The sequence below is a fragment of the Bacteroides sp. AM16-13 genome (assembly GCF_003602705.1).
Taxonomy (GTDB): domain Bacteria; phylum Bacteroidota; class Bacteroidia; order Bacteroidales; family Bacteroidaceae; genus Bacteroides; species Bacteroides xylanisolvens.
Genome location: NZ_QTLK01000022.1, coordinates 1,609 through 59,279 on the forward strand (window position 1 = coordinate 1,609; position 57,671 = coordinate 59,279).

The window sequence follows — 57,671 nt, forward strand, 5'->3', positions numbered from 1 at the left end:
AAGAAAAGAACAAGAGGAATCATTCACCAGGCAGGGAGATGTGTAAATTAAACTATGTATGCTTTATTCTCATTCAATCTCATCGGTCGGGGAACGGCCAGCGCCAAGGAGCAGGACTACCCGTCCCAACGGACGTAAAATTGCAACATTTTAAACCTATCTACAAATTTTATCGCCAGTTGTCGTGCACTAGCTCCCCAGTTAGCCAGTATGACATGGTCCATTTCTTACATATATTGCGATAAGCGAGGTAAAACAGTTTTTTAAGGGCGGTGTTGTTAGGGAACACGCCCTTGTTTTTTTGTCACTTTCCGTATCTGATGATGACAGTCCTCAACTGTATTTATGGTATAAATCATACGATGCATATCCGATGTGAACTGAAAGTATTCAGTAAGTTTTCCCTACGTTCATAATCCTCACATATGACATTCAGTTCTTTCAAAAGCAGAGAAATATTATTCATATTTTCTTTACCTCAAAAATTCATTTTTCGATTAAGACTACAAATAAGTTTTTCACAGTAAAATCAAACGAGAAACACTCCAGCAAAAGATCCTAAAAACAGACTTATCTCTATTATTATTGATATCCCATTTCTTGAATATTTATATTCAAATATCGGCCCAATTTGAGCCGATATTCTTAATTTAAAGGTATACGCAATATCCAACAACCTATCATTCCCAAGATAACTTTAATTGGAATTATATTCTAACCACTTCTTTATAGTTTTTTTGGTTGTTTGTTGTAATCCTTCAAGTTGGTGTGGATCATCGTTCGCATATCGTATTATCAGATTAGGATTATCTTGTAGATCTTCATACAATCTTATTGCAAAGAAATTATCCTCTTCTGTTACCATCTTCTCAATCAATAATGGAATGATTTCTTTTCCCATAGCCTTTAAATCGGCATATTGAGGTAAATTTCTTGTAGTAGCAGTGTTATTACTAAGCGAGTAATGCCATGCTTCCTTCCATTCATCAAACAGAGATTCAAACCTTGAACTATCTCTACATGTTTTTACTTTTCTAGCAATCATCATCAACTCATCCGGTGAGAAGATTATATTTTCGTGAATATCCTCACTTATTTCTTTCATTGCATTAGCATCTATTTCACTTAGACTACGGGTAGGAGAAACTGCCCCATAGGTTTCCACAGGAACTCCATACATTCCATTAGAAAACACACTTACAAGGTGCCACAATAGCCACATACGCCCCATCTTAGAATAAGGTGCCTCGCAATGGGGACTACCTCCAAGAGATGCATGCAGAGGGGTATTTCCCCAACCCCAAACTACAGGATAGTATCTTGATATTGAGGTTGCCCCTTTCATGTAATCATAAGCGGCATGATACACGGAACTCGCATTTTCATATCCATATCTTACTTGATCCCAAGTACTAAACTCTATCCACTTATTATTAAACCCCAACGAATAGGCAAAACAATTATATCCAGATGACGGATAATTCATAACAACTGTATTGGAATATTCAACTAAAGGAAACGATTTCCTTAAAGCATTCCTTTCAGCAGAAAAGAGAGGTCGTGGGAAAGAGTTCCTGATCAATTCGCGCTGTTCATCTGTTAATTGAGAATCCCAATTATCAGGAAGAATATACCCTCCCCCTGGTAGATTTGATCGTGTCTTAGCCATCGGTCCAATAATGCTATAAATATAATCCATAATTTCAAGGCTATCAAGCAAATTAACAGTTTGTATAGCCACTTCATTAGCCGGCTTTACAGATTCCTCAACGGTACTTACAATATCTTCGCTACTACAAGCAAAAATACACAACAGAGCGAATACTACAGTTAATTGCTTCATATCACAAGTATTTAAGGTGAATATTATACGAATGTATATATTTTTTTCGAGCATTCCTAACACTTTTCTGTTTTTTTACTCAATAATATTCCATTCTTTTGTTATTAAATGATATAGATGCTAGTGACTTTAAAAACCTTTTGAATATTTTAAAATAGCAGCAGCCAGAGGAGATGCAATCGCATGGTTAAATCTTGGAAATATGTATATGACTGGACAGGAGCATCCTTAAAATAGATGACTTCACCTTATCATTTTCAATAATAAGGTGAAATCAGCATACGATTCAGACTGAAATTATTCAGGTAAAATCTGTTCGATCTCTTTCAACTCATCTGCCGTGAATTCCAAATGATCCAGTGCTTTCAAATTGTCGGCCAACTGGTTGACAGAGCTTGCGCCCACAATCACCGAAGTCATCCGTTCGTCTTTCAATACCCATGCCAGTGCCATTTCAGCAAGTGTTTGTCCACGTCGGAGGGCTATTTCATTCAACTGGCGGGCGGCTTCTACCTTTTCAGGCGTCACTTGCGAAAGCTGGAGAAAACCCGAAGAACGTGCGGCACGAGAACCTTCCGGAATACCATTCAAGTATTTATCTGTCAACAGTCCTTGCGCCAAAGGAGAAAAGGCGATGAAACCGGAACCATATTCTGCTGCCAGCGGAAGTGTTTCCGCCTCCACCTCACGGTCGAACATACTATACCGATACTGGCTGATGAGACAGGGAACACCGGCTTTTGCCATCATTTCGTAGGCCATACGTGCTTGTTCGGGAGGATATTTGGAGATTCCGATATACAGCGCTTTCCCTTGTTTCACAATGTCAATCAATGTCTGAATGGTTTCTTCGACCGGAGTAACTCCATCATAACGATGGCTATAAAAGATATCAAAATACTCCAATCCTGTCCGGCGGAGACTTTGGTCAATGCTCGCCATCAGATTTTTACGGGAGCTATTTCCGCCATAAGGGCCAGCCCACATTTCATGACCGGCTTTGGAAGAGATGATCATTTCATCCCGATAACCCTGGAAGTTCTCTCGCAAGATTCGTCCGAAATTGGTTTCAGCACTTCCGGGAGGAGGGCCGTAATTGTTCGCCAGGTCGAAATGAGTAACACCATGATCGAATGCATACTTAATCATGTCGGTTGCCACATCGAAATTGTCCACACTACCGAAGTTGTGCCACAACCCCAAAGAGATTAAAGGTAACTGCAAGCCGCTCTTGCCACAATATTTATAGGGCATCCGTTCGTAGCGTCCGGCTGCCGGCTGATAACTGAAAGAGTTTTCCATAAAACAGAATGTTTATATTTTCCTTTCACAAAGAAAGGAAAATATATTTTAATAATACTTTTGAACCAGCCTAAATTTTACGGCAGCATTATTTAAATAAAATTTCCATAACAACCCTGACAGTCTCTTTACTTGAGACAATTAAACAAAAATATAAAACCGTTCTACCCCTTACAAAAAACAATAGCCGGTAGTCCACGTTACCTAAAAAAATAGAAAAATATGATAACTATCAAGGTTAAATTCAGAGAATCAACAATTAAGAAAAAGAAAGGAACCATCTATTATCTGTTGACAAGGAATAAAGAATACAGAGAGATAACAACTCCGTATAAGATTCATTCACACGAGTGGAATGACAAGCGTTCGCTAATTGCGATATCAAATGCCGAATACCAGCGCAGATATGAACTGCAGCTCATTGAAAACTCCATCATCCGGGATATTCGACACCTTCAGCACATTCTGACAAGTGAAAACAACATTGATACCATCATCAAACTTTTCAAAAAAATTCAAGGTGAAAGCTTATTATCCGTATTCAGCAAGAGTGTCACAAATGATTTGTATATCAAGAACCAACCCCGAACCGCAAAATCATATATAGCTTCGGTAAAAAGTTTCCTCCGGTTCAGAAACGGAGTTGACATTTCTTTCGAAGAACTGACTCCTAAACTTATTTCAGACTACGAAAGATATCTGAAAGAGCAGCAGATATGTAATAATACTATTTCATTCTATATGCGAAACCTAAGAGCCATTTATAATAGAGCTGTCGAAGAAAGCTATACAGAACAAAAGCATCCGTTTAAAAAAGTATTCGTAGGCAATGATAAAACCATCAAACGGGCAATAGACGAAGATGTCATATCAAGATTTAAAACATTGGATTTATCGTCAAAACCACGATTGGCTTTTTCACGCGATATGTTTATGTTCAGCTTTTATGCACGAGGGATGGCTTTTATTGATCTGGCGTACCTAACCAAAGAGAATATTCAAGGAGAATATATTATTTACCGACGCCATAAGACCGGACAAGAACTTAGCATAAAACTAGAAATATGCTTAAAAACTATTATTGATAGATACTCTCATTACAGTAACGGAACTTTCTTATTTCCTGTTTTATCAGAAAGTACACAGAATTATGATAGTGCCTTGAGACTTCATAATATTCATTTAAAGAAAATCTCCGGCTTCATGGGACTTCCCAAACCTTTGACTTCATACGTGGCGCGCCATAGTTGGGCTACACTAGCCAAGAAAAAAGGTATATCTACACAAATCATCAGTGAAAGTATGGGACATAATAGCGAAAAGACAACCCGAATATATCTCTCATCTCTTGACAGGTCCGTGATTGATGATGCTAATGCCAAACTGATTTCCGGTATATAAGAATATATGCAGGACTGCAAGATGGAATTAAAGTCTATGCATAATCAATTGATTTACAAATTATTGTTCACTGCAATTCTTTCTCTTCAAAAGAGACGGAATAAAATATTTATTTGCAAAATAAACAATTTAAATCTTTACTCGCAAGTATTTCTCAAACAATATTTAAGCTATATTCAAAATAATCAGATCACTATGAATTCAAGCTACCGCAAATATATTTACCCATATTTCACAAATAAAAGGAACTTTCCGTCAGCCAAGCGCACAACTACACATCTAATTATAAGACGATTACGCACATAATACAAGTTTTATTCCGTCTCTTTTGAAGAGAAAGAATATCCAGATATTACATTTTTTTCAATTAGCGAAACAAACAGGCAAATAGTACAAGTTTAAAAAACACATACAAAAATAATCAACAAGTAAATATAATGAAAATAAGAAGTATTTTCACCCTCCTCATCCTAACCCTCCTCGTTTCATACTCGAGAGCGCAGGATATAGCCATAAAAACAAATTTACTTTACGGAGGTTATACCTATACCCCGAATCTTAGTCTTGAAATAGGTTTGGGTAAAAGAAGCACACTCGATTTAGGCGGTGGCTATAATCCCTGGAATCTTGACGGAACGGCTGAAAACAACAAAAAACTAGTCCACTGGCTAGGCGAAATAGAATATCGTTACTGGCTATGCCAACGCTTCTCCGGACACTTTCTCGGAGTGCACGTTCTCGGTAGCCAATATAATATTGCGCAACAGGATTTGCCACTCATATTCGGTAAAGGTTCTAAAGAATACCGCTTCGAAGGCTATGGCTACGGAGGGGGAATTTCATACGGCTACAACTTCTTTCTAGGCATACGATGGAGTATTGAAGCCAATCTAGGAATCGGATATGCACGCTTGCACTATGACAAGTACAAATGCCAAAAGTGCGGCGAAAAAATCGGAACAGAAAGCAGAAATTATTTCGGTCCTACGAAAGCGGGAATATCACTGATATATTACCTTAAATAGACAAACAAACATGAAAAGACAATATATGCTATTCGTCATCGTGTTGTTGTTCTGCACGAACACATCAGCACAGCAAAAAGAGTATTCCGGGAAAATACACGTCACGGCGCTGTCCCTGCAACAGGAAGGGGATTCAGTGTACGTGAAACTCTCTTTCGACATTTCCGGGGTAAACGTAGATTCACGTCGTTCGATCAGCCTGATTCCCACTCTGGTAGCGGCAGGCGACAGACTGGACCTGCCCGAAGTAGTCGTCAAAGGACGTGAAAACTATAACGTGTACCGACGGGAAACCGCCTTGATGAGTAACCGGGAAAAAACGGCGTATGCCGCAGAAGCTCCGTATGCAGTCGTCCCCGGATTCAAATCGGGGAACGCAAAAACAATTGCATACAGCGTAGCCGTGAAATACAATCCGTGGATAGCGGACGCAAAGCTGGATATGTATGAAGACCTTTGCGGCTGCGGCAATCCTGCGCGGAGGATAGGCATCACCATGCTTGCCAACCGTATAACGCTAGAGAAAATAATAGAGCCGTACGAAATAACTCCCAGCATGGCATACGTGCAACCTGTCGTCGAACCGGTAAAAAGACGCGAAATCATCAGCGAGGCTTTTCTGGATTTCGTTGTAAACAAGACCGACATCCGCCCCGATTACATGAATAATCCGCAGGAACTGAAGAAAGTCACCGACCTCGTTGCCGGGATAAAAGACGACCCGGACGTCACAGTCCGCGCGATCAACGTAATCGGCTACGCTTCACCGGAAGGCTTGCTGTCCAACAATCAACGGTTGTCCGAAGGCCGGGCCAAAGCACTGACCGATTATTTGGCTTCACAATTCGATTATCCGCGGAGTTTATACCAAGTCGCTTTCGCGGGTGAGAACTGGGACGGACTCAAAGAATGTGTAGAGGCGTCCCAAATGCCGTATCGTAAAGAAGTTTTGGAGTTCATCGAGTCTTTCCCGGCCGAATGTGACTACGCTGCCCAAGTGAGGCGAAAAAAAACATTGATGAACCTGAAAGGCGGCGAGCCATACAGATACATCATCCGGGAGTTCTGCCCCTTACTTCGCAAAGCGATTTGTAAGATTGACTTTGACGTCAGAAATTTCAGCATCGAACAGGCTAAAGAGGTATTCAAAAGCCGTCCGCAAAACCTTAGCTTGAATGAGATGTTCCTTGTTGCCAACACCTACGAAAAGGGATCACAAGAATTTATCGACCTGTTCGAAACTGCCGTAAAACTATATCCCGACGACGTGACCGCCAATCTGAATGCAGCAGCAGCCGCGTTGTCACGCAAAGATACGGTCTACGCCAAGCGATATTTGAGCAAAATAGAAAAATCACTCGATATCCCCGAATACCACAACACAATGGGAGTACTGGAAATGCTTTGCGGCAACTATGACAAAGCAGCATCACACCTGAACAAAGCAACGGAAGCCGGACTGCCGGAAGCCAAACAAAATCTGGCAGAAATGACAAAGAAACAGGAGAATACCATTCTTATCAGGCAACAACAGTCAAAGAAAAAACAGCAGAGATAAACAACAAAGATTAATAACAGAGATAAATAACTGATTTATAAACACTTTTAAAAAACAGGAAAGCATAACAAAAAACAACCTCCTACAGGTAAGCATTCACCTATAGTTTGTTTAGGGACCAAACTATCAAACGGGCAAAACAAAAGCTAAAGCAAAAGCTGACGCAATTATTAAACATTTTATTTATAAAAACAATGAAGAAAATTATTTTCATGGCTTTATTCGCCGCCACTCTCTCCGCTTGCTCCAATGAGAACAACGAGGTGACCCAAGAAACAACGAACCTGAAATCACTCGATTTTTCTTTTGATGTCGCTACTCCTAAAACGAGAATGAGCGATGACGAAGTGACCACAGCAATAACAGCGGTCAGAAGCAATATTCAAAACATTACCATCGAGTATTTCAACGCATCCGATGCTTCGCTTGGCACGTATGACTTTACACCCGAGCAGGTAGCTACGGCAAAAGGTGACGACCAGACTGCCGCTGCTGCAGGCCGCAAACCCGTTAATATTAGCAACATTCCCAGCGCTACGACTAAAGTGAACGTTTATATGAACGTTGATAAGAGCGCTGCCGACATCAATGACTTGCAGATAGGATACACGAAGATGGAATATCGTGGTACACCTGAAGATATCACATTGAAAACACCAGGAGGGGAAAGAACAGACGGCAGCACGAACGACCTTTACAGTGTCGAAGTTTCCGTGGCGCCTGTATTGTCACGTTTCGAGTTTCACGGCAAGGCATCAGACATTAAGGTGAATAGTTCAACAAGCGGTACACTACCAACCGGAGTTACAAACGGAACAAAAGACCAGGCTAAAGCCCATGTAAGCGATGCCACAATTGCAGCGGCAGAGAAAGCCGCTCAAGAAGCGTGGAGAAAAGCAAATCCGGGAGTTGCGGATCCTTCGCCATGGAGCTTCACATACACCGTCACGTATGAATACGATGCTGCATACACGATTACAGATATTGACGGATATTATATGAATAATATTCCTCTCACCAAAGGTGGAAATCTGGTCATAAATGCCAACAACGGTACAGGTGACTGGAACGATGCTGCTAAGGATAAATATAAAATAGATGGTGATATGGAAAAAATGTTCGATACCACTGTAGAAGCAGACAAAGTTATCGCATACAATTTATTCCCTCAAACAGCAACAAACGGCACAGGCGCCAGCACTACCGATGTAAAAACAAGTATGCCGCACTTCGTCCTGAAACTTGCCACTAGCGGTACAGCCTCCACCCGATGGCTGACAATCCGTGCATTGAAAGCTGCGGATGCATTGGTTACCTCTTTCGACGCCGGCAAAGTATATGTACTGAATGCCGCCGATATTAATATCAATCAATATTCCGCCAAGCTGAAAGTTACCGCTAACGATACAGCTGGTCCTGAAATACCGGAACCCATAGACCCGACAGACCCGAATCCGGAACCGGTAGGCAAAGACCTCGACGTTCTTGTCAAGATCACCGAGTGGACCATTGTCAACGTGAAACCCGAGTGGTAATTACGACCATTACCGGACGTTAAACGACGCATAAAAAAGGGGGGACGTGGCTGATTACCACTTCCCTTCACGAAGCCGTCTCCCTTCCCCCGGAAAGAATGACGGCAACGGGTGATAACCGCACCCTGTAACGGTTAGTATGAGATTCATTTTTTGATGCAGAATTATGAGAAAAGTCTTTTTCGTAGGGTTGATTGCCATGCTGACAGGTTGTAGCCAGGAGAGCCGCGTTGCTTCACCGGAAGCCTCCGGCATCGAGCTACAAATTAATTTATCGTTAGGCAGCGTCTCCACCAGAGCCGTAGACGACCCCATCACCGGCAACGACGGCAAAGAATATGTATTGCCTTTCACAGAGGTAAAAACGCTGAAAGTCGATTTATACCAATCTCTTGAAGCCGCTCCTATATTCACCTATACAGCCACCGATGCAGAGATTGCAGGCATCAGGAATACCGCCATCGGAGAATTGGCAAGACTCTCCATACCCAAGATTCCGGTAACAACCCAATACGTGAAAGTGACGATAAACCGGTTTAAAGAGGAGAATCCGCTTATCAACCAGTTACAGGTGAGCAGTCAGGACGACCCGCCCGCCCCTACCATGAACCGGACAGAGATTCCTTACGAAGGAGTTACCAAAGAAATTATCGTCATCCCCGAGGAATCGGATCCTTTCTCCGTCAAGGTGAAAGCCATCGTGGAAGTGGCTCCCGTATTGAGCCGGTTTGAAATCATACCGGGCGAAATCGTGGTCACCAACCCTGCAACCACAGGCGCTTCATTCGACTGGACGGACGGAACCGCAGGCAGAGACAAAATCAAGAACTTCACCGAAGCCGATATCACCGTAGCCGAAGCAGGCGCGCGGGAGAATTTCAGGAAGAAATACGGAACGAACGCTACCGCTGCCGCTATCTATTCCTATCGTGTCCGGCTCATCCGGTCGCCCTTCCCCGACGGCTTCGATATCAACAGCACGCCAACCGGATTCTATTTTTATATGAATTATTTCAAGCCGAGCCTCAACGCCGCCACTATCATAAAGAATACAAACGATGGTATCTCCGACTGGAACATGACCACAGGTTTAGCTGAATACAAGAAAGGAGGACAGCAGTCCAATATGTATGACGCAAGAACATCAGAGACTACAAAGGTGAACGCTTTTCATCTTTTTCCCCAATCGGTGGCGGCAGACGCTACTTTGCAACAAATCAAAGACGGAATGCCTCATCTGATTATGGGCTTTAGTACCGATAAGATAAAACGCTGGCTGACGGTCAGGGCATTCAGCGACAAAAGTAATAATGAAATTATCAACGCATTTAAGCCGGGGTATTGCTATTCCCTCGATCTTGATGATGTCGTTATCACCCCATGGTCATTGGGTTTGGACGTTCGCATTACCGATGGCGATAAAGTGACGGAGTCAGATCCCATCATCAAAGATTTCGATCAGACGTCTCACGTGCCCGAACCTGAAGGCGCAGATCTAGCACTCGGGCTTCGTGTCTCCAAGTGGAGAGACAAAGACTTGGAAGTAGAACTTTAACCGGAGAAAATAAAAGAAAGAATGAATAAAACATATTTCATAGGAATACTCCTGATTACTGCATCTCTTTTCGCAGGATGCACCAAAGAGAACACGGAAGATTGCTTTTCGGGACTCAGACTCGATTTCTACTTCACCCATCATACCGGCAACGGCAATCTCTTCGGCGAAAAGGTGCGGCGGATTCACGTGTACCTGTTTGACACGGAGGGCATACTTCAACTCCACGCGACAGACAACGGAGACAAACTGGAATATAGTTACCTGCAAAACGGACAGATACAGACGGTGTCAAAACCGAACCCGTGGGGAAAGCTCTCTGACGAGTATGTGATGAATCTGGATAAAGTGCCGCCGGGAAAATACAGAATTATATCATGGGCGGATAACGGGCAGAAAGACAACACTACTTATTTTCATGGAGAAATGAAAAATCCGGCAAGCCATAATTTAAGGAAAGACGTCACGCTGGGAGCGACAATGGCGGACGACCTCTATATGTTCTTAAAATGCCGGACGGCATCCGGACTGCCCGAAGAACTTGTTCCGGAAGCAGAGGAGATAAACGACCTGTGGTATGGCGCGGCAGGCTCCCGCCATCCCCAAAGCGATATGTATACCTATGAAACCGTGGAAGTTAAAAACAGCGTGGTCACCGCACGCCGCATCGAACTGATCCGCAACACCAACCTACTGAAAGTCACTTTAAGCGGACTGGAACATCTCACGCCGGAAGTCCGGGACACGCACGCCGCGAACCGGGATACGGACTTCAAACTGTGGGCGGTTGCTACCGACGAGAGGTATAAGTCCGACAACACATTTGACGGGTACACCCGCTCCGTCCGCTACTCTCCATTCAAGACATTGATGGACGCGAACACGCTCTCTGCCGACATCAAGGTATTGCGGCTGACAATGGACCGCCCGGTGCTTTTATATATCGAGACACCCGGCGGACGCAGGATTCCGGAACAGCCGATTGACATCGTCAGTATGCTGTTCAAGGCACGCAACCCCGACACGGGAGCGTATATCTACCAATCGCAGAGCGATTTCGACCGGATATACGAACATCCGGTCGAAGTACGCATCGGTCCCAACCTGGACATCAGAATCTTTATCGGAGAATGGGAAATTGTGAACGTGAAACCTGCTGAATAGGATATGAAAATGAGAATAAGATATAGAATACTGGCATTGGCCGCGGCCGCGCTCCTGTCGGGCTGCGCCAAAGAATCCGCTGTGATGAACCTGCCTGAAGCAGAGAAAGTGACCGTACAGATAAAAACCAAAGCCCTTACCGGCAGCGTGGTGGAGGGAGTGACCATAGAGAAAGTGCGTTTCATGCTCTTTCAGAATGAGACATTACTAAATAATTATACCACTTCCAACGGGACGCTGAACGTTGACGACAGCGGGTTGTTCAATCTTGCTGTCAGCCCGGGAGTATATTCTTTCGCCGCCATCATCAACGAGACGCCCGAACTGACGGAGAAACTGAATGCCGTGACGAAGCGTACGGATATCGACGGCATCGAGTTCGACTGGCAAAGCAGCGCGCTGACCTCCGGCAATATGCCGTTGGCCAATCTGGGAGAGATAAAGATTCAACCGGGAACGACGTCCGGACAAGGAATGGCGCAACTGCGCCCCGTATACAATTCGGAAGGCGGCAGATACAAAGGTGATTTCACGACAGCATCCACAACCGCAAGCATCGATATGCCCCGCGTGATGTCGCAAGTATCCGTGTTTTTGCGACAGGACGATGCGGTGACGGAAGAAATAAAAATCAGCAACGTGCAGGTTAGCAATATACCGCGTTACAGTTATCTGATAGACCAACAGGATACCGACAATACCAATCTGAATCTTTTCAACGGTCCCGAATTTACAATTTCCGCATCCGGGGGAGGCAAAGAGTACAACGGCAAACAGTACCACCCCTTTCCTACCGCCATTATTGCGGAAAAATCGTTCTATAAGGATGGAGCAGACGACGAGACAAAAGCCGCCGACCCAGATTATGCCGCTTATATATTTATCAACGCAACCTACGGGGGCATACCCACTACGTACAAGATACTGCTTCGTGAAGGAGATGCTAATTTCAGGCTCCTTCGTAATACCAATTACAATGTGTATGCTACAATTAAGCAAATAGGCAGCAAAGGCATCTATGTGGTGATTGAACCTGTCAAACTGTACAATATCGCGGTTAATTGGGCTCCGGTAGAAGGACTGGTCATCGTGAGTGACCGGGAGGCGGACTTCAACAAGAATGTCAATGTGTGGAGTGACTACACGGCTTATTCCGGCATACTTAAAGTATATAAAGGCGACGCCTACCACGATGCCCTGTTCAAATACGGCAGCCTGATAGCTACCGGTAATGATGCTACGGCTACTACAGAGCAGGAGTTCACTGCCCCGACGGCTGTTGAAACGACCAACGATGTAATTTGGTATCCCGGAAATTTCAATGTGACGGGTATCGGTAGCTGGAATGATGTCCCTTATATCACGGATGCGAGCAATATCCCGTCAGGGAATACGCTCGAACTGGTAGCACAGGGTAAGGGAGATCCCTGTCGTCTGGCAGCATTATCCCCTCATCAGATAGGTGTGGAAGGGAAGGTAGACAACCAACAGTGGCACATGGCCAATTCTACCGAATATGCCATATTGATGAAGGCAGCCAACGGGGCAGAAAGTAAAAATGATAATGGATACCGTTCTTTTCATGAACTGCTGATACCCAACGTCAAGTACCGCAATGAAAGCGGAGTGCTGGTTTCCTCCCATAATTACAGGGGAAACTATTGGAGCACGGAAAGCAACAAGGCATTCTCCTTCGACAGCCGGAATCCGACAGCAGCAGCACTCGACGCAGCCGCTCCCGGACAAGGATATACCGTTCGTTGCGTAAGAAACAGCATTCCTGAAGCTCGTATAACAATCAATCCTCCTACTTCCGTAGACTATAAGGGGGCAGCCGTCAACGGACTTCCTTTCTATATAGACAGCAACGTGCCATACTGGAAAATGGAACTTATCAAGAGCGGAGACCACGTAGGAACCTCCATCGATTTCGATGACTTCTCATTCAAGCCTTTAGCCATAGGAGTGACGCACGAAATCGAAGGTTCTTATACCCAGACTCCCAAAGCGTACATTGCGCGCAGAGAATCAAGAAACGAAGACCGTACTTTTGGAGTAAAATTCACTTCCATGCACTTCACTGGTGAAGAGAATACTTATTATTTCACTATAAAACAGAATGGATATAGCATCAGCGGAAAACTAAGTATCAATAATCTGGAAGATAATAATAGAATTAAAAAAGAGGGAGGCAAGTATACCATACATATTAAACTCACTCCTGATGACGTACCTATGCCTGTAGGGGCTGAACTTAAAGTTCGATATACCTATCTTGGTGCTTCCCGTGGTGAAGAAAGCACAATCGCCACCACTATAAATGACAACCAACGTGAATATGACGTGGAACTGAACATCCTCCCTAATAATACGCCGGATGTTATCGGACTGGTATTTCATGTATACATGAACGAAAAAGGCAGTTTGGGATATCGCGAGATAACATCAGATTCTTATTACCAAAATAATTAGTGACAATGAAAAACAGAATAACAAACATAATCATAGTAATGGCAATAATGGCTCTGACCTCATGTGTCAGAGAAGAACTTTTGTCATCCTCCCGCAATGGAGAAGAAGGCGAAAGCGTAAAAGTAGAACTTAGCTTTAAGATACCTCCGGCTTCGAGTCCGCAGGAACTACAATCGAGAAGTATGTCCACTGATAATGCTTTCTCTGTAGAATTCTTCAAAGAGGCGTCTCTGACAAAAACGCGGTCGGGTGAGGTGGCAGAGCTATATAATCTGTGGTTATTTCAGTTTCATAGTGACGGCTCCATACATGGTTCGCCCCAGCAAGTATCCGACCAGGTGACGATGGTAAACGAAATGGCTCTATTAAACGTCACGCTACGTGTAGGTACTGACCAGACACTCTACATTGTAGCACTTGGCAAAAAAGTAACCGTAGCGAGCAATCTGATGGAAGTACGGACTATCAAGGAACTTGAAAACCTGCAACTGGACTATGTCGACAACAGAAACGGACTCTATTATTCGCGGATAACCAATGAGAGCGAAATCCCATACGCCGGAGCCGCGAAAGGTATCAGCGTAAATAAAACAGGAAATAGCGACAACGGTGAGATTGTTTACGGCACACCTGATGGTTTCTCCGGTGGCATAGAAGTCAAACGTCTGGTATCACGCATCACACTGAAGCACAAATTCGATGTCACGGAAAACACGCTTGAAGGCATGAGACTGCTCAAAGTACCAACCAAACTGTGTATCAATCCCGCATCAGCAGATAAAGACGTAATAGACAATATCCCGATGGCAGACCTGGAAAGCGACAATGCTTTCGGGGATGCGGACAAGGACACGGATGGTTTCTTCACATCGCAATGGTATGTTGCGCAAAATAAACAAGGAACCATATCAGATATAGTATCAGAAAGAGACAGATATCGGAAAGTGACTGACGGATCGGGAAAAGCACCCGAAGCCGGCACAAATATCGAAGCGTGGTCATATTCTAAAAGTGACCGAAAGCTCTATACAGTTCACCAGATATACGTTGGAAATAACAACACAAACAATTTCGATGTGGAAATAAACAGCTACTATGATCTTCGAACAATCATCAATTCTGTAGATCTTAATGACGGACGTATCCGCTCCTACACAGCCGTCCAGAAAGTTTATCTTTCATCCTCTTCCTATCCCACAAGCAGCGGAAGCGGAACTGGAACAATAACCGGAAAAACCAATGTATATTTTGACGCTCACTACGGATGGCGGCCTGTTATCATCTATGCACAAGGGCGTAAGGTGACTGTCGGCATTTATAAGGATGCACAATGTACGCAATTAGCCAACATGAACTCTGCAACAGAAAACTGGCTTCAACTGTCAGCATACCCCAATTATACGGAGGTGGTACGTAATGGTGGCGCAAATGTGCTCACAAACCAGATAGAAACTAATATTTTCGTACCGACACGGTTCAAACTATACCTATATGCAGACGAGTATATCACTGACGAGAATGGAGTGATTACAGACCCCGAATTCGATAGAAACAAGGTTTATAATGCTGCTACAAACTACCTGCCGACCAATTTCGTATCTGAACGAACTCTCTATGTAAAAGTAACGACCGAAGATATTACCGCTGAAGGAACCTCCCAAAAACGAGAAGGGAAGTATACCATTAAGCAAAAACAAGGACATTATGTCGGTCTATTTGGCGGTGAAATAGAGAATGGACAATACACAGAGGGACTCATCATTGATGCATTTAATGAGAATAATTTCCAAATTGACGATGAAATAGCAACAGCATTCTACATGTACTCCGGATATTATAATGTCATGACCAATTATGTATGGAAGGAAGGAGAAGATCCCGAGACAAACTACCGCAGTTTTATGAACGGCAAGCAAGCAACATTCAATTTAGCAACAAACCCTAAGAACTATGTTGTTAATAATGGGCAAGAAAGCATCATTCCACCTATGCGGAAAATCAATGGTAATATAGATTTATATCAATATAATTACTATAATAGTTTCCAGGCAAGATTCTGTCATGATTTAAACAGAGATAAAAACGGAAACGGTGTGATAGATTATCTACCGGATGATCCTGAAAAGAATGAATTTGAATGGTATTTGCCATCCACATATCAGGCATTCGGGATACTGACCTCCGCAGGAACTATTATTTATGATGCCCCGAACGCATTAGCATTGGAACGTAATGCAACCCTAGCTACCGGTTGGATGATGGAGGGGGGAGGCTGGTATTCCAGCAACACAGGTAAAAACAGTTGGAAATGGGTTCGTTGTGTCAGAGACATACCTGTTCCTCCAGAAAGAAAAACAGGAACCAAAGTAACCACATATATAGACAATGGAGACACCTATGCCCTGATAGATTTATCAACTCTGCCTTACGGAATCACAGATAGAACCACTGCAGAAGGGAAAACCGAGCTATATGAGGAACTGGACCTATACAGTTATTCTACAAAAGGTACGGAATATGACCCGGAGAACCCTCAAAAAGATGCTTCCCAACCATTAGGTAAAAAAGTTTTCCGCGGAAGAAAAAATTATCCGCCGAGTAAGACTACTACTACCGTCACACTCCAAACTTTAGTGTCCTCTTTTTCTTCACCAAGATTTATCGTATCACCTACAGACGTATATAATGATGGCGACACGAAAAGTAACTCTGCAAGCAGTATACTTCAAGACACTGAAGGTACTCCACAATCCAATAGTATCACAATGACTTGGGCTGAAGCGAACGGAAGACTCAATACTGCCAATAGTCAAGGCTGGAATATCCCATCAAAAGCAATGAATACCGGATGTTATGCCTATAAAGGTAAGAGCGGGAAAGACGAGCCCGGAAGTTGGCGCGTGCCAAATAGTCGAGAATTATCCATGATTTTAGTATTCGCTCACGAATTAGAACGGTTTTCTTCAGAAACAGGTTTTCAGAAGTTATACGAGGCAAAAGCGGCGAATTATCTCAGTAATGGATATTGGAGTTCCACAGAACAAAGTTCTACTTTATACTCTCTAGACAAAGCCACGAGTGGTCTTATTGATGTAAATTATGGTCTTACTATATACGAAGGTGCTAATAAAACCTCTACAGATAAAAATCGGCTACGTTGCATCAAAGACATTCCGTTGAATTAGCAACAGCAAAGCCAATCGATATTTTATAATTTCTCTAATAAGTCTACCTTTGCCATACAACAGTGCAGGGGTAGATTTATTAGAGAAACTTATTGGAAACTTCATTTCCGCATTTTAACCAACAATTTGTTCCTCACCGAGAAACTGTAGTTTCCTCGGTGTGGAAACACTTGTTTCTCGGTGAGAAACGGATTCTTGGTTTTAAACCAATGTACAAAAGTAAATTCAACTAATTAGAATTGGAAATATATGAACGGCTGAATCTCCGAACTCTTCATCTGAATAACCAGATAAATCAAAGCTACCATCAAAACAGCTTTTCCTACGAAAGGCAAACGGATCACTCCTCGACAAACTGCATTTTCCCAACTATCGGGAGCAAAATGAAGCAGGAAGCCAAGCAACATCAACGCAAACACTTTCCAATATCCTTCTAGTAATTGCGGGAACAGTTGCGGACGGAAAGTGGTGAATATCTGTCCCAGCATATCCATTGAATTCTGGAAATCGGCATTGCGGAAGAATATCCAGCAGAAGCAGACAAAATGGAAAGTGATAATTACTCCAAACACACGGCGCCAACCGTGACTCTCCTCTCCTTTCTTACGTCCGGTGATTGTCATCCACATTTTATGCAATGCTAAAGCAACACCGTGGAAGGTTCCCCACAGTACGAAATTCCAAGATGCACCATGCCACAGACCGCCCAAGAACATGGTAATTATCAAGTTGAGATATTGCCGGAATTTACCTTTTCGGTTTCCTCCCAGAGAAATGTATAAATAATCTTTTAGCCAACTGGATAAAGAGATGTGCCAACGACGCCAAAATTCCGTAATAGAGGCAGACTTATAAGGTGAATTAAAGTTGAGATTGAAATGGAAACCTAATAATAAGGCGATACCGATAGCCATGTCGCTATATCCGGAAAAGTCACAATAAATTTGCAAAGCATAACCATAGACTCCCATCAGATTCTCAACACCGGAATAGAGAGTAGGATTGTCAAAAATACGTTCCACAAAGTTGATACTGATATAATCGGATATGATGGCTTTTTTGAAAAGACCGGAAACGATCAGAAAAATTCCGCGTCCGAACATTTCCTGCGAGACGAATAGGGGTTTCCGGATTTGCGGGATAAAGTCACGGGCACGCACGATAGGTCCTGCCACCAATTGGGGGAAGAAAGATACGTAGAAGGCATAGTCCAAAAGATTGGTCAATGGCTTTATTTCCTTTCGGTAAACGTCGATGGTGTAGCTCAATGACTGGAAAGTGAAAAAGGAGATGCCGACCGGCAGGAATATATCAAGAGCGGTAAATTCTCCTCCCATCAATGACGCAATCACTCCACCCAGAAAATTGGTATATTTGAAATAAGCAAGAAGTCCTAAATTAACTCCCAAACTCAAAGCGACCAATCCTTTACGTTTCCAATAACCCTCTGCACGATCCATAAGTTGCGCAAGGAAGAAGTCGGCAACGGTGACTATGGCAAGCAGGAAAAAATAGGTGCCGCTACTCTTATAGTAAAAATAATAGGAGAAGAGAGTAACAAACATGATACGGGCGGTGTATTTGCGTTGTAACAACACATACACCACCATGAAAGCAGCGAACAACCAAAGGAAGATACCGCTGCTGAATATCATTGGCGCTTGCGGATCGTAGGTAAGTACCTCTTTCAGTCTACTGAAATCTATATCAATGGGAAACATAGTCATTATATGCTTTGATAAGTGCTTGGTATAATAAATTTCCTTGCAGGATGTATCCTTCGGGTAAATAATGTACATGATCGGGGCGCATCAGTTTTGCGTCTGTCCAGTTCGTGCAGGCACGGCGCTTCCCTCCGACTACATCGTACATATCCCACACGAGCAGACGATGGTCTTTTGCATAACGACGAATGGTTTCCGCTGCTGTCGCTGTACGTGGATTGATGGCATACGTGCGTCTACGCCTTCGCTGCCGGAAACTTTCATAAGAACCGGGAGGGGTAGTCAGAAGAATGGGTACGTTAGGAAGACTGTCGCGCAACAGTTTCACCAGTTCATCCATCTGATTGTAGTGCACATTTATATTATAACGCCGGTTATGGCTTTCATTGGTTCCGAAAGAGAGAATCAACAATTCGGGCTTCAGGGCGGCGATTTCGGCAATACGATCCGGATGGGTAAAGGTAAGGCAAGTAGCTCCGTTGACGCCTCTATCTATATAAGAAACAGCACCGAAAGTTTCTGTCAAACGGGTACCGGTGGTTTGAGGGTAGATATGCCCACGTACATGGCTGTCGCCAATATGAACGATACGGACTGTATCTTCGGAGAGTCCGGCACGCACCTGACGGAGATGCTCAAAGACGGGAGCCAGCAGAGCAATACTGTCAATAATCTCATTCCGACCGGTTTCGCGGAAAGCTGAAGGGAAGGATATCTGTACAGTGATCGTATCATTCGCCCAGTTCATTTCCCGTAAGGGCTTTATAAGTTTTGCGACCTTTCCCGGCGGAGGACATACAGGTATACGATCTTGTGCGATTGCTTCCGCAAGGAAACAAGGAACACTCAACATACCGGCGAGAATAAGAATAAAGACAGACGACAGATTATTCTTGCTCATAAGCACGCCTCCTGTCGTATTGTTCCTTACCATAAATCATCGTTTCATAAAGTAGTCCCGCCAAATGCTTGCCGCCACGGAAGTTTATATGTGTATAATCGTAGTTTGCCATAGAAGGTTTGGCATGCACCAGTTTTGCCATGCTGCCTTCTCCACCCATGGCTTCAAACATATTCCAAAAGGCGATGCCGCTTTCGGCGGCAATGTTCTGCTGATAACGAATCAGATTCTTCACACCGGGCATGGTACGAAGTTCACCGTTCTCGTTTTTAGAATCACGGTCGCCGACGCTCAACAACAGGATTCCTGCTTGTGGGAAACATTCTTTCAAATGCTCGATAGCTGTGAGCAGTCCTTTTTGATAGTTATCATAATTACGTCCCCGTTCGGTAGCTACATTCAAACCATATTCGAGGATAATAAGGTCGTAAGGACGTTGACGGTTAAACTGTTTCAACATTTGTGGAGGAATGCCCCGCAAAGAAAGACCGGAACTGCCACGCAACGAGAAGTTGTCGAGAATGATTCCTTTCTTTCCATCCATTGCCAAACCATAGAACAATGTAGAGTCTGCACGGTCTACTGTCCAACGGATAGAGCCGATGCGTCCGTCCACCTGGATTTGCTGCAATCCGTCGGAAGGGCCTAATGAATAATTCTTGTTTTCTCCTTTGTTCACACGGACAGAAAGGAGGACGGAGTCTCTGCTATGGAAGAAGATGGAGGCACGCTGGCAAGTATCGAGCAGGGAGGCATATTTATTTTGCCCGCGCAGTTCTACATAAGCTCCGTTGCGGGGAACGAAATAATGACCGGATATGCCTTGTTTCTTCTTATCGAAATAGACACTGTCTGTTACCGCATGACTGGACCATCCGCCAAACGTATGTCGCACCGTAGGACGGTAACCGCTTGTCATGGAAGTGATGGTAACAAAACCTACACCACAACCGCCGAATTGTTTCTGAAGCATTTCGCGTAAGTCAGCGGTAAAGATATCCGCTTCGATAAAGGAATCTCCGAATACGGCAATACGTACCTGTTTGTCATCGGAGTCATCGGAAGAGACACGGTCGAGTGCTTTATAAAAAGGAGTCATCCCCCGGAGAGTGGAATCACTGTAATCTTCAATGCAAGTCATACCTGTACGACAGGTATCTACAAAGGCAGGTTTTACAACAGGAGGCAAAGGGATGCTGTCCGAATCAGCTGCGGCAGTCTCTGATTCCGGATAACGAAGGTCGCTCAAAAGGTCTACACGCCTCATCGTGTGCCCGTCAATAGTCAGCGCCGGAAGCCAATGAAGCCCGAGTAAGACTGCAAACACAATCAGTACGAACCACAACGAATATTTCAAATAATTCTTTATTATCTCCATAATGTTCCTAAAATCCAAAACGACCGCAAAGATAGACAAAAGCCACAAAAAGAAAGGAGAATCTACATTATTTATTAGATTCTCCTTTCCTTTTTATCTATCTGCCGGACTACATTTAAATGGTCCGTTCAATGTTCCACACAAATGCGCGCAAGCCTAATTGCTCCGTCTGTAAGTCCATCTTATGCAAGGTGTCGAGCAACGGATCGACTTTGCTATCGTCTACTACTGTCAGGATAGCCGAGCACATACTTGGCCAGGCATGGCTTCCGAAATGCGGATCGCCTGTTTTCGAACCACGTCCCTGTACTTTCTCAAGGTATGTAAAGCCACGACAACCCAAACGGTCGAGTAATGCCATGATTCGTTCGTAATAAGCCTGATCGAATGTTATCAATACTGATTTCATATTTCTTTTCTGTTATTTCTTAATAATGTTGTCTTTATTCGCCTGGAAGTAAACATCCAATTCACGTTGACGACGGAGTTTACGACGACGGTTCTTGATACCTGTTCCTGCAAATACGCAATACAAAGTAGGGATCAAAATCAATGTCAAAATTGTAGAGATCGTCAAACCACCGATTACGGCAATCGCCATCGGGCTCCACATTTCAGAACCTTGACCGCCACCGATAGCCATTGGAATCATACCAAGAACGGTAGTGGCAGTGGTCATCAATACCGGGCGGAGACGGCTCTTACCAGCGGTTACTACAGAGTTCAAGACTGCCAGTCCACGTTCGCGACAAAGAGTGATGTAGTCGATAAGCACAATACCGTTCTTCACCACAATACCAATCAACATGATACCTCCCAACAAACTCATGACACTTAACGTGCTACCCGTAAAGAATAACGCCATCAAGACACCACTGAACGCAAACGGCAGGGAGAACATGATGATGAACGGATAAGTCAGTGACTCGAACTGTGCCGCCATCACGATAAATACAAGAATCACAATCAGGATACCGAGTGTTCCCAAATCGCGGAACGAATCTTGCTGGTCTTCGTACGAACCGGAAATCTGAATGGTGACTTCTCCCGGAAGATCCATTTTATCTATCACTTTATTACCGGCAGCCACTACGTCGCCCAACGGAGCACCGGAGATTACTGCGGAAACGGTCACGATACGTTCGCGGTCTTTACGTTCAATAGTAGGAGGCGCGAAACGTTCGACTACCTTTCCGACGTCTTTCACACGAACGGATTGTCCTTGCGCATTGTAAATGAGGATATTTTCGAGACTTTCCAAACTTGTACGGAATTCGGGCGCATAACGCACTTTGATATCATATTCATCTCCGTCTTCACGATATTTAGACGCTACCGCACCATTGACACGGTTACGCAGGTAGTTACCGGCAGTTGAAAGATTCAAACCATGCATTGCCAGTTTTTCACGGTCAAAGTCTACCTGATATTCCGGCTGATAATCACTACGGCTGATATTTACCTCGGTCACACCTTTCACTTTCAGCAATTCACGTTTCAGACGAGCTGCCACGCTGTCGGTTACCGTCATATCATATCCGTAAACCTCAAAGTCGGCACTAGCCTGTGCGGACATACCTGTGTTGCTACCTCCGAGGATTACCTGTGCTTTACTGAATTCCGGATAGGCTTTCAAATCTTCACGCATCTCATCACAGACTGCTTCCAAAGTGATATCACGATCGCCCGGATCCACCAAACTGATGTTGAACGAAATAATATGCGACCCGTTGTCCTGCATAGATGCCCAGGTATTATCAGAGTCAGCTTGGCCGACTGTATAGTTACAGACTTTCATGATGTCTTTATACTTCGTCAGCCATTGGTTAGTCAACTTCTCTGAAAGTTCCTGCGCTATCTCTTTTCGTGTACCGATCGGCAGCTCCAACTTCACGGCAATACGGGCGTTATCCTGTGCCGGGAAGAACTCCGTACCGATGCCCTTTGCACACAGCAAACTGACAATGAAGAAAGCAATACATCCCACAATAACAATCGGACGATGACGTACAGCCCAGTTCAGCATCTTCGCATACCAGGTATCGAGCCCGTCGAGTGCTTTCTCTATCGGAGTAAAGAAGAGCTTGAACATCTTCGACGGTTTCTTCTGCAAGCGAAGCAACTGGGAACAGAGCATCGGAGTTAAAGATAGTGCGGCGACCGTAGAAATAAACATGATGGCACACATCATCCAACCCAACTGTTTGAAAAGTACACCGGACATACCGCTTACCATTGTCAACGGGAAGAACACGGCAATCATAGTCAGCGTAGAAGCGACTACAGAAATTGCCACCTCATTTGTTCCGTGCACGGCTGCCTGTTTCGGATCGGAGCCACGCTCGATATGGGTCGTTACGTTTTCAAGTACCACAATCGCATCATCCACCACCATACCGATAGCGATAGAAAGCGACGAAAGCGAGATGATATTAATCGTATTTCCACTAATAGCCAGGTAAATGAACGAGGCAATCAACGAAAGCGGAATGGTGATACAGATAATCAATGTTGCACGCCAACGTCCCAAGAAAAGGAACACGACGATGACAACGAAGAGCAAGGCATAAACAACGGTTTCCGTCAAACTGTCGATGGTGTTCAAAATGTTGTCGGAAGTATCGACAATGACACCGATCTTCACGTCACTCGGCAGGTTCTTCTGAAGCCTCGGCAATGCGTCGGCTACTTTCTTGGAGATTTCTACCGAATTAGCTCCCGACTGTTTCTGAACTACAATCATAGCACCTTGCACACCATTGTTATAGGTTTCCTGTGCACGTTCTTCCACAGTATCGACGATTCGGGCTACATCACGCAAAAAGACATTTGCCCCATTATGCGTACCTACCACTACGTCTGCCAACTGGCGGGAATCATCGAACTCACCTTCTACACGCAACGCGTATGTTTCACTACCGATATCGAAGTTACCACCGGGAATGTTCTTGTTCTCGGCACCGATAATGGAACTGATTGTTTCGATAGTCAGGTGATAGGCTTCCAGTTTATTGGGGTCGCAATAGACCTGAATCTCACGTTGCGGCGCACCACTGATAGACACGGTTCCGACTCCCGGAATACGTGCCAGCGGGTTTACCACACGGTCGTCCAATATCTTATAAAGCGCTGACTGACTTTCATTGGCCTGTACGGAAAGCAGCACGATAGGAATCATGTCCGTACTAAATTTGAAAATGATCGGATTCTCGACATCATCGGGAAGCTGCGAACTTACCATGTCGAGTTTATCACGCACATCATTGGTCAGAACGTCAATATCGTTACCAAACTCGAACTCCAATGTAATCAATGACATATTCTCGGAAGAACGGGAGGTAATATGTTTCAGGTTGCTCACTGCGTTCAACGTATTTTCGAGCGGGCGAGTCACATTATTTTCTATATCCGAAGCACTTGCTCCGGGATAAGCGGTCATTACCATGATTGTATTCGTGTCAATGTCCGGATACAAGTCGATAGGTAACTTGGACAAAGAGAAAAGACCAAAAATCACCACTGCCAGGAAGCAGAGGGAGGTCATAATCGGTTTCTTAACCGCACCTTCGTATAAACTCATGTTATTTTATTTAAAAGCCTCTCCCTGCTCCTCTCCCCAAAAGAGGGAGCCGGAAGATCGTTTTGAAATCAGGTTAATTAATAAAAGCATCGGGCGAAAGGTACTGAACACCTCTTATTTGGAAGAAGGCTGGGAAGAGGCTTCCACCTCTACTTCCATACCGTTCACCAAACGTGACTGTCCGGCAACTACCACCTGTGAGTTATCCGGTACACCGGATTTCAACTCATACTCCGTACCCATGCGTCTACCCAGTTCGACCTTATTATAAGATACTTTACCGTCTTTATAAACGAATACATAACGGTCGCCGGAACCTGCCTGCTTAACGATTGCCAAATCGGGAACAACGACGTTTTCTGCTGTACCGAAGTTCAATGTCGCACGGGCAAACATCCCCGGACGCACACGCTGGTCTTTATTATCCAGTCTGATCTCTACCTGGAATGTACGGGTAGTGGCATCTATGGTAGGGTAAATCAGATTGATGGTTCCTGTAAATACTTCATCGCCATATACATCGAGTTTCACGTCGACAGGAGTACCTTTTTTCACTTTCGTGAAGTAGGTTTCGGACACGTTAATCAGGAGTTTCACCGGAGTGATCTGTTCTACTACAAGTACGGGCTCTCCACCGCTGTACATATCGCCATTATCATAGTTGCGTGCAGTGACCACACCATTGATAGGGCTTTGCAAAGAGGTATTCTCCAGCAGATTCTTATAAGCGGTTTTCTTCACATCGAGTTGCATCTTCGAAGCATCCCACTCTGATTTGGACGCACCGCCCACTTTATATAATTCGTCGATACGGTTGAATTCTATTTCCTGATTATCTAGTTGCAGCTTCGTCTGTTTCAGGTTGGCTGCATCCATCTGCACAAGTTTCTGGCCTTTGGATACGCGGTCGCCCACTTCCACAAAAATCTGGTCAATACGTACGGGAGACGAAGGGGCTATATTATTCTTTACTTCAGCTTCCACCGTCGCTGTGTAATCTTGTATTTGATCTACGGGACGGGCTTTTACGTCTGCCAGCTTCACAATGGGCTTCGCGTCCACATGTTCCGCAGCCGCTTTGTCTTTTCCACCTGTACATGAGCCCATAAACACAGTTAACAGCAGGGCTACCAATTGGATACTTCTTTTCATATTCCTTAATTGTAATTTTTTAGTTGTCTATCTTTATTCTTTTCCCAGAACCTGATCGAGGTCTGCCTTAGCAACCAGGTAATCGTATATGGACTGATTATAAGTGAGTTGCGCCTGTGTCAGCGACACTTGGGAACTGTTCAGTTCGAGCACCGTGCCCTTACCTACATCATAACGTTTTTCGGCAATCACTACCGCTTTCTTTGCCTGCATCACATTTTCCTTGTTGCTGACTACCTGCTCTGTGCTGGCACTCATGTTATTGCGACAACTGACAATCTGCATATTCAATTGTCTTTCCGTATCAATACGGTTCCAATCGAGCTGGCGCATCTGTATACGGGCGGATTTCACTTTCGTAAAGTTACTTGCCTTATATAAAGGTATACTAAGATTGAACATCAGGCTGGAACTGTTGCTCCAGTTGTAATTGAAAAAATTGATATTCGGATTATACAGTGATTGATATTGGTAGGAGAAACTCATTGAAAGAGTCGGCATAAAGTTTGTCTTTAAAGACTTTACGTTCTTTTCAAGCAACTTCATGTTCAAGTCCAACTGCTTCATGGTGGTATTGTTGTCCAGATTTACATTTTCTTCTCTCAACTGGTTGGCAAACATGGCCGTCTCATAGTTGGTCAGACTATCGTTAATCTTTATCTCCACATCGGCTGTGATCCCCATCAGGACTTTCAACTGCAACTTAGCCAAAGTCACCGCATTAGCTGCCGAAATCAAGTTTGGTTTAATACTGCGCATCTGCACTTCCGCACTAATCTTGTCATATTCGCTCACGGTTCCCTGCTGATATTTGGCATTCACCACATTGTAGTTATCTTCTGCCAGTTTATAACTGCCTTGAAGCACTTCATAGCTGTCCTGCGCAAGCATCAACTGATAATAAGCCTTGCTCACCTGATTCACGAGATCCAGTTTGGAAGCGCGTGACTTCTCTACTGCCAGTTCAATATCCGTCTTTGTCATCGACATGGCACGATAAACGCCCGGCACAAAGAGTGGCAAATTAATACTCAACCCTGCATTGGCGGTGTTCGTACCGTCTTGTCCCATCTTGAACGACATATCGTTCAGTTTCATTTCAGCCGCTTTAATGGTATGGTCTACTGAACCGGCAATACTAGCCTCCGGCAACAGACTTTGCCAGGCTTCTTTACTGGCAACTTTCTTTAATGCAACTTCTTCTGCTGCCACTTTTATTGTCGGATTCTCATCCAATGCAATTTCCAGGGCTTTGTCTAAGGTTAAGGTTAGTATATTCTTCTCCGCCTGTGTGTCCTGCGCCTTTGCAAAACCAAATGCACAGAGTGCCACAGCTACCAGAAGAATCTTCTTACCTGTCAATCTTTTCATCTTGTTCATAAACTGAATTTCTAATTTAATCTTACTTGTTTGTCAATAAAACCTCACTTTTGCTCTAATCTGCGATGCGGTTCTTACGATATTCTTGTATAAAGTCTTCCAGTACCTTTGCTCCTTTTTCGGTGGAGATGCCGCGTATATAAGTAAACATGATGGATTCGTACACTTCAATAAAAGGATATTCATTGCAGATATCCGTATTCAGAAGTACGTCAAACTGCTCTCGTACCAGCAAATTAACGATAGCGAAGTTCACATCCGGACGAAAAATGCCCTGCTCTACTCCCGTCTTGAAGAAGGACATCGTTTTCTGCGAATCGCTGTCCTGCCGGTTCTTCATCATCTCATATACTTTCGGATATTTCTTGATGTCTTCAAAAAAGCGTTTATTCGTCTGATGGAACACCTCAATACTTTTCTGAAAGACTGCAAGTATTACCTCTAACACATTATGCGACTGTTCAAAGATTTTCTGCAAGTACTTATCTCTGTCGGCCTGTGCCTTCAGTATACATTCTTTCAACAACGATTCTTTATCCGAAAAGACTTCATAGAGGGTACGTTTGGATATTCCTAATGCTGCTGCAATGTCGTCCATCGTAATACTCTTGATGCCTTTTGAAGTAAAAGCTTCTGTTGCTGCCGTTATGATCCGTTCTCTTAACTCTACCCGTTGGGAAGCGTCTTTTCCATGCTCTGCCATCATCCGTTTTTCTATTTTATTAAAATGCAGTTTTCGTTTTCTTTTCATTTCCAAAGGAAAAACGGAACAAAGATATATAGAAAACTCAATTAACAAATCAAGTTTCCATCTATTTATAATGCATTTGGGAATTATTATCATTCAATAGAGTAAAATGAAAACAAGTGTTAATAAGAAATACGGAACAAACATAGGGCAAAGGTAGGAATGATGGGAATACGAAGTAAAGTTTTATCGCCGGCAGAGGGATTATAATCGACAAATGCCGGATAAATGTCGATAGAATCAACACTTACCCGGCAACAACAGTCACCATTATTAACGAAAAGCGAAAAAGGGTTGGTTTATGGTCAATAGTCAATTTGTGTCCTCTTCAGGAAGGCGACTGTTTTATGTATCTCCTTGTACATCACGATATCATCTTTCACAAAAGGCACTTCTTTCCGATAGGCATGAAGGAAACGTTCAAGAACGGGAGAAGTTTTCAGCGGACGACGGAAGTCAATGCCTTGTGCAGCATTCATCAGTTCAATGGCAAGGATATGTTCCAGGTTGTCCATCACTTTATAAAGTTTGGTAGCTGCGTTGGCGCCCATGCTTACGTGGTCTTCCTGTCCGTTGGAGGAGACGATGGAGTCGCTCGAAGCCGCATAGCAGTACATTTTATTCTGGCTGACCATCGAAGCGGCGGCATATTGCGGAATCATAAAGCCGGAGTTCAGACCGGGGTTGGCAACCAGGAATTCAGGTAGTCCGCGGAGTCCCATAATCAGTTGGGAGACACGGCGTTCGGAGATATTTCCCAATTCGGCCAAAGCGATGGCAAGGAAGTCATAAGAGATGGCAAGCGGTTGCCCGTGGAAGTTTCCGCCGGAGATGATCCGGTCTTCATCGGGAAAGATGGTGGGGTTGTCCGTGACGGAATTGATTTCGGTCAATAGTACGGAGGCAACGTAGCGGATGGCGTCTTTCGTGGCACCGTGTACTTGCGGGATGCAGCGGAAGGAATAGGGATCTTGAACGTGTTCTTTGTGACGTTCGATCAGTTCGCTACCGGTCAGTAGTTTGCGGAAGGCTTCGCCTGTCTCGATTTGTCCCTGATGGGGGCGGATTTGCTGGATGCAGTCCATAAACGGGTCGATACGACCATCAAAGGCTTCGAGGGAAAGAGCGGCTATGAGGTCGGCTTTTTTTGAGAGGCGGAAGGCTTTGAGCATAGCGAATACACCGTTGGCGCTCATAAATTGGGTGCCGTTGAGCAGGGCCAGTCCTTCTTTACTCATTAGTTTGACGGGTTCCCAGCCGAATTCGTCGAGTACGCTGATGGCTTCGCACTTTTTCCCTTTATAGTAGACATCGCCGACACCGATCAGGGGGAGGAAAAGATTGGCGAGCGGAGCAAGGTCGCCGGAAGCTCCAAGGGAGCCGCGGTCATAGACGATGGGCATGACGTCATTGTTGAAGAAGTCGAGGATGCGCTGCACGGTGATTACTTGTACGCCGCTATGTCCCAATGAGAGGGCGTGGGCTTTGAGGAGCATCATCAGTTTGATGATGACGGGGCGGATTTCTTCGCCTACGCTGCAAGCATGGCTTTTTATCAGGTTCTCCTGAAGTGTACCGAGTTCGTCAGGAGAAATATTTTTGGTACATAAAGAGCCGAAACCGGTTGTTATACCGTACAGCGGTTCTTCGGAAGAAGCTATTTTGTGATCGAGGTAGTCGCGACATTTCTGGATGCGCAACTTGGCTTCGGGAGCTAGTTCCAGTTTCAGGTTTTCGTTGATAATTCGTTCGATGATTTCGAAGGTCAATGCTCCGGAACCGATATGATATACATTCTTACTCATACGCGCAGGTCTTGATTTACGGCATCCAACAATTCTTTTTCTCTCCGGCAGGCGGTTTGCTCGATTGTATCGGCTTCAGTTTGCAGTTGGAGGACAAAATCTCTGTCTTTGAGCGAACCAAGGTTGATACGGACGTTCAGCAAGGCTCCCAATACGGCGGAACGGGCGGCCATCATGGCTACACAGGCATCTGTGACGGCATTGCGGTTACCCAAGCGAGCAACATCTGCTATGACGGACATCATATCCAGGGCTTTGCGGGCTACTTCCAACGGAACGAGGGCGGCTTGTTTGGTTGCTTCCTGAATGGCGGCACTTCGGGCGGCTTTCTCTTCGTCGGTTGTTTTAGGAAGTTTGAAGCAGGCAAAGACTTCGTTGTAGGCAGCGGAATCTTTATCGATAAGTGCAATAAATTCGTCCAGCAAACGGAGGGTGATTGTTTGTGCGTGCTGCATTACTTCTTCACTGGCTTCGTATCCCTTTTTTCCTACGGTGAGCCGTGCTACCATTGTAGAAAGGGCGGAAGCCAGCGCTCCATCCAAAGCGGCAATACTACCTCCACCGGGTACAGGATCGCTGCAAGCTACTTTATCTAAGAAATCTTTTACGGTTAAATCTGCTAACATGGTATTTTGTTTTAAGTGATTAATTGAGTCAACTATTAAGCGACGGGATACAGCATACCGCCTTTAATAGTCATGATTACACAGTTCATGCCTATATAATAAGGTAGAATATGATAGTTGTCGGAATTGAGAACGATAAAATCGCCTTGTTTGCCTACTTCGATGCTTCCGATCCGGTCGGCTCGCTGAAGGGCGGCAGCTCCGTTCAGGGTCAGGGCGGTGATGGTTTCTTCGATACTCATTTTCATATAGATGCAGGCCAGAGCAATGGTCAGCGGGATAGAACCGGAGAAACAACTGCCGGGATTCAGGTCGGTGGCAAGTGCTACCGCACAGCCGGAGTCAATCATTTCACGACCGCGTGCGTAGGGTTCTTTCAGAGCAAAAGCTGTCAAAGGTAACAGGGTGGCTACTACTCCGGCATCGGCCATTGCACGGATGCCGGCATCGGAAGCGTGCAGGAGGTGGTCGGCAGACAGTGCTCCCAGTTCGGCTGCCAGTTCAGCTCCACCGAGGGAGACGATTTCGTCAGCGTGGAGTTTCAACAGAAAGCCGTGTTCCTTGGCTGCCTGAAGCAGGCGGCGGGACTGTTCGATAGAGAAAACGCCTTGTTCGCAAAAGACATCACAACATTCTGCCAGTTCGCCGTCACGAACAAGGGGAAGCATTTCACGAATCAGGAAGTCGATGTATTCGTCGCTTCTTCCTGCATATTCTTCGGGAAGGGCATGGGCACCGAGAAAGGTGGAGACTATATCGACACGTTTATGCTCGGTGTTGTTCAGGCTACGCATTACCTTTAGCTGTAATAGTTCGGTTTCCCGATCCAGTCCGTAACCGCTTTTACCTTCTACGGTGGTTACACCCATTGTGCTCATTCTTTTCAAAAAGCCTTCGGCTGCTGAACGCAGTTTCAGGAAATTCATTTGCCGGGTGGCTTTTACGGTGCTTGCGATTCCGCCTCCCCGCTCCATAATCGACATATAGCTTTCGCCGTTCAGACGCCAGGAGAATTCTTCGGAACGTTCTCCGCCAAATACAAAATGGGTATGGGAATCAACGAAGCCGGGCAAGAGGCAGTGTCCGCGAGCGTTATAATGCCAGTAGTGTTGATAGTAACCGTCGCGGTCTTCGCCACGGTTCTCACCAACGTAGGTGATGATTCCTTTGGTGACTTCCACGGTTCCGTTCTCTATGACTTGCAGTTGGGACATTTCTTCGCCTTTACGGGCGGAAAAGCCGATGGGAGTTACGATACGGGCATTGAATATGATTAAGTTTTCACTCATAAATTATCCGAATTATCTTGGTTTATTCTTGTTTCATTCATCCTGCTTCTTGATCCGTTGTTTTTTATCAGGCAGGTTCCCCTGTAAACATCCGTTCTGATTTGGATTGAATATTCGCTAACATATTTCTTTACCGGCTATTCCATGATACGGGCTTCCAAGACTTGTTGCATGGAAAAGTTTTCGAGTCCGAGATAATAGGAAGCTGTATCAATCAGGGCTTCCATCGGTACGAGGCCAATGATTTCACTACCGACAATCGTAACACCATAGCGGCGGGCTTCGATACGTACCAGTTCGAAGGCGCGGTAAAGGGCAGTATGGGTATAGTCGGTCATGTTTATGGATACCTGGGTGATGTTTCTCTCCTTTAGCTCCACTCCCATTGCTTTCACATAACGGAGCCCTCCATTGATATGGCGGATATTCTTTGCTATCTTGGTAGCTATTTCCAGATTGTCCGTACTAAGATTGATATTGTAGGCTACGAGCGGCATACGGGCTCCGATGGCGACTGTACCTGCGGTTGGATGACGTTCGGCAGGTCCGAAATCTGGTTGCCATTCGGGTAGTTTGATTTTTTCGGCCATGCCTTCAAATTCTCCTTTACGAACGGAAGCGAGATTTTCCCGATGCGACGCAGTTGCGGACTTCTCATACAGGAAGACAGGAAGATGATAGATCTCGGCTACTTTTGCGGCTACTTTCTTGGATAGTTCGATGGCTTCTTCCATGCTGGTATTCTTAATCGGGATGAAAGGGATGACATCTACCGCTCCCATACGGGGATGTTGCCCGGTATGCTGATTCAGGTCTATCAAACGGACAGCCACACCGACGGCTTCAACGATTGCTTCGTACAGAGCTTCCGGCTCGCCGACAAGAGTTACAACCAGGCGGTTATGGTCTTCATCATTACTGTAATCAAGCAGTTTTACCCCGGCCTTAATACGGAAAGGGGCTACTATCTGATCTATTTTCTCTAAATCACGTCCCTCGCTAAAATTGGGGACGCATTCAATAATTTTATTCCAACTCATATCAAATATCTATTATTATAGAGGTTATATTCAACTGGATAACTATATGTTTTACATTAAACAAGTGCTCTTTACCAATAGTCCTTATATAATCAGGCACGGTTCACACGAGTTTCATACCGAATCACCGCATGGTTTATACTAAACAGCTATATGTTTAAACAGTTCCATATATTATGGGAATTTATTCTCTCATATTAAGAGAATAAATTCCCATAATATGTGATACTATTTTCCCACAATATATGGGACTATCTTCTTTATAAGTTCTTCGTCCGCTACATACGGCATTGTTATCTGATAGTCTCTTGCATGGGAGTCATTAAATGCTTCGCTTGTCTCCATCGCATGCGGATTACGCGCCCATGAGCGACGGGCTACTCCGCCCATCACATCCCAGAGCATTGCCGAACGAAGTATTTCATCTACCCGTTCGCTACCGTCGCATACCATACCGAAACCGCCATTGACTGCTTTACCAATACCGACTCCCCCACCATTGTGCAAAGCTACCAGGCTCATTCCGCGGGCACAATTTCCGGCAAAACATTGCACAGCCATATCTGCCATCACATTGCTTCCGTCTTTGATATTCGATGTCTCCCGGAAAGGAGAATCCGTTCCGCTTACATCGTGATGGTCTCGTCCCAGCATGATAGGACCTACTTCTCCCCGGCGGACCATCTCATTGAAACGGAGGGCTATGTTCATTCTCCCAACTGCATCCTGATACAGAATACGTGCCTGTGTACCCACCACGAGCTGATTCTTTTCGGCATCCCGTATCCAGTTGTAATTGTCAAGATCCTGACCGCGCCGATTGACGTCGATACATTCCATAGCTGCATGGTCTGTTTTTATCAGATCTTCGTGTTTGCCACTCAAGCAAACCCATCTGAACGGACCGTAGCCATAATCAAAGAGTTGGGGTCCCATAATATCTTCAACATAGCTTGGCCAGATAAATCCGTCCTTTTCATCAACACCATTACGGGAGATTTCTTTTACTCCGGCATCGTATATAGCTTTCATGAAGGAGTTTCCATAATCAAAGAAATAAGTTCCGCGGGCTACGAGTTTCTTGATAACTTCGAAATGACGATGCAAGGATATATCTACCAAGTGACGGAATTGTTCCGGAGATTCGTGAAGAAGGCGTGTGCGTTCTTCAAAAGTTAGTCCGGCAGGGCAGTAACCGCCTTCGTAAACGGCATGACAGGAGGTTTGATCGGATAATAATTCAATAGGAATTCTTTCGCGTTCGGCATATTCGAGCAGGTCTACGACATTGCCGTGATAGGCTATCGAGCAGGGTTCACGATGTTGCATTGCTTGAGATGCCATCCGGTATGCTTCGGCTATATCCGCAGTCACGTGTCCCACCCATCCCTGGCGGTGGCGGGTTTCAATACGCGAACTATCTACTTCGGCTATGATGGAGACTGCTCCTGCTATCTCCGCCGCTTTGGGTTGTGCGCCGCTCATTCCTCCCAAGCCGGAAGATACAAATAAATGTCCCCGCAGATCCTGATCTTGGGGAATCCCTAGTTTCAATCGCCCGGCATTGAGGAGGGTATTGAAAGTGCCATGCACAATTCCTTGAGGACCGATATACATCCAGCCGCCGGCGGTCATTTGCCCGTAATTGGCAACTCCCATCTGGGCAGCAATATGCCAATCATGTTGATTGTCGAATTGCCCGATCATCATCGAATTGGTTATTATAACGCGGGGAGCATCGGGACGGGAGCGGAAAAGCCCTAATGGATGTCCGGACTCAATAACCAGCGTCTGTTCTTGGGTAAGTTCCTCGAGGTATTGTTTTATCAGTCGATATTGCATCCAGTTTTGACAGACTTGTCCGGTTTCACCGTAAGTGACTAGTTCGTAGGGATATAATGCTATATCGAAGCAAAGGTTATTGTCAATCATTACCTGAAAAGCTTTGCCTTCAATGCATTGTCCCCGATATTCGTCAATCGGTTTGGCTTTTAGGTCGCCGGCAGGACGGAAACGGTATCCGTAAATCCGCCCGCGAGTGCGTAGCTCTTCCATCAATTCAGGAGCCAATTGTTCGTGCCACTCGGTAGGAATATAACGCAAAGCGTTTTTTAATGCAGTGATTGTCTGCGCCGGGGTAAGTGTATAACCACGGTCGGGAGCTCTCCGGATACCTTCTACAAAATCCGGATAAGGAGGTAGTGTGTTGCCAAGAGTTATTCTCATAATAAACAGAATTAAGGATTACAAACTGTAAGCAATACAGTCTTATAACTCTTCGCAAGATAGAAAAAAAGAAGATAAAAGACAAAAGATTTGGCAGATTTATTATCAGAAAGGTATTATTACATTTACAGTTTGATAGAAGAACAAGACACAAGCGATGTCAAAACTCTCTTATGCTTTTATACAGGCACGAATACAGGCCGTTTTGTCAAAACAGATAGATAACCCTTTCACTGAAGTAGATAGCAGGGTTGGCATTACGTTAAATTGCAAAACTATCATTAAAACGAATGGCGGAGCTTCACTAAAGCTAAAAATAGATTTTTCATTAAAATGAATGGAAGGATCGTTGGTAAGAACCCTTTCATTAAAATAAAAGAGAATCTTTAGTAAAGCAAATAGCAGCCCTTTCTAAAATCAACGCTATGAAATCGGTGGAATTTGTATAACTAGCGTAACCCGCATCTCAATAATATCATTATATAGATGATTGTATTATTGATAGGGCTTTTTCATACGATACCAACCGCAATTAATGGAATTATTTCTTTTGGTTATTCTGCAACTCTAACAGATATTTAAAAGTATGCTTTGCCTCCTGACTATCATCTTTCAAATATGCTTGTTTCAGTTCCGGATAATTCTTCAATAATTGCAGCATTCTATCTTTCCCCAGAAAGTCGATTTTTCCCGTTTCACCATTCAATTCATAGCAAACACGTTTTGTAACCAGACTTGAAGCGGCAAGAGCATCGCCTATATTTCCTCCTAGTTTTACATCATCTTCTTCCACAAAGTTGCCTCCGATGACTGATCCTAAAGGCATCGCACAAAAATAGATGTTTTTGCCTAACTGAACGGCAGGAGCATACCATGCTCCAAAACGCAATTTCTTATAGCGCAACTTACGACAGTTCAAATATAAATTTCCTTTTTCGTCACGCACAGCAAAACAACGCTTCTTCAAACGCCGGCACATCGACTCGTCATCACCGGCCGTTATCCGGTAATCAGCCCCTCCTGTTAATACAATCTGATTTCTGGAACGTTTTTCTACACGCAACACAGCAGTGGTATCGCCATGTTGAGTCAGCAACTCTTTCAGGTTGGAATAAATAATATTCTGCGCAATTAACGGAAGGCTAATCACGCTTATCAGCAAACATAAGATACATCCTTTCTTCATAAGCATCCTCCTTTCCTGTCTAACGCCTTTTCGAGTGGAAAGTTATAAATTTTAGCGGATAAATGCAAGAATGAGAAAAGAAATATTGAAAATTTCTTCCAGCTAACAACAACATTATCAAGACGAGTTATAATCCAAGCCCACACATCTTCCTACTTCCGTTAATAAACAGTAAATCTACTCTTGACAAAAACAAGCTCCTATCCCGACCGTTATGAATTATATTACCTTTGCGCAAAAGATTTAAATTTGTCATGGAAAAACTAGAACAGATCATTACCACATATCAGCAAATCATTCAGAAAACAGAACTGGAGTTACAGAATGCACGAAAACGTATCTATTATATAAGTCTTCTTCGACTTATCTTATTCGTAGGAGCCGTAGCAAATGCCATTATTTTTTGGTCTGACGGTTGGCTATGCCTCTCTGTATTCGCTATCCTACCCTTTATCTTATTCATTTGGTTAGTAAAACGCCATAATTTCTGGTTCTACCGGAAAGACTTTCTGAAAAAGAAAATAGAAATCAACGAGCAGGAACTACGTGCCATGCAATATGATTTTTCCGATTTTGACGATGGAAAAGAATTCATTAACCCGTCTCATCTCTACACTCTTGATCTGGATGTATTTGGCGAACACTCTCTCTTCCAATACATCAACCGCACCGCAACCCCTATCGGCAAGCAACATCTCGCAAACTGGTTCAATGCACATCTGGAAAATAAAGCAGCTATTGACCACCGCCAGGAAGCCATCCGGGAACTCTCCACCGATTTGGAATATCGCCAACAAATCCGCTTACTCGGATTACTCTATAAAGGAAAACCTGCCGATACCACCGAAATCAAAGAATGGGCAGCCAGTCCGAGTTATTATCGAAAACGTACGCTCCTGCGTATCCTCCCAATAGCGGTTACCGTCATTAATTTCTTATGTATAAGTCTAGCCATTTCAGGTATCATCTCGGCTAACATCGCAGGAGGAGTATTTGTCTGCTTTGTATTATTCAGTACTATTTTCTCTAAAGGAATCACTAAACTGCAAACAACCTACGGAGAAAAGCTGCAGATTCTTTCGACATACGCTGACCAAATTCTGCTCACTGAACAAAAAGAAATGCACAGTCATATACTACAAGAGTTAAAAGCGGACCTTACAAGTCAAAATCAAACCGCTTCTCAAGCAGTCCGCCAGCTTTCTAAACTGATGAACGCACTCGATCAACGAAGCAATCTGCTCATGAGTTCTATACTCAACGGACTGATATTTTGGGAGCTACGCCAGGTGATGCGAATCGAGAAGTGGAAAGAGATTCATGCATCCGACCTACCCCGATGGATAGAAACAATCGGAGAAATAGATGCCTATTGTTCCCTGGCAACATTCGCATATAACCATCCGGATTATATTTACCCCACTATCGCTGCTCAATCTTTCCACCTACAAGCTGAAGCTTTGGGGCATCCCCTAATGGATCGCAACAAATGTGTGCGTAACGGAATAGACATTGAAAAACGTCCTTTCTTTATTATAATCACAGGCGCCAATATGGCAGGCAAGAGTACTTATTTACGTACTGTAGGAGTAAACTATCTACTGGCATGTATAGGAGCCCCCGTTTGGGCAAAGCAAATGAAAATATATCCGGCCCGTCTCGTTACCAGCCTTCGAACCAGTGACTCCCTAGCTGACAACGAATCTTATTTCTTTGCAGAACTTAAGCGACTTAAATTAATCATAGACAAACTTGAAGCCGGGGAAGAGCTTTTCATCATCCTTGATGAAATACTGAAAGGTACCAACTCCATGGACAAACAGAAAGGCTCTTTCGCCCTTATCAAACAATTCATGCACATGAACGCCAACGGTATCATCGCCACCCATGACTTGTTATTAGGGACTTTAATAGAGTCCTTCCCACAAAATATCCGGAATTACTGTTTCGAAGCCGACATTACCAACAATGAACTCACCTTCTCATATCAAATGAGAAACGGAGTTGCTCAAAACATGAACGCCTGCTTCTTAATGAAAAAAATGGGGATCGCCGTCATTAACGACTAATCCCCATCTTCGTATGAAAATCAAAGTTATCTTTTACAGTAACATCTAAAACCTGTTTTATTTAGTAGCAGCAAACTCAATATAAAGTTTCAAACTGCATAGTTTTAATGTGTCGGAAAAAACAAAGTCAAACAGGTGTTGTAGATATATACTTATTGTATTTTACTTTTCGACAAAAAAGCGACTATCGCAGAAGCTTTTTCATTAGTGAAATACTGCACCGATGTTATTGGCTGATACGTGTAAGGTACAAATTGGAATAACTGTACAGCTGCAAACTTTTTATCAGCAGAAAGTATCACATCCATACGTATATTACCACTAGCCTCGCTTTTTATTTTCGAATCAGCGGAGAATGAACCCGAATTTACAAGATTCTTCAAAGCATCCATATGCTTCAAATCAAAGAATACACTATGCTCTTTAGCCACACTTTTTGTTGGTAAATAAACAACCTCCTTTGATTTCCAGAAAAGACGGAAAATTCCCATAAGGAATAAACCTGTCCCCAAAACCATCAAAGCCATACTGGTTGTAGAAGACTTGTCATCCAATTCGAATGTTGAAGCAAAAGCTAAAATACCAATCAATAACATAACAGAAGAGATTAAAACTCCTGAAACACTTATGCGTTTAGCAATATCGGGGTGTGTAGATGCGAATATAGTAGCATCAATCGTTTGAGTAGTTGCCATAATATTTAAAGTTTAATTTATTAGTAAAAATATAAAGATAAAAAGAAGTAGTATCACCAGTATACAGAAGATACTAGTAACCACAAAATAAACAATACCAATAAATATACTGCTAAATAATTATACGCCTCAAGGTGTATACATAGTATTCACTCGATGGCTGACAATAATAGGAAGTTGTTGTATCATAAATCCGCCCCCAGTGTTGTGATAGTGAGCTCTCACGATCAGCACAACCTTGTAGCGCATTCTTTAAAGAAAAGAAATATTCTCCAAGCTGTACACGTTGAATACGTGTCACAGACATTTGATGGCTCTGCAAATTAGTCAATTCAGCCACAGGCTTACCCGGAAGATCCGGTGCACAGATTTCCCCACGCTGCCCCATAGCATATGTAATATCACACCCCTGCTTATCCACCATTTTTTCGGTAGAGACATTGCCTGCTATGCTATGAAAAGCAACTGTCAGCAACAGAAACAATATTACCTTTACAAATTTTGCCATATTCACCTGCAAATATAACAGATTCTCTCTATGAAAAGTTTAATTAGGATATATTTTAATGTATCTTAGTATTAATAAACGGCAGACAAACAAAAAAGGCTACCTTTAAGGCAGCCTTTTTTATATCTATAAGAATAACTGTAAAATTATTCAGCCGATTCAGCTTTTGGTTCTTCAGCCTTAGGAGCTTCAGTTGCAGGAGCTTCAACAGCAGCAGGAGCAGCTTCAGCAGCTTTCTTCGAACGACGAGTACGAGTAGCTTTCTTAGCAACTTTTTCCTTAGCCATGTTTTCATTGTAGTCAACCAACTCAATAAAGCACATTTCTGCGTTGTCACCCAAACGGTTACCAGTCTTGATAATACGAGTATAACCACCCGGACGATCAGCAATCTTAACAGAGATTTCTTTGAACAACTCTGTTACTGCAATCTTATCTTGCAAGTTGCTAAATACAACACGACGAGAGTTCGTAGTATCTTCTTTAGACTTAGTAATCAAAGGCTCAACAAACTTTTTCAAAGCTTTCGCCTTTGCAACAGTCGTAGTGATTCTTTTGTGCTTGATCAAAGAGCAAGCCATGTTAGATAACATAGCGCTTCTATGAGAAGCAGTACGACCTAAATGATTGAATTTTTTATTATGTCTCATTTTTTATTCTTTATCTAATTTATATTTAGAAATGTCGGTTCCAAACGACAGATTCAGACTTTCCAGCAAATCATCAAGCTCGGTAAGCGATTTCTTTCCGAAGTTTCTGAATTTCAGCAGGTCAGTTTTGTTGAACTGTACCAAATCGCCGAGAGTTTCTACATCAGCAGCCTTCAAACAATTGAGGGCACGAACTGACAAGTCCATATCAACGAGTTTAGTTTTCAACAACTGACGCATGTGCAATACTTCTTCATCAAACTCTTCATTGCCATCAGTATCATTACTTTCAAGCGTGATCTTCTCATCAGAGAACAACATGAAGTGGTAAATCAGAATTTTTGCAGCTTCTTTCAGCGCTTCTTTCGGGTGTATAGAACCGTCGGTACTAATTTCAAGCACTAGCTTTTCGTAGTCAGTCTTCTGTTCTACACGGAAGTTTTCTACAGCATACTTGACATTACGTATCGGTGTATAAATAGAGTCGATTGGAATTACATTAACATCCGTGCAATACTCGCGATTTTCATCAGCAGGTACATAACCACGACCTTTGTTAATGGTAATATCAATCTGCATAGTTGACTTAGAATCTAAATGACAAATAACTAATTCCGGATTTAACACTTCAAATCCAGTCAAATACTTACCTATGTCACCTGCTTTAAATTCACTGGAATTCTCGACAGTGATGCTCACTTTTTCGCTCTCGAACTCTTCAACTACTTGCTTGAATCTCACTTGTTTCAGATTCAAGATAATGTTGGTAACATCCTCTTTTACTCCAGGTACACTAGAAAATTCATGCTCCACACCATCGATTCTGATAGTAGTGATAGCAAAACCCTCTAATGAAGAAAGAAGGATACGGCGTAATGCATTACCTACAGTAATACCAAAACCCGGTTCCAACGGACGGAATTCGAATTTACCGAATCTGGAGTCCGCCTCCAACATTAATACTTTATCAGGTTTTTGAAATGCTAATATCGCCATGAAATTAATTATTATTTAGAATACAATTCAACGATCAAATGTTCTTTAATGTTCTCAGGAATGTCTGCTCTTTCAGGTATGTGCAACATTTTACCAACCTTTGAAGCCTCGTCCCATTCCAACCAAGCATACTTGCTGTGATTGAAACCTGCAAGAGAATTAGCAATTACTTCCAAAGACTTAGATCTTTCACGAACACCAATCAATTGTCCTGGTTTTACTGCAAATGAAGGAATGTTTACTACTTCACCATCTACAGTGATGTGCTTGTGACTAACCAACTGACGAGCAGCAGCACGTGTAGGAGCAATACCCAAACGGAATACTACGTTGTCAAGACGGCCTTCCAGCAATTGAAGAAGTACCTCACCGGTAATACCTTTAGCAGTAGCTGCTTTTTCAAACAAATTGCGGAATTGTTTTTCCAAAACTCCATAGGTGTATTTAGCTTTCTGTTTTTCACGAAGTTGCACACCGTATTCAGAAGTTTTTCTTTTTCTTGAATTACCATGTTGTCCGGGAGGATAGTTCTTCTTTGACAAAACTTTGTCAGCTCCAAAGATTCCTTCACCGAATTTACGGGCGATTCTCGATTTTGGTCCAGTATATCTAGCCATTTCTTTTAAATATTTAATTGTTTATTCATGAACTCAATTTGTTGCAGCCGCGATTACAGAGAGAAATTAATGTAATCCAAAAACAAAATCAAGATCATTGTGTAAGTTAAAGGTAAATTAAACTCTACGTCTTTTCGGAGGACGACAACCATTATGTGGAAGCGGAGTCACGTCAATGATTTCAGTAACTTCGATACCAGCACCGTGGATAGTTCTAATAGCAGACTCACGTCCGTTACCTGGACCCTTCACATATGCTTTTACCTTTCTCAGGCCAAGATCGAATGCAATCTTTGCACAATCCTGGGCAGCCATCTGAGCTGCATAAGGAGTATTCTTTTTAGAACCTCTAAATCCCATTTTACCAGCAGATGACCAAGAGATAATCTGCCCTTCACTATTTGCAAGAGAAACAATAATATTGTTGAAAGATGAATGAACATGCAACTGTCCATTAGCGTCTACTTTCACATTTCTCTTTTTAGCTGCAACTGTTTTTTTTGCCATATCAACAATTATTATTTAGTAGCTTTTTTCTTATTAGCAACGGTTTTCTTTCTACCCTTACGAGTACGTGCATTGTTCTTAGTGCTCTGACCTCTAACAGGCAGACCAATACGGTGACGTACACCACGATAGCAACCAATATCCATTAATCGCTTAATGTTCAATTGGATTTCAGAACGAAGATCACCTTCTACTTTATACTCTGCACCGATAATCTCACGAATCTTAGCAGCTTGATCATCTGTCCAGTCTTTAACCTTCAGATCTTTATCTACACCAGCTTTATCTAAAATTTTTGCTGAACTACTGCGACCTATTCCATATACATAGGTCAACGCAATTTCACCTCTTTTGTTCTGAGGTAAATCTACACCAACTATTCTTATAGCCATATACTAAATTATTTTTTTTGCAAAAATAACAAATTATCCTTGACGTTGTTTATACTTAGGATTTTTCTTGTTAATAACATACAAACGGCCATTACGTCTAACGATCTTACATTCTGGCGTGCGTTTCTTTAATGATGCTCTTACTTTCATATCTTATTTTATTTATATCTAAACACAATTCTTCCTTTCGATAAGTCGTAAGGAGACATTTCGACTCTCACTTTATCTCCCGGCAGGATCTTGATGTAATGCATCCTCATCTTGCCTGAAATATGTGCGGTAATCTCATGTCCGTTTTCTAATTCAACACGAAACATTGCATTTGACAATGCTTCAACTATAACTCCATCTTGTTCTATTGCAGATTGCTTTGCCATATTATATTGCTTTATCTCCTAAAACTTCTTCTATGAATTTGAATGAAGACAAAATATCAGCTTCACCAGCTCCAACAGCTATCGTATGCTCAAAATGTGCAGCACATTTACGATCTCTGGTCCTCACAGTCCATCCGTCACTTTCCATTATCACTTGTCGGTCTCCCAATGTTATCATCGGCTCTATCGCTATGCAAAGGCCTCTTTTCATCAATGGTCCATATCCTCTTTTACCATAGTTAGGAACCTGAGGATCTTCGTGCATCTCTTTACCGATGCCATGGCCAACAAACTCACGCACTACACCATAAGAATGAGACTCACAATATTGCTGAATAGCATATCCGATATCACCAATTCTTTTACCTTGCACTGCGTTCTGGATGCCAATATATAACGCTTCTTTAGTTACCTTCAACAAGTTACGAATCTCTTCGTCTACCTCTCCTACACAAAAAGTATAAGCAGAATCACCACAGAAACCATTCATGTAAGTTCCGCAATCCACTGATACGATATCACCATCTTTCAGTACGATATCCCCTGGGATTCCATGTACCACCTGTTCATTGACAGAAGTACAGAGAGATGCGGGAAACGGTTCTCCATATTGATTCGGAAATCCTTTGAAAGTTGGAGTTGCCCCATGATCTCTAATGAACTCTTCAGCAACTTTATCCAACTCACGTGTAGTTACACCAGGCTTCACCAGTTTGGCAACCTCTGCAAGAGTTTTACCAACAAGCAGGTTACTCTGACGGAGCAATTCTATTTCATCTTCTGTTTTAAGAAATATCATTTCTAATCTAAAGAATTAATATGCCGCTACACCAGCGCGTCCTTTAATACGACCAGATTTCAACAGACCATCATAGTGTCTCATCAACAAATGACTTTCAACCTGTTGCAGGGTATCAAGAACAACACCTACAAGAATTAACAAAGATGTACCGCCGAAGAATTGAGCGAATCCTGCTTGCACTCCGAATACACCGGCAAAAGCAGGCATAATAGCAACTAAAGCCAAGAAGAAAGAACCCGGCAAAGTGATACGAGACATTATATCATCAATATACTCTGCTGTTTTCTTTCCCGGTTTAATACCAGGGATGAAACCATTATTTCTCTTCATATCCTCAGCCATCTGAGTCGGATTAATTGTAATTGCAGTATAGAAATACGTAAATAATATAATCATTACCGCAAAGACAAAATTATACCAGAAACTTGTATGATCTGTAAACGCATGCAAGAAACCGCCTGCATCATTTACATTTGAAAAGCCGATAAATGTAATTGGAATAAACATGATTGCCTGAGCAAAAATGATAGGCATAACACCGGCAGCATTCACCTTTAAAGGGATATACTGTCTAGCACCACCATATTGCTTGTTACCAACAATTCTTTTTGCATACTGTACAGGAATCTTTCTTGTACCTTGCACCAAAAGAATAGCAGCGCCAATCACTAATAATAAGAATACGATTTCAATTATAAACATAATCAGACCACCGCTCTTATTTGCTACTCTGGACACAACTTCTTGCAACAAAGCATCAGGGAAACGAGCGATAATACCAATCAAGATGATAAATGAAATACCGTTACCAATACCTTTATCAGTAATTCTTTCACCAAGCCACAAAATAAACATACTACCTGCTGCCAAAATAATGGTAGAGGTAACCATAAACAGAGTCCAATCTAATGAAGCATTTAAGGAAGGGCCAGCCTGCATTTTAAGATTGAGCAAATAAGAAGGGGCCTGAACTAACAATATAGCAATCGTCAAGTAACGAGTATATTGATTCATTTTTCTTCTGCCGCTCTCACCTTCGCGTTGCAACTTCTGGAAATACGGTACAGCGATTCCCAATAACTGGATTACGATAGATGCAGAGATATAAGGCATGATTCCTAATGCAAAAATAGAGGCATTAGAAAATGCTCCTCCAGAGAACATATTTAACAAGGCTAAAAGGCCTTCACTTGTTTGTTCGTGCAATTTTGCCAGCATCGCCGGATTGATACCCGGTAATACGACATACGATCCGAAACGGTAAATTGCCACGAACAATATGGTGATGAGGATCCGCTGTCTCAGATCCTCAATCTTCCATATATTCTTTAATGTTTCAATAGCTTTTCTCATTGAATCAGAGTTTTACTACAGTTCCACCAGCAGCTTCAATAGCAGCAGTTGCAGTCTTAGAGAATGCATGAGCTTCTACTTCCAGCTTGTTAGTCAGAGTTCCGTTACCCAATACTTTTACCAACTGATTTGAAGAAATAAATCCTGCTTCGATAAAGTCGTTTACACCAACTTTTGCCAAGCTTTTAGCTTCAGCAAGTTTCTGGATAGTATCCAAGTTGATAGCTTTATATTCAACACGATTGATATTCTTGAAACCAAATTTAGGAACTCGACGTTGAAGAGGCATCTGACCACCTTCAAAACCGATTTTCTTAGAGTATCCAGATCTTGATTTAGCTCCTTTATGACCTCTTGTAGAAGTACCACCTAAGCCAGAACCAGCACCACGTCCAATTCTTTTTCTTGTCTTAGTAGATCCCTCAGCAGGTTTTAAATTACTTAAGTTCATATTGTAATTTCGTTTTATTATTCAACAAATAATTACTTAACAATGGCAACCAAGTGTTTTACTTTATCTACCATTCCAAGAATTGAAGGAGTGCTTTCGTGTTCAACCACACGGTTCAGTTTACGAAGTCCCAGTGCGTCAAGAGTTCTTTTCTGATCAGCTGGAGCACCAATTCTACTTTTAACTTGTTTAATCTTTATAGTTGACATATCTCCTCCTTATCCTCTAAATACTTTTTCAACACTAATACCTCTGTTCTGAGCAACCATTCTTGCATCACGCATTTCACTCAAAGCTTCAATTGTAGCTTTAACAAGGTTATGCGGATTCGAAGAACCTTTAGATTTAGCCAAAACGTCAGTAACACCAACACTTTCCAATACAGCACGCATAGCACCACCAGCTACAACACCGGTTCCGTGAGATGCAGGTTTGATGAATACTTCAGCACCACCAAATCTAGCTGATTGTTCATGAGGAACAGTACCTTTTAAAATAGGTACTTTCACCAGGTTCTTTTTAGCTGACTCAACACCTTTAGCGATAGCAGCTGTTACTTCACCTGCTTTACCAAGTCCCCAACCAATGATACCTTCTTCGTTACCTACAACAACGATTGCAGAGAAACTAAAAGTTCTACCACCTTTGGTAACTTTAGTAACACGATTAATAGCAACTAATCTATCTTTCAGTTCTATATCGTTAGTAATCTTAACTCTATTATTAACTCCTGCCATAATGATTAAAATTTAAGTCCACCGTTACGAGCAGCATCAGCTACTTCTTTTACTCTCCCATGATACAAGTAACCATTACGGTCGAAAACAACAGTAGTTATACCTGCTTCCTGAGCCTTTTTAGCAATCATTTCACCAACTTTAGCAGCTTGTTCTTTTTTAGCGACTTTCTCAGTCAAACCTAAAGAAGAAGCAGCAGCCAGTGTCTTACCAGAAAGATCATCGATAATCTGGACATAAATTTGCTTGTTACTTCTAAATACACTCATACGCGGACATTCAGTAGTACCTGAAATCTTGTTGCGTACTCTATATTTGATCTTAACTCGTCTTTCTATTTTTGTTGTCATAATAATCTAATTTTATATGAATTACTTAGCGCCGGCTGATTTACCAGACTTTCTACGAATTACTTCGCCAACAAACTTAATACCTTTACCCTTGTATGGTTCAGGCTTACGGAAAGAACGTATTTTAGAGCAAACTTGACCAAGCAATTGTTTGTCACACGATTCCAATATAATAAGAGGATTCTTATTTCTTTCAGACTTCGTTTCAACTTTTACCTCAGCAGGCAATTGAATGAAAATATTGTGTGTATAACCTAAAGCCAGCTCAATGATGTTACCTTGGTTTGAAGCACGATAACCTACACCTACAAGTTCCAGTTCTTTCTTGTAACCTTCAGATACGCCCACAACCATGTTGTGAACCAATGAACGATACAAACCGTGGAAAGCATGTTTCTGCTTCGGGTTATCAAGCATTTCTTTATCGTTTTCTGTTAAAGTTACGTGTCCGTCTTCAATAGTAACATTGATAGCAGGATTCACATATTGGCTCATTTCGCCTTTGGGTCCCTTTACGGTAACCACATTATCCTTCAGAGTGATTGTCACTCCAGCAGGGATACTAATGGGTAATTTTCCTATTCTTGACATTCTAATTCCTCCTAATTAATATACATAACACAAGACTTCACCACCGATTTTCAGTTCTGCAGCCTCTTTGTTAGTCATTACACCTTTGGAAGTAGATATTATAGCAATACCCAGCCCATTAATAACACGCGGCATATCTTTGTAACCAGTATACTTACGCATACCCGGAGAAGATATTCTTTCTAACTTTTTGATTGCGTTAACTTTGTTAACAGAATCATACTTCAAGGCAACCTTAATAGTTCCTTGAGGACCATCTTCTACAAACTTATAATTAAGGATGTAGCCTTTTTCAAAAAGAATCTTAGTGATTTCTTTTTTCAAATTCGAAGCGGGAACTTCAACAACTCTGTGCTTTGCACCAATCGCGTTCCGCAACCTCGTTAAATAATCTGCTATTGGATCAGTCATATAAAAATAAATTAAATTAATCAGGACTACCCTGACAATATTTAAACAATAATTACCAGCTTGCTTTTTTTACGCCTGGGATCAGTCCGTTAGATGCCATCTCACGGAATTGAATTCTCGAAATTCCGAACTGACGAATATAACCTTTAGGACGACCAGTCAGTTTGCAACGGTTGTGCATACGAATTGGATTAGAATTCTTTGGCAACTCTTGCAACTTCTGTGCAGCTTCGAAAGCATCAGCAGGATCACCTGTTCTTACGATTTGCTTCAAAGCAGCTCTTTTCTCGGCGTATTTGGCTACTAATTTAGCACGCTTTACTTCACGTGCTTTCATTGATTCCTTTGCCATATCTATTAGTCTTTTTTAGCGTTTTTAAAAGGTAAACCGAATTCCTTCAGCAAAGCATAACCTTCTTCATCTGTTTCCGCAGAGGTTACAAAGGTAATATTCATTCCGAGAATTCTTGTAATACTATCGATATTTATTTCAGGGAAAATGATTTGTTCCTGAATACCAAGGGTATAGTTACCTTTACCATCAAACTTACTTTCGATACCTTTGAAGTCACGAATACGAGGAAGAGCTACACGAACCAATTTTTCAAGGAATTCGTACATTCTTTCACGACGTAAAGTTACCATAACACCAATCGGCATTTTTTTACGCAACTTAAAGTTTGCGATATCTTTACGAGAAATGGTAGCTACAGCTTTTTGACCTGTAATAGCTGTCATTTCATTGATTGCTACTTCGATAATCTTCTTATCAGCAACAGCCATACCTAATCCCTGATTGATTACAATCTTCTTAAGTACGGGTATCTGCATTGTAGAAGAATACTGGAACTGTGATTTCAATGCAGGTGCTATACGCTCTGCATATTCTTTCTTAAGACTAGCAGTATTACTCATTACTTAATCTCCTCTCCTGATTTTTTAGAATAACGCACTAAAGTTCCTTCCGAACTCTTTTTTCTCCCAATACGCGTTGCTTTACCAGTTTTTGGATCAACCGGGTTCAAGTTTGAAATGTGGATAGAAGCTTCTTGCTTCACAATACCACCTTGTGGATTCTTTGCATTCGGCTTTGTGCTTTTAGATACCATATTGATACCTTCAACAAATGCACGTCCTTCTTTAACAAGAACCTTCAATACACGACCAGTTTTGCCCTTATCTTCACCAGCATTTACGTAAACTGTATCGCCTTTTTTAATATGTAATTTACTCATTACTTAAATCTTTTACAAATTAAAGTACCTCAGGCGCAAGTGACACAACTTTCATGTTTGTAGCACGAAGTTCTCTTGCTACAGGACCGAAAATACGACTACCTCTAATTTCACCTGCATTATTCAACAACACGCAAGCATTATCATCAAAACGTATATAAGAACCATCAGGACGACGGATTTCTTTCTTTGTACGTACAATCAAAGCCTTTGATACTGCACCTTTTTTAACATCACTAGAAGGGATAACGCTCTTCACTGAAACTACAATGACATCCCCCACTGAAGCATAACGACGACCTGTCCCCCCCAAAACGCGGATACACAACGCCTCTTTCGCTCCACTGTTATCACATACTGTAAGTCTGGATTCTACTTGTATCATAATTACTTAGCTCTTTCAATTATTTCTACTAATCTCCATCTTTTAGTCTTGCTCAAAGGACGAGTTTCCATGATGCTTACAGTATCACCGATATTGCATTCATTCTTTTCATCGTGAGCATGGTACTTCTTCGTTTTGCTAACGAACTTACCATATATAGGGTGTTTTTCCTTAAATTTGGCAGCAACTGTGATGGTCTTGTCCATCTTATTGCTCAACACAACCCCTGTTCTTTCTTTTCTTAAATTTCTTGCTTCCATCAAGCTGATCATTTATTGTTAAGTTCTCTTTCGCGCAATTCTGTTTTCATACGCGCAATAGTCCTGCGTAATTGTTTGATTTGAGCAGGATTTTCCAAAGGAGAAATAGAATGATTAATAACCATTTGGTTATAATTAGCTGTTTCCGCCTCTACTCTTTCTACTAAATCATTAGTAGTCATTTCTTTAATTTCTGCAATTTTCATAACACTTACGCATTTTGATTTTGAATATCATAATCACGTCTTACGACAAACTTCGTTGTAATAGGAAGCTTTTGAGCAGCTAAGCGCAATGCTTCTTTCGCGATTTCGTAAGATACTCCTTCAGCTTCAATAATGATTCTACCTGGAGTTACAGGAGCCACAAATCCCTCTGGAGCACCTTTACCTTTACCCATACGTACATCGGCAGGTTTTCTAGTGATCGGTTTATCCGGGAATATACGGATCCAGATCTGTCCTTGACGTTGCATATATCTTGTTACTGCAATACGAGCAGCTTCGATCTGACGGCCTGTAATCCACTTAGTCTCCAAAGCCTTTATGCCAAAAGAACCAAAGGCCAGCTGGTTGCCTCTCTGGGCATTACCTTTCTGACGGCCTTTTTGTTGTCTTCTGAATTTTGTCTTTTTCGGTTGTAACATAGTTTCCTAAAATTCAAATTCGTTTAGCGATTATTTTTCTTTCTTTTGAAGTTCTTTCCGCCGTTGTTTCCACTATTGTTTCCACGACCACTTTCTTTGCTTTGTGTAAAGTTCGGAGCCAATTCTTTCTTACCAAACACTTCACCTCTACAAATCCAAACTTTGATACCAAGAAGACCTACTTTAGTCAATGCTTCTGCATGACAGTAGTCGATATCAGCTCTGAAAGTGTGCAACGGAGTTCTTCCTTCTTTATACATTTCAGAACGAGCCATTTCAGCTCCATTCAAACGTCCTGAAATCTGAATTTTGATACCTTCAGCACCCATACGCATTGTGTTTGCGATAGCCATCTTGATGGCACGGCGATAGGCAATTTTACCTTCAACCTGGCGAGCGATGTTGTTAGCAACAATCACAGCATCCAGTTCCGGTCTCTTCACTTCAAAGATATTGATTTGAATATCTTTGTCGGTAACCTTCTTCAACTCCTCTTTTAACTTATCAACTTCTTGGCCACCTTTACCGATAATAATACCCGGGCGAGCAGTGCAAACAGTAATAGTAACGAGCTTCAGCGTACGTTCAATTACGATTCTTGATACACTTGCTTTTGCAAGTCTTGCATTAAGATATTTACGGATTTTGCTATCTTCCAGCAAAGAATCACCGTAATCATTTCCACCATACCAGTTAGAATCCCATCCTCTGATAATTCCTAAACGGTTGCTTATTGGATTAACTTTTTGTCCCATCTACCTTAATTTTGATCTTCGTTATTACTTTTAGCACCAACGAACAATGTTACGTGATTTGAACGTTTGCGAATTCTATAACCTCTACCCTGTGGTGCCGGTCTCATTCTTTTGAGTGTAGCTCCACCATCAACAAAAATCTGTGTTACGAACAATTCGCCACTTTCTGCTTTACGTTCGTTTTTCTGTTCCCAGTTAGCAATTGCAGAGCGAAGCAATTTTTCCACTCTTGCAGCAGCTTCTTTTGAAGAAAATTTCAAAACACCAAGTGCTCTGTTCACTTCCATACCACGGATCATGTCTGCAACCAGACGCATCTTACGTGGAGAAGTAGGAACATTTTGCAATTTTGCAAAATACATGGTCTTAAGGGCTTCTTTTCTTTTTTCAGCCGATATTTTTTTTCTTGCTCCCATTATTATTTATTACTTTATTATTTCAAATAAATCCTGTTATCTTTTCTTGTTACCAGCGTGTCCTCTGAATGTACGAGTTGGAGCAAATTCGCCCAACTTGTGTCCTACCATATTCTCGGTAACATAAACAGGAATAAATTTATTTCCATTGTGAACTGCAACTGTATGGCCTACAAAATCAGGCGAAATCATTGAAGCTCTGGCCCAAGTCTTTACTACGACTTTCTTACCTGATTCATTCATGGCAAGAATTCTCTTTTCAAGCTTAACGTTAATATATGGACCTTTTTTTAATGAACGACTCATAGTTTACTCAATTAATCAGATTACTTTTTTCTTCTCTCAATAATGTACTTAGACGATTGTTTCTTAGGAGCTCTAGTCTTAAGTCCCTTAGCATACAATCCCTTACGTGATCTTGGGTGACCTCCGGAAGCACGTCCTTCACCACCACCCATCGGGTGATCAACCGGGTTCATTACAACACCACGGTTACGAGGACGACGTCCTTGCCAACGAGAACGTCCTGCTTTACCTGAACTTTCCAATCCATGATCAGAGTTACCTACACTACCGATAGTAGCTTTACAAGTGCTAAGAATCTGTCTAACCTCACCTGAAGGCAACTTGATTACACAATACTTACCCTCACGAGAAGTCAACTGAGCAAAGTTACCAGCTGAACGAACCAGAGCAGCACCCTGTCCCGGACGTAATTCGATATTGTGAATCACAGTACCCACCGGAATGTTTTGAAGAGGAAGAGCATTACCAATCTCTGGCGCTGCTGTTTCACCTGACATCAGAGTCGCACCAACTTGCAATCCATTGGGAGCAATAATATATCTTTTTTCTCCATCAGCATAAAATAACAGAGCGATACGAGCCGAACGATTCGGGTCGTATTCGATTGTTTTAACTACTGCTGGAACACCGTCCTTATTTCTCTTGAAATCAACAATTCTAATCACCTTTCTATGACCGCCACCAATGTAGCGCATAGTCATCTTACCTTCGCTGTTACGACCACCAGATGATTTCTTACCATATACAAGAGACTTTTCTGGTACTGATGCAGTAATTTCTTCGAAAGTACCAATAATTTTATGTCTTTGCCCCGGTGTTGTGGGCTTAAATTTACGTACTGCCATTTTTATTAAATATTGCTATAAAAATCAATAGTATCTCCTTCTTTCAATGTCACGATTGCTTTTTTGAAAGCATTCGTACGACCATTGATGATACCTGCTTTGGTATAACGGCTCTTATTCTTGCCAGCATACTTCACAGTATTCACATCAACTACAGTAACATTATAAAGAGCTTCAATTTCCTTCTTAATTTCCAGTTTGTTAGCTTCAGGACGTACAACAAAGCCGAAACGATTCAGCTTATCTGTGATTGCAGTCATTTTCTCTGTTACCAACGGTTTAATAATAATTCCCATTATTTAAGCCTCCTTTTTAAATTAAGATATTGTCAATAGCCTTCAGAGAGTTTTCTGTAAGCACAATAACCCCAGCATTCAATACTCTGTAAGTATTTAATCCTGAGATAGTCTGTACATTAGCACCCTCGATGTTACGAGCTGACAAATATACGTTTTTATTTGCTTCCGGTAAAATTACAAGTAGCTTTTTATCGGAAACTTTAAGATTTTTTGTCATTGCAACGAAATCTTTTGTCTTAGGAGCTTCAAATGTGAAATCCTCAACGACAACGATTGCATCGTTTTGAGCTTTATAAGACAAAGCTGACTTACGAGCCAGTGTCTTAACTTTTTTATTCAACTTAAAGAAGTAGTCTCTTGGTTTCGGACCGAAAACACGAGCACCACCTACAAGAACAGGCGAATTCATATCACCACGACGTGCTCCACCGCCACCTTTCTGACGACCGATCTTACGAGTTGAACCACTGATTTCACTTCTTTCTTTTGACTTATGAGTACCCTGACGCTGATTAGCCATAAATTGTTTTACGTCCAAATAAATAGCGTGGTCGTTGGGCTCAATTCCGAAGATAGATTCGTTTAACGTAACCTTTCTCCCAGTGTCTTCACCTTTAATGTTATATACGTTAACTTCCATTATTTCTCAATTAATACGATTGAACCTTTGCAACCCGGGATAGAACCTTTAACCAAAAGAAGGTTATGATCCGCGATTACTTTTAATACCTGCAAGTTTTGTACAGTGACTCTGTCACCACCAAGTTGTCCACCCATGCGCATTCCTTTGAATACTTTTGCAGGGTAAGAACAAGCACCGATAGAACCCGGTTTACGAGCGCGATTATGCTGACCGTGAGTAGCTTGACCCACACCACCAAAACCATGTCTTTTTACTACACCCTGAAAACCCTTACCCTTAGAAGTACCAACAACGTCAACAAAGCTAGCGTCGTTAAACATTTCTACAGTAATGGTATCACCCAAATTCAACTCTGTTTCAAATTCTTTGAACTCAGCCAAGTGTCTCTTCGGTGTTACTCCTGCTCTTTTAAAATGTCCCATCAACGGTTTAGTTGTATGTTTTTCCTTTTTGTCCTGGAAACCCAACTGAACAGCTGCATAGCCATCTTTTTCTACAGTTTTAACTTGAGTAACAACACAAGGACCTGCTTCGATAACAGTGCATGGTACATTTTTACCATCGGCACTGAAAACGGATGTCATTCCGATTTTTTTTCCTAATAATCCTGGCATTTCACTAATTTTTAATTATCAAACTTTAATTTCTACTTCCACACCACTTGGCAATTCCAACTTCATCAAAGCATCTACTGTCTTAGCTGTTGAGCTATAGATGTCGATTAATCTCTTATAAGAAGAGAGTTCAAATTGCTCACGAGACTTTTTGTTTACGAAAGTCGAACGGTTCACAGTAAAGATACGTTTGTGCGTAGGCAGAGGTATTGGACCGCTAACGATAGCACCTGTAGCTTTTACAGTTCTTACAATTTTCTCAGCTGACTTGTCAACCAAGTTGTGGTCGTAAGATTTCAATTTAATTCTAATTTTCTGACTCATTATTTTTTTTAATTAATACATTTATAATAAGATAAAGCGGCAGGCTAAGAGTCATTCGCTAGCCTGCTGCTTTAGATATTTTAGAGTAAATCAGCGCGTCCTTTTACTTCTTCCAATACAGCCTTAGCAATAGAAGAAGAAAGCTGAGCGTGATGAGAGTAGGTCATTGACGAGGTTGCACGACCAGAAGTAATAGTACGTAAAGCTGTTACGTAACCAAACATTTCCGCCAGTGGAACCATCGCTTTCACGATACGAGCGCCAGAGCGGCTAGATTCCATACCTTCAACCTGTCCACGACGTTTGTTCAAGTCACCGATAACATCACCCATGTTTTCTTCCGGAGTTACAACTTCCAGTTTCATGATAGGTTCCATCAAAACAGGACCTGCCTTAGCACATGCATTTTTATAAGCCTGCATTGCACAGATTTCAAATGACAACTGATCAGAGTCAACCGGGTGGAATGAACCATCAACCAAAGTCACTTTCAATGAATCCAATGGGTAGCCTGCCAAAACACCACTCTTCATAGCATTTGTAAAGCCTTTCTGAACTGCTGGGATAAATTCCTTAGGAATATTACCACCCTTCACTTCATCAACAAACTGCAAACCACCTAAAGTGAAATCCGCATCAGCCGGACCAATGTTCACAATGATATCAGCAAACTTACCACGTCCACCAGACTGCTTCTTGTACACTTCACGCAAGTTAACTGTCTTCGTGATAGCTTCCTTATAGTTAACCTGAGGCTTACCTTGATTACATTCTACCTTAAATTCACGTTTCAAACGGTCAATGATAATATCCAAGTGAAGCTCACCCATACCAGAAATAACTGTCTGACCTGTCTGTTCGTCTGTTTTCACAGTAAATGTCGGGTCTTCTTCAGCCAATTTAGCCAAACCGTTAGACAGTTTATCCATATCTTTCTGAGTCTTAGGTTCTACAGCGATACCAATAACCGGTTCCGGAAAGTCCATAGACTCAAGTACTATCGGAGCTGTTTCATCACACAAAGTATCCCCAGTACGAATATCTTTAAAGCCTACACCTGCACCAATATCACCAGCACCGATTACTTCAACCGGGTTCTGTTTGTTGGAGTGCATCTGGAACAGACGAGAAACGCGTTCTTTCTTACCAGAACGAGAGTTGTAGATATAAGAACCTGCTTCAATTTTACCAGAATAAACACGGAAGAAAGTCAAACGACCTACATATGGGTCAGTTGCGATCTTAAACGCCAAAGCAGATGTTTTTTCATCATCACTTGGTTTACGATCCTCTTCAGCTCCCGTATTAGGATTTGTACCTATTACGTTCTCTGTATCAAGTGGAGAAGGCAAGAAAGCACAAACATAATCAAGCAATGTCTGAACACCTTTGTTCTTAAAAGAAGATCCGCAAAGCATAGGAACTACAGCCATCTGAACTGTTGCATTACGAAGAGCTCTCAATACTTCTTCTTCAGTAATAGTAGAAGGATCATCGAAATATTTCTCCATCAAAGCATCATCAAATTCTGCTACTTTTTCAAGCATCTTATCTCTCCACTCGTTAGCTTCATCGATAAGTTCTGCAGGGATTTCCTCAATACTGTAGTCAGCCCCCATTGTTTCATCATGCCAATAGATAGCTTTCATTTTGATAAGGTCAACAAGACCTTTGAAAGATTCTTCAGCACCGATAGGAACAACAATCGGACACGGATTAGCTCCAAGAACATCCTTCATCTGACGAACTACTTCAAAGAAGTCAGCACCAGAACGGTCCATCTTATTAACATAAGCAATACGAGGAACGTTATATTTATCAGCCTGACGCCATACAGTTTCTGATTGAGGCTCAACACCACCAACAGCACAGTAAGCAGCTACAGCCCCATCAAGGATACGCAATGAACGTTCTACCTCTGCGGTAAAGTCAACGTGTCCCGGAGTGTCAATCAAGTTAATTTTATAAGTATCACCAGCATATTTCCACCTTGTTGTTGTAGCAGCGGATGTAATAGTGATACCACGTTCTTGCTCCTGTTCCATCCAGTCCATAGTAGCAGCACCATCATGAACTTCACCAATTTTGTGAGTCAATCCAGTGTAGAACAGGATACGTTCAGAAGTAGTTGTTTTTCCGGCATCAATGTGAGCCATGATACCGATATTACGAGTTAAATGTAAATCATGTTTAGCCATCTTCTAATTCCTTTACTTTAAGTTTATATTAGGTTTCTTACAGTATTAGAATCTAAAATGAGCAAATGCACGGTTAGCTTCTGCCATTCTGTGCATATCTTCTTTACGTTTGTATGCACCGCCTTGTTCATTGAAGGCATCCATAATTTCAGCAGCCAACTTGTCAGCCATTGATTTACCACCTCTTTTGCGAGCAAACAGAATCAAATTCTTCATAGAGATTGATTCTTTACGATCCGGACGGATTTCAGTAGGAACTTGGAAAGTAGCACCACCTACACGGCGAGACTTTACTTCCACTTGCGGAGTTACATTATCCAAAGCCTTTTTCCAGATTTCGAGAGCTGATTTTTCTTCGTTAGGAAGTTTTGCTTTCACTGTTTCCAAAGCGGCATAAAAGATTTCATAAGATGTATTTTTCTTTCCATCATACATCAAGTGGTTCACGAACTTGGAAACCTTTTGGTCATTAAACACAGGATCCGGAAGAATCAGGCGTTTTTTTGGTTTTGCTTTTCTCATTTGTTTGAAAAATAATGTTTTTGTTCTTGGTTGTCTACTTCTTGACTTCTTCAACTCTCCCTCCGGAGAATTTACTCAACCTTTAGCATTTCCAACAAACTAAAACGTAAGTTATTACTTTAATTTTAATTAGGTCTTAATCCTTATTTTTTCTTACCCTTAGCAGGAGCAGCTGCTTGTCCTGGTTTCGGACGCTTAGCACCATACTTAGAACGTCTTTGAGTACGACCAGCAACACCTGCTGTATCAAGCGTACCACGTACAATGTGATAACGCACACCCGGAAGGTCTTTTACACGACCACCACGTACCAAAACGATTGAGTGTTCCTGCAAGTTGTGTCCTTCTCCCGGAATGTATGAGTTCACCTCTTTTTGGTTAGTCAAACGTACACGAGCTACTTTACGCATTGCAGAGTTCGGCTTCTTCGGAGTAGTAGTGTATACTCTCACGCAAACGCCACGTCTTTGAGGACATGAATCCAAGGCTGGAGATTTACTTTTCTCCACCAGCACTTCGCGTCCTTTTCTTACTAATTGCTGAATTGTAGGCATTTTAATTGTTTTTTGATTTATATTATTGTTATATTAATTTCGTAACTATACATTTTGGGCTGCAAAAATACGAATAATATTTGAATAT

At 42.4% G+C, this 57,671-nt stretch carries 60 protein-coding genes and 1 pseudogene; 9 read left to right on the forward strand and 52 right to left on the reverse strand.

Translation table 11 applies throughout. The annotated features are described in order from the left end of the window. Positions 1-116: 116 nt before the first annotated feature. The 3 genes and pseudogenes from DW173_RS24195 to DW173_RS16870 all read right to left on the reverse strand — a co-directional run. Positions 117-401: pseudogene (locus DW173_RS24195) on the reverse strand (transposase); the annotation flags it as partial. Positions 402-697: 296 nt separating this feature from the next. Then, positions 698-1,897, reverse strand: coding sequence for a hypothetical protein (locus tag DW173_RS16865; protein ID WP_120144846.1), 1,200 nt, complete (start codon positions 1,895-1,897; stop codon positions 698-700). 243 nt (positions 1,898-2,140) lie between these two features. Beyond that, positions 2,141-3,145, reverse strand: coding sequence for an aldo/keto reductase (locus tag DW173_RS16870; RefSeq protein WP_120144847.1), 1,005 nt, complete (start codon positions 3,143-3,145; stop codon positions 2,141-2,143). Between the two features lie 222 nt (positions 3,146-3,367). Between DW173_RS16870 and DW173_RS16875 the strand changes: the two genes are divergently transcribed. The 8 genes from DW173_RS16875 (at position 3,368) to DW173_RS16910 (ending at position 17,040) form a co-directional block, all read left to right on the forward strand. Then, on the forward strand, positions 3,368-4,546 hold the full coding sequence (locus DW173_RS16875; protein WP_118219142.1) for a tyrosine-type recombinase/integrase: 1,179 nt from the start codon (positions 3,368-3,370) through the stop codon (positions 4,544-4,546). 437 nt (positions 4,547-4,983) lie between these two features. Beyond that, positions 4,984-5,571, forward strand: coding sequence for a DUF3575 domain-containing protein (locus DW173_RS16880; protein WP_004313482.1), 588 nt, complete (start codon positions 4,984-4,986; stop codon positions 5,569-5,571). 10 nt (positions 5,572-5,581) lie between these two features. Then, positions 5,582-7,129 carry a DUF3868 domain-containing protein gene (locus DW173_RS16885; protein ID WP_120144848.1) on the forward strand — a complete coding sequence of 516 codons (1,548 nt, stop codon included), beginning with the start codon at positions 5,582-5,584 and terminating at the stop codon, positions 7,127-7,129. 194 nt (positions 7,130-7,323) lie between these two features. Beyond that, the gene (locus tag DW173_RS16890; RefSeq protein WP_008645776.1) at positions 7,324-8,664 is read left to right on the forward strand and encodes a membrane lipoprotein lipid attachment site-containing protein; all 1,341 of its coding nucleotides are present in this window, start codon (positions 7,324-7,326) and stop codon (positions 8,662-8,664) included. 166 nt (positions 8,665-8,830) lie between these two features. Continuing rightward, positions 8,831-10,219, forward strand: coding sequence for a hypothetical protein (locus DW173_RS16895; protein ID WP_120144849.1), 1,389 nt, complete (start codon positions 8,831-8,833; stop codon positions 10,217-10,219). Positions 10,220-10,240: 21 nt separating this feature from the next. Beyond that, positions 10,241-11,383 (forward strand): FimB/Mfa2 family fimbrial subunit, encoded by a 1,143-nt coding sequence (locus DW173_RS16900; RefSeq protein WP_120144850.1) that lies wholly within the window; start codon positions 10,241-10,243, stop codon positions 11,381-11,383. Between the two features lie 9 nt (positions 11,384-11,392). Continuing rightward, a complete protein-coding gene (locus tag DW173_RS16905; protein ID WP_230296911.1) occupies positions 11,393-13,855 on the forward strand; it encodes a DUF4906 domain-containing protein in 2,463 nt (820 codons plus the stop codon). Between the two features lie 5 nt (positions 13,856-13,860). Next, a complete protein-coding gene (locus DW173_RS16910; RefSeq protein ID WP_120144851.1) occupies positions 13,861-17,040 on the forward strand; it encodes a DUF4906 domain-containing protein in 3,180 nt (1,059 codons plus the stop codon). A 233-nt stretch (positions 17,041-17,273) separates the two neighbouring features. On the opposite strand, the gene DW173_RS16915 is transcribed toward DW173_RS16910, so the two are convergent. The 14 genes from DW173_RS16915 to DW173_RS16985 form a co-directional block, all read right to left on the reverse strand. Then, positions 17,274-18,761, reverse strand: coding sequence for an MBOAT family O-acyltransferase (locus tag DW173_RS16915; protein ID WP_120144852.1), 1,488 nt, complete (start codon positions 18,759-18,761; stop codon positions 17,274-17,276). Next, positions 18,748-19,665, reverse strand: coding sequence for an SGNH/GDSL hydrolase family protein (locus DW173_RS16920; RefSeq protein WP_225739774.1), 918 nt, complete (start codon positions 19,663-19,665; stop codon positions 18,748-18,750). The genes DW173_RS16915 and DW173_RS16920 overlap by 14 nt, the downstream gene beginning before the upstream one ends. Beyond that, the gene (locus tag DW173_RS16925) at positions 19,652-21,043 is read right to left on the reverse strand and encodes an SGNH/GDSL hydrolase family protein (RefSeq protein WP_120144853.1); all 1,392 of its coding nucleotides are present in this window, start codon (positions 21,041-21,043) and stop codon (positions 19,652-19,654) included. The genes DW173_RS16920 and DW173_RS16925 overlap by 14 nt, the downstream gene beginning before the upstream one ends. A 115-nt stretch (positions 21,044-21,158) precedes the next feature. Next, complete coding sequence (locus DW173_RS16930; RefSeq protein WP_005675458.1) at positions 21,159-21,452, reverse strand: PG0541 family transporter-associated protein; 294 nt, start codon at positions 21,450-21,452, stop codon at positions 21,159-21,161. Positions 21,453-21,464: 12 nt separating this feature from the next. Then, the gene (locus tag DW173_RS16935) at positions 21,465-24,623 is read right to left on the reverse strand and encodes an efflux RND transporter permease subunit (protein WP_120144854.1); all 3,159 of its coding nucleotides are present in this window, start codon (positions 24,621-24,623) and stop codon (positions 21,465-21,467) included. Positions 24,624-24,737: 114 nt separating this feature from the next. Further along, on the reverse strand, positions 24,738-25,775 hold the full coding sequence (locus DW173_RS16940; RefSeq protein WP_004313470.1) for an efflux RND transporter periplasmic adaptor subunit: 1,038 nt from the start codon (positions 25,773-25,775) through the stop codon (positions 24,738-24,740). 33 nt (positions 25,776-25,808) lie between these two features. Next, complete coding sequence (locus DW173_RS16945; RefSeq protein WP_120144855.1) at positions 25,809-27,155, reverse strand: TolC family protein; 1,347 nt, start codon at positions 27,153-27,155, stop codon at positions 25,809-25,811. A 55-nt stretch (positions 27,156-27,210) separates the two neighbouring features. Continuing rightward, positions 27,211-27,861 (reverse strand): TetR/AcrR family transcriptional regulator, encoded by a 651-nt coding sequence (locus DW173_RS16950; RefSeq protein WP_008023025.1) that lies wholly within the window; start codon positions 27,859-27,861, stop codon positions 27,211-27,213. Positions 27,862-28,208: 347 nt separating this feature from the next. After that, positions 28,209-29,708, reverse strand: coding sequence for a histidine ammonia-lyase (gene hutH, locus DW173_RS16955; RefSeq protein WP_120144856.1), 1,500 nt, complete (start codon positions 29,706-29,708; stop codon positions 28,209-28,211). Next, entirely contained in the window at positions 29,705-30,334 is a 630-nt protein-coding gene (locus DW173_RS16960) for a cyclodeaminase/cyclohydrolase family protein (RefSeq protein WP_008645757.1), read from the reverse strand. The genes hutH and DW173_RS16960 overlap by 4 nt, the downstream gene beginning before the upstream one ends. A gap of 35 nt (positions 30,335-30,369) precedes the next feature. Next, positions 30,370-31,623 carry an imidazolonepropionase gene (gene hutI / locus DW173_RS16965; RefSeq protein ID WP_008645755.1) on the reverse strand — a complete coding sequence of 418 codons (1,254 nt, stop codon included), beginning with the start codon at positions 31,621-31,623 and terminating at the stop codon, positions 30,370-30,372. Between the two features lie 137 nt (positions 31,624-31,760). Then, the gene (ftcD, locus tag DW173_RS16970) at positions 31,761-32,663 is read right to left on the reverse strand and encodes a glutamate formimidoyltransferase (protein WP_120144857.1); all 903 of its coding nucleotides are present in this window, start codon (positions 32,661-32,663) and stop codon (positions 31,761-31,763) included. A 228-nt stretch (positions 32,664-32,891) separates the two neighbouring features. Further along, the gene (locus DW173_RS16975; protein ID WP_009040603.1) at positions 32,892-34,889 is read right to left on the reverse strand and encodes a urocanate hydratase; all 1,998 of its coding nucleotides are present in this window, start codon (positions 34,887-34,889) and stop codon (positions 32,892-32,894) included. A 541-nt stretch (positions 34,890-35,430) separates the two neighbouring features. Continuing rightward, a complete protein-coding gene (locus DW173_RS16985; protein WP_199722848.1) occupies positions 35,431-36,075 on the reverse strand; it encodes a DUF6563 family protein in 645 nt (214 codons plus the stop codon). 254 nt (positions 36,076-36,329) lie between these two features. Between DW173_RS16985 and DW173_RS16990 the strand changes: the two genes are divergently transcribed. Next, on the forward strand, positions 36,330-38,144 hold the full coding sequence (locus tag DW173_RS16990) for a MutS family DNA mismatch repair protein (RefSeq protein ID WP_120144859.1): 1,815 nt from the start codon (positions 36,330-36,332) through the stop codon (positions 38,142-38,144). A 152-nt stretch (positions 38,145-38,296) separates the two neighbouring features. Here the strand turns inward: DW173_RS16990 and DW173_RS16995 are convergent, their stop codons facing one another. The 35 genes from DW173_RS16995 to rpsL all read right to left on the reverse strand — a co-directional run bounded on the left by DW173_RS16995 (position 38,297) and on the right by rpsL (position 57,583). Beyond that, entirely contained in the window at positions 38,297-38,839 is a 543-nt protein-coding gene (locus DW173_RS16995) for a hypothetical protein (protein WP_055236005.1), read from the reverse strand. Between the two features lie 112 nt (positions 38,840-38,951). Continuing rightward, entirely contained in the window at positions 38,952-39,347 is a 396-nt protein-coding gene (locus tag DW173_RS17000) for a hypothetical protein (protein ID WP_120144860.1), read from the reverse strand. A 146-nt stretch (positions 39,348-39,493) separates the two neighbouring features. Next, entirely contained in the window at positions 39,494-39,997 is a 504-nt protein-coding gene (rplQ, locus tag DW173_RS17005) for a 50S ribosomal protein L17 (protein ID WP_004313458.1), read from the reverse strand. 3 nt (positions 39,998-40,000) lie between these two features. Next, a complete protein-coding gene (locus tag DW173_RS17010; RefSeq protein WP_004296325.1) occupies positions 40,001-40,993 on the reverse strand; it encodes a DNA-directed RNA polymerase subunit alpha in 993 nt (330 codons plus the stop codon). An 11-nt stretch (positions 40,994-41,004) separates the two neighbouring features. Next, complete coding sequence (gene rpsD / locus DW173_RS17015; protein ID WP_004296326.1) at positions 41,005-41,610, reverse strand: 30S ribosomal protein S4; 606 nt, start codon at positions 41,608-41,610, stop codon at positions 41,005-41,007. Positions 41,611-41,727: 117 nt separating this feature from the next. Further along, positions 41,728-42,117 (reverse strand): 30S ribosomal protein S11, encoded by a 390-nt coding sequence (gene rpsK, locus DW173_RS17020; RefSeq protein WP_004296327.1) that lies wholly within the window; start codon positions 42,115-42,117, stop codon positions 41,728-41,730. A gap of 11 nt (positions 42,118-42,128) precedes the next feature. Next, positions 42,129-42,509, reverse strand: coding sequence for a 30S ribosomal protein S13 (rpsM, locus tag DW173_RS17025; RefSeq protein ID WP_004296328.1), 381 nt, complete (start codon positions 42,507-42,509; stop codon positions 42,129-42,131). A 33-nt stretch (positions 42,510-42,542) separates the two neighbouring features. After that, positions 42,543-42,659: a type B 50S ribosomal protein L36 gene (gene ykgO / locus DW173_RS17030; protein ID WP_002558051.1), complete on the reverse strand. Its 117-nt coding sequence runs from the start codon at positions 42,657-42,659 to the stop codon at positions 42,543-42,545. An 8-nt stretch (positions 42,660-42,667) separates the two neighbouring features. After that, positions 42,668-42,886: a translation initiation factor IF-1 gene (gene infA, locus DW173_RS17035; RefSeq protein WP_002558052.1), complete on the reverse strand. Its 219-nt coding sequence runs from the start codon at positions 42,884-42,886 to the stop codon at positions 42,668-42,670. A 1-nt stretch (position 42,887) separates the two neighbouring features. Beyond that, positions 42,888-43,685, reverse strand: a complete 798-nt coding sequence (gene map / locus DW173_RS17040; RefSeq protein WP_008023041.1) for a type I methionyl aminopeptidase — start codon at positions 43,683-43,685, stop codon at positions 42,888-42,890. 15 nt (positions 43,686-43,700) lie between these two features. Next, positions 43,701-45,041, reverse strand: a complete 1,341-nt coding sequence (secY, locus tag DW173_RS17045; RefSeq protein WP_004310881.1) for a preprotein translocase subunit SecY — start codon at positions 45,039-45,041, stop codon at positions 43,701-43,703. A gap of 4 nt (positions 45,042-45,045) precedes the next feature. After that, positions 45,046-45,492, reverse strand: a complete 447-nt coding sequence (gene rplO, locus DW173_RS17050) for a 50S ribosomal protein L15 (RefSeq protein WP_008023042.1) — start codon at positions 45,490-45,492, stop codon at positions 45,046-45,048. Positions 45,493-45,524: 32 nt separating this feature from the next. Beyond that, positions 45,525-45,701 carry a 50S ribosomal protein L30 gene (gene rpmD / locus DW173_RS17055; protein WP_004296332.1) on the reverse strand — a complete coding sequence of 59 codons (177 nt, stop codon included), beginning with the start codon at positions 45,699-45,701 and terminating at the stop codon, positions 45,525-45,527. Positions 45,702-45,710: 9 nt separating this feature from the next. Continuing rightward, complete coding sequence (rpsE, locus tag DW173_RS17060; protein ID WP_004296333.1) at positions 45,711-46,229, reverse strand: 30S ribosomal protein S5; 519 nt, start codon at positions 46,227-46,229, stop codon at positions 45,711-45,713. Between the two features lie 5 nt (positions 46,230-46,234). Continuing rightward, complete coding sequence (rplR, locus tag DW173_RS17065; protein ID WP_004310883.1) at positions 46,235-46,579, reverse strand: 50S ribosomal protein L18; 345 nt, start codon at positions 46,577-46,579, stop codon at positions 46,235-46,237. A gap of 21 nt (positions 46,580-46,600) precedes the next feature. Next, a complete protein-coding gene (gene rplF, locus DW173_RS17070; RefSeq protein WP_004310884.1) occupies positions 46,601-47,170 on the reverse strand; it encodes a 50S ribosomal protein L6 in 570 nt (189 codons plus the stop codon). Positions 47,171-47,185: 15 nt separating this feature from the next. Then, a complete protein-coding gene (gene rpsH / locus DW173_RS17075) occupies positions 47,186-47,581 on the reverse strand; it encodes a 30S ribosomal protein S8 (protein WP_004296336.1) in 396 nt (131 codons plus the stop codon). Between the two features lie 52 nt (positions 47,582-47,633). Beyond that, positions 47,634-47,933 (reverse strand): 30S ribosomal protein S14, encoded by a 300-nt coding sequence (gene rpsN, locus DW173_RS17080; RefSeq protein WP_004310885.1) that lies wholly within the window; start codon positions 47,931-47,933, stop codon positions 47,634-47,636. Positions 47,934-47,938: 5 nt separating this feature from the next. Beyond that, a complete protein-coding gene (gene rplE / locus DW173_RS17085; protein WP_004310886.1) occupies positions 47,939-48,496 on the reverse strand; it encodes a 50S ribosomal protein L5 in 558 nt (185 codons plus the stop codon). Further along, positions 48,496-48,816 carry a 50S ribosomal protein L24 gene (gene rplX, locus DW173_RS17090; RefSeq protein WP_004296339.1) on the reverse strand — a complete coding sequence of 107 codons (321 nt, stop codon included), beginning with the start codon at positions 48,814-48,816 and terminating at the stop codon, positions 48,496-48,498. Before rplX ends, rplE begins: the two co-directional genes overlap by 1 nt. A 19-nt stretch (positions 48,817-48,835) precedes the next feature. Then, the gene (rplN, locus tag DW173_RS17095; protein ID WP_004296340.1) at positions 48,836-49,201 is read right to left on the reverse strand and encodes a 50S ribosomal protein L14; all 366 of its coding nucleotides are present in this window, start codon (positions 49,199-49,201) and stop codon (positions 48,836-48,838) included. A 2-nt stretch (positions 49,202-49,203) separates the two neighbouring features. Beyond that, complete coding sequence (gene rpsQ / locus DW173_RS17100) at positions 49,204-49,473, reverse strand: 30S ribosomal protein S17 (protein ID WP_004296341.1); 270 nt, start codon at positions 49,471-49,473, stop codon at positions 49,204-49,206. Then, a complete protein-coding gene (gene rpmC, locus DW173_RS17105) occupies positions 49,470-49,667 on the reverse strand; it encodes a 50S ribosomal protein L29 (RefSeq protein WP_004296342.1) in 198 nt (65 codons plus the stop codon). Before rpmC ends, rpsQ begins: the two co-directional genes overlap by 4 nt. 5 nt (positions 49,668-49,672) lie before the next feature. Continuing rightward, on the reverse strand, positions 49,673-50,107 hold the full coding sequence (gene rplP, locus DW173_RS17110; RefSeq protein WP_004291234.1) for a 50S ribosomal protein L16: 435 nt from the start codon (positions 50,105-50,107) through the stop codon (positions 49,673-49,675). A gap of 23 nt (positions 50,108-50,130) precedes the next feature. Then, positions 50,131-50,862 carry a 30S ribosomal protein S3 gene (rpsC, locus tag DW173_RS17115; protein WP_004296343.1) on the reverse strand — a complete coding sequence of 244 codons (732 nt, stop codon included), beginning with the start codon at positions 50,860-50,862 and terminating at the stop codon, positions 50,131-50,133. A gap of 5 nt (positions 50,863-50,867) precedes the next feature. Continuing rightward, positions 50,868-51,278, reverse strand: a complete 411-nt coding sequence (gene rplV, locus DW173_RS17120) for a 50S ribosomal protein L22 (RefSeq protein WP_004296344.1) — start codon at positions 51,276-51,278, stop codon at positions 50,868-50,870. 36 nt (positions 51,279-51,314) lie between these two features. Next, a complete protein-coding gene (gene rpsS / locus DW173_RS17125; RefSeq protein WP_004296345.1) occupies positions 51,315-51,584 on the reverse strand; it encodes a 30S ribosomal protein S19 in 270 nt (89 codons plus the stop codon). A 20-nt stretch (positions 51,585-51,604) separates the two neighbouring features. Continuing rightward, positions 51,605-52,429, reverse strand: coding sequence for a 50S ribosomal protein L2 (rplB, locus tag DW173_RS17130; protein ID WP_004296346.1), 825 nt, complete (start codon positions 52,427-52,429; stop codon positions 51,605-51,607). 5 nt (positions 52,430-52,434) lie between these two features. Beyond that, a complete protein-coding gene (gene rplW / locus DW173_RS17135) occupies positions 52,435-52,725 on the reverse strand; it encodes a 50S ribosomal protein L23 (RefSeq protein ID WP_004296347.1) in 291 nt (96 codons plus the stop codon). 16 nt (positions 52,726-52,741) lie between these two features. Beyond that, positions 52,742-53,368, reverse strand: coding sequence for a 50S ribosomal protein L4 (rplD, locus tag DW173_RS17140; protein ID WP_004313456.1), 627 nt, complete (start codon positions 53,366-53,368; stop codon positions 52,742-52,744). Then, positions 53,368-53,985 (reverse strand): 50S ribosomal protein L3, encoded by a 618-nt coding sequence (gene rplC, locus DW173_RS17145; protein WP_004313455.1) that lies wholly within the window; start codon positions 53,983-53,985, stop codon positions 53,368-53,370. The genes rplD and rplC overlap by 1 nt, the downstream gene beginning before the upstream one ends. 18 nt (positions 53,986-54,003) lie before the next feature. Next, positions 54,004-54,309: a 30S ribosomal protein S10 gene (rpsJ, locus tag DW173_RS17150; protein ID WP_002558075.1), complete on the reverse strand. Its 306-nt coding sequence runs from the start codon at positions 54,307-54,309 to the stop codon at positions 54,004-54,006. A gap of 80 nt (positions 54,310-54,389) precedes the next feature. Then, positions 54,390-56,507, reverse strand: a complete 2,118-nt coding sequence (gene fusA / locus DW173_RS17155; protein WP_004310890.1) for an elongation factor G — start codon at positions 56,505-56,507, stop codon at positions 54,390-54,392. 45 nt (positions 56,508-56,552) lie between these two features. Continuing rightward, on the reverse strand, positions 56,553-57,029 hold the full coding sequence (rpsG, locus tag DW173_RS17160; protein ID WP_004296352.1) for a 30S ribosomal protein S7: 477 nt from the start codon (positions 57,027-57,029) through the stop codon (positions 56,553-56,555). Positions 57,030-57,172: 143 nt separating this feature from the next. Then, positions 57,173-57,583, reverse strand: a complete 411-nt coding sequence (rpsL, locus tag DW173_RS17165) for a 30S ribosomal protein S12 (RefSeq protein WP_002558078.1) — start codon at positions 57,581-57,583, stop codon at positions 57,173-57,175. Positions 57,584-57,671 lie beyond the last annotated feature (88 nt).

Excerpts from the sequence above, each read along its gene's own strand:
- DW173_RS16985 (WP_199722848.1), bottom strand. The coding sequence starts at position 36,075 with ATGAAGAAAGGATGTATCTTATGTTTGCTGATAAGCGTGATTAGCCTT.
- rpsM (WP_004296328.1), bottom strand. The coding sequence starts at position 42,509 with ATGGCTATAAGAATAGTTGGTGTAGATTTACCTCAGAACAAAAGAGGT.
- rpsG (WP_004296352.1), bottom strand. The coding sequence starts at position 57,029 with ATGAGAAAAGCAAAACCAAAAAAACGCCTGATTCTTCCGGATCCTGTG.
- DW173_RS16915 (WP_120144852.1), bottom strand. The coding sequence starts at position 18,761 with ATGTTTCCCATTGATATAGATTTCAGTAGACTGAAAGAGGTACTTACC.
- rpsJ (WP_002558075.1), bottom strand. The coding sequence starts at position 54,309 with ATGAGTCAGAAAATTAGAATTAAATTGAAATCTTACGACCACAACTTG.
- DW173_RS16920 (WP_225739774.1), bottom strand. The coding sequence starts at position 19,665 with ATGAGCAAGAATAATCTGTCGTCTGTCTTTATTCTTATTCTCGCCGGT.
- DW173_RS16940 (WP_004313470.1), bottom strand. The coding sequence starts at position 25,775 with ATGAAAAGAAGTATCCAATTGGTAGCCCTGCTGTTAACTGTGTTTATG.
- rplB (WP_004296346.1), bottom strand. The coding sequence starts at position 52,429 with ATGGCAGTACGTAAATTTAAGCCCACAACACCGGGGCAAAGACATAAA.
- DW173_RS16975 (WP_009040603.1), bottom strand. The coding sequence starts at position 34,889 with ATGAGAATAACTCTTGGCAACACACTACCTCCTTATCCGGATTTTGTA.
- DW173_RS16910 (WP_120144851.1), top strand. The coding sequence starts at position 13,861 with ATGAAAAACAGAATAACAAACATAATCATAGTAATGGCAATAATGGCT.
- rplD (WP_004313456.1), bottom strand. The coding sequence starts at position 53,368 with ATGGAAGTTAACGTATATAACATTAAAGGTGAAGACACTGGGAGAAAG.
- rplP (WP_004291234.1), bottom strand. The coding sequence starts at position 50,107 with ATGTTACAACCGAAAAAGACAAAATTCAGAAGACAACAAAAAGGCCGT.
- rpmD (WP_004296332.1), bottom strand. The coding sequence starts at position 45,701 with ATGTCAACTATAAAGATTAAACAAGTTAAAAGTAGAATTGGTGCTCCA.
- hutH (WP_120144856.1), bottom strand. The coding sequence starts at position 29,708 with ATGAGTAAGAATGTATATCATATCGGTTCCGGAGCATTGACCTTCGAA.
- DW173_RS16935 (WP_120144854.1), bottom strand. The coding sequence starts at position 24,623 with ATGAGTTTATACGAAGGTGCGGTTAAGAAACCGATTATGACCTCCCTC.
- ftcD (WP_120144857.1), bottom strand. The coding sequence starts at position 32,663 with ATGAGTTGGAATAAAATTATTGAATGCGTCCCCAATTTTAGCGAGGGA.
- DW173_RS16875 (WP_118219142.1), top strand. The coding sequence starts at position 3,368 with ATGATAACTATCAAGGTTAAATTCAGAGAATCAACAATTAAGAAAAAG.
- rplO (WP_008023042.1), bottom strand. The coding sequence starts at position 45,492 with ATGAACTTAAGTAATTTAAAACCTGCTGAGGGATCTACTAAGACAAGA.
- DW173_RS16995 (WP_055236005.1), bottom strand. The coding sequence starts at position 38,839 with ATGGCAACTACTCAAACGATTGATGCTACTATATTCGCATCTACACAC.
- rpsN (WP_004310885.1), bottom strand. The coding sequence starts at position 47,933 with ATGGCAAAGGAATCAATGAAAGCACGTGAAGTAAAGCGTGCTAAATTA.
- DW173_RS17000 (WP_120144860.1), bottom strand. The coding sequence starts at position 39,347 with ATGGCAAAATTTGTAAAGGTAATATTGTTTCTGTTGCTGACAGTTGCT.
- rpsK (WP_004296327.1), bottom strand. The coding sequence starts at position 42,117 with ATGGCAAAAAAAACAGTTGCAGCTAAAAAGAGAAATGTGAAAGTAGAC.
- hutI (WP_008645755.1), bottom strand. The coding sequence starts at position 31,623 with ATGAGTGAAAACTTAATCATATTCAATGCCCGTATCGTAACTCCCATC.
- DW173_RS16865 (WP_120144846.1), bottom strand. The coding sequence starts at position 1,897 with ATGCTCGAAAAAAATATATACATTCGTATAATATTCACCTTAAATACT.
- fusA (WP_004310890.1), bottom strand. The coding sequence starts at position 56,507 with ATGGCTAAACATGATTTACATTTAACTCGTAATATCGGTATCATGGCT.
- rpsQ (WP_004296341.1), bottom strand. The coding sequence starts at position 49,473 with ATGATCAGCTTGATGGAAGCAAGAAATTTAAGAAAAGAAAGAACAGGG.
- DW173_RS16900 (WP_120144850.1), top strand. The coding sequence starts at position 10,241 with ATGAATAAAACATATTTCATAGGAATACTCCTGATTACTGCATCTCTT.
- DW173_RS16950 (WP_008023025.1), bottom strand. The coding sequence starts at position 27,861 with ATGATGGCAGAGCATGGAAAAGACGCTTCCCAACGGGTAGAGTTAAGA.
- infA (WP_002558052.1), bottom strand. The coding sequence starts at position 42,886 with ATGGCAAAGCAATCTGCAATAGAACAAGATGGAGTTATAGTTGAAGCA.
- DW173_RS17010 (WP_004296325.1), bottom strand. The coding sequence starts at position 40,993 with ATGGCGATATTAGCATTTCAAAAACCTGATAAAGTATTAATGTTGGAG.
- rpmC (WP_004296342.1), bottom strand. The coding sequence starts at position 49,667 with ATGAAAATTGCAGAAATTAAAGAAATGACTACTAATGATTTAGTAGAA.
- DW173_RS16945 (WP_120144855.1), bottom strand. The coding sequence starts at position 27,155 with ATGAACAAGATGAAAAGATTGACAGGTAAGAAGATTCTTCTGGTAGCT.
- secY (WP_004310881.1), bottom strand. The coding sequence starts at position 45,041 with ATGAGAAAAGCTATTGAAACATTAAAGAATATATGGAAGATTGAGGAT.
- rpsD (WP_004296326.1), bottom strand. The coding sequence starts at position 41,610 with ATGGCTAGATATACTGGACCAAAATCGAGAATCGCCCGTAAATTCGGT.
- rplX (WP_004296339.1), bottom strand. The coding sequence starts at position 48,816 with ATGAGTAAATTACATATTAAAAAAGGCGATACAGTTTACGTAAATGCT.
- rplV (WP_004296344.1), bottom strand. The coding sequence starts at position 51,278 with ATGGGAGCAAGAAAAAAAATATCGGCTGAAAAAAGAAAAGAAGCCCTT.
- ykgO (WP_002558051.1), bottom strand. The coding sequence starts at position 42,659 with ATGAAAGTAAGAGCATCATTAAAGAAACGCACGCCAGAATGTAAGATC.
- DW173_RS16930 (WP_005675458.1), bottom strand. The coding sequence starts at position 21,452 with ATGAAATCAGTATTGATAACATTCGATCAGGCTTATTACGAACGAATC.
- rplC (WP_004313455.1), bottom strand. The coding sequence starts at position 53,985 with ATGCCAGGATTATTAGGAAAAAAAATCGGAATGACATCCGTTTTCAGT.
- DW173_RS16880 (WP_004313482.1), top strand. The coding sequence starts at position 4,984 with ATGAAAATAAGAAGTATTTTCACCCTCCTCATCCTAACCCTCCTCGTT.
- DW173_RS16960 (WP_008645757.1), bottom strand. The coding sequence starts at position 30,334 with ATGTTAGCAGATTTAACCGTAAAAGATTTCTTAGATAAAGTAGCTTGC.
- DW173_RS16895 (WP_120144849.1), top strand. The coding sequence starts at position 8,831 with ATGAGAAAAGTCTTTTTCGTAGGGTTGATTGCCATGCTGACAGGTTGT.
- rplE (WP_004310886.1), bottom strand. The coding sequence starts at position 48,496 with ATGAGTAATACTGCTAGTCTTAAGAAAGAATATGCAGAGCGTATAGCA.
- DW173_RS16890 (WP_008645776.1), top strand. The coding sequence starts at position 7,324 with ATGAAGAAAATTATTTTCATGGCTTTATTCGCCGCCACTCTCTCCGCT.
- DW173_RS16905 (WP_230296911.1), top strand. The coding sequence starts at position 11,393 with ATGAGAATAAGATATAGAATACTGGCATTGGCCGCGGCCGCGCTCCTG.
- rpsH (WP_004296336.1), bottom strand. The coding sequence starts at position 47,581 with ATGACTGATCCAATAGCAGATTATTTAACGAGGTTGCGGAACGCGATT.
- rplQ (WP_004313458.1), bottom strand. The coding sequence starts at position 39,997 with ATGAGACATAATAAAAAATTCAATCATTTAGGTCGTACTGCTTCTCAT.
- map (WP_008023041.1), bottom strand. The coding sequence starts at position 43,685 with ATGATATTTCTTAAAACAGAAGATGAAATAGAATTGCTCCGTCAGAGT.
- DW173_RS16885 (WP_120144848.1), top strand. The coding sequence starts at position 5,582 with ATGAAAAGACAATATATGCTATTCGTCATCGTGTTGTTGTTCTGCACG.
- rpsE (WP_004296333.1), bottom strand. The coding sequence starts at position 46,229 with ATGGCAGGAGTTAATAATAGAGTTAAGATTACTAACGATATAGAACTG.
- DW173_RS16870 (WP_120144847.1), bottom strand. The coding sequence starts at position 3,145 with ATGGAAAACTCTTTCAGTTATCAGCCGGCAGCCGGACGCTACGAACGG.
- rplN (WP_004296340.1), bottom strand. The coding sequence starts at position 49,201 with ATGATACAAGTAGAATCCAGACTTACAGTATGTGATAACAGTGGAGCG.
- rpsC (WP_004296343.1), bottom strand. The coding sequence starts at position 50,862 with ATGGGACAAAAAGTTAATCCAATAAGCAACCGTTTAGGAATTATCAGA.
- rplF (WP_004310884.1), bottom strand. The coding sequence starts at position 47,170 with ATGTCAAGAATAGGAAAATTACCCATTAGTATCCCTGCTGGAGTGACA.
- rplW (WP_004296347.1), bottom strand. The coding sequence starts at position 52,725 with ATGGGAATTATTATTAAACCGTTGGTAACAGAGAAAATGACTGCAATC.
- DW173_RS16990 (WP_120144859.1), top strand. The coding sequence starts at position 36,330 with ATGGAAAAACTAGAACAGATCATTACCACATATCAGCAAATCATTCAG.
- DW173_RS16925 (WP_120144853.1), bottom strand. The coding sequence starts at position 21,043 with ATGGAGATAATAAAGAATTATTTGAAATATTCGTTGTGGTTCGTACTG.
- rpsS (WP_004296345.1), bottom strand. The coding sequence starts at position 51,584 with ATGAGTCGTTCATTAAAAAAAGGTCCATATATTAACGTTAAGCTTGAA.
- rpsL (WP_002558078.1), bottom strand. The coding sequence starts at position 57,583 with ATGCCTACAATTCAGCAATTAGTAAGAAAAGGACGCGAAGTGCTGGTG.
- rplR (WP_004310883.1), bottom strand. The coding sequence starts at position 46,579 with ATGACAACAAAAATAGAAAGACGAGTTAAGATCAAATATAGAGTACGC.